Here is a 56,790-nt window from a genome sequence, read left to right as displayed (position 1 = left end):
CACCACCGCGCCCGGTAGGCCACCACGGGGAAGGAGACGGTGAAGAAGCGGACCAGCTCCCGCCAGGCGGGCGTGTGCGCGCCGGTCACCGCCGACCGGGCCCTGGCGACCAGCGCCGACAGCCGACCGGCCAGCACCGCGTCGCGGGAGGAGGAGCGCACGATGGACAGGTGGGTGGACACCCGCTGATAGAGGTCGACCAGTTCGTCCACTTCCGCGCCGGTCAGCGAGGAGCGGTTCTTGACCAGGTGGTCGAGCCGGTCCCAGACGGGGCGGTGTGCTGTGACGAACGCATCGATGTCCACCCGACCATTGTGGCCGCTCGATCAGTGCGGCATTGCCGTTAGGCTCCACATATGTCAGAGGTTGTGACCGGGGACGCCGTCGTCGTCGAGGTGCGGGTGGCCCAGATGCCCTCGCGGGCGCTGGCGCTCGTCATCGACATGACGGTGCAGCTCGTCGTGCTGATCGGCGCGTACATGCTGCTGGGCGCGTTCGCGGTCGTCTCGGACGGCGCCATGTTCGGCGCGGCCATGATCGTACTGCTGGTGCTGGTCATGGTCGGCTATCCGGTGCTCTTCGAGACCCTCAGCAGGGGGCGCAGCCTCGGCAAGCTGGCCCTCGGCCTGCGGGTGGTCGCCGACGACGGCAGCCCCGAACGCTTCCGGCAGGCGCTGTTCCGCGGCCTGGCTGGGCTGGTGGAGTTCTGGATGTTCTCCGGCGCGCCCGCGCTGATCTCCTCGCTGGTCTCCCAGCGGGGCAAGCGGCTCGGCGACGTCTTCGCCGGGACCATCGTGATCTCCGACCGGGGGCCGCGCGAGAGCGGGCAGGCCATCCTCATGCCGCCGCCGCTGGCCGCGTGGGCCGCCTCCCTGGAGCTCTCCCAGCTTCCCGAGCAGGTGGCGCAGGCCGCCCGCCAGTACCTGATGCGCTGGCACGACCTCACGCCGCAGGTCCAGCACGACATGGGGGTGCGCATCGCGGCGCAGACCGCGGCCTTCGTGTCGCCGGCCGCGCCCGCGGGGGTGCCGCCGCACGCGTACCTGAGCGCGGTGCTGGCCGAGCGCCGGCGGCGGGAGGAGGCCCGCTTCGCGCGCCAGGCCGCCCTGGCAGCCGGCGCCGCGCCGCGGCCCACGCCGTACGCGCCGTACCCGTCGTACGCCGCGCAGCAGGGGCCGCATGCGCCGCAGGGGCCGTATGCGCCGCAGGGGCCGTACCCGCAGCAGGGGCCGTACCCGCAGCAGGGGCCGTACCCGCAGGCGTATCCGCAGGCGCCGTCTCCGCAGCCGTATCCGCAGGCGCCCCATCCGCAGGGAGCTCCGCAGCGGCCTCAGCCGGGGCCCGCGCCGGGGCCGCCGAAGGCGACTCCGGGCGGGTTCGCGCCGCCGCTGTGAGCCGGCGGCGCGGGACCTTCAGCGGGGTCAGTTGCCGCCGGGGACGCCGCGCCCGTGCTCGGGGTAGGAGCCCTGCGTCTGCGCGTTCAGCAGGCCCATCTTGACGCTGTTGGCCTGGTTCGTCCGCGGGTCGTTGAGCTTGAGCACGTCCAGGCCCAGGTTGAAGTCCGAGCCGTAGATGTAGCCGTTGTAGTAGTACGCCGACCAGAAGCCGCCGTCGAGCGGCGGAGCGGTCTCGTCCGGCCCGCGCTCGAAGTAGGCGATCTCCTGCGGGTGGGCGGAGTCGGTGAAGTCCACCACCGAGATGCCGCCCTGGTACCACGCCTGGACCATGACGTCGCGGCCCTTGACCGGGATCAGCGAGCCGTTGTGCGCGACGCAGTTCTCGGTGTCGGCCTGGTGACGGGCGATCTTGAAGTAGCCCTTGAACACGAGCTGCCCGCCGACGATGTCGTAGTAGGCGTTGGCGCCCTTGTTCGGGCCGATGGCCGCGTTGCAGGTGGCCCGGCTGCCGCCGCCCAGCTCGTCGGTGAAGACGACCTTCGTGCCCTCGTTGTTGAACGTGGCCGAGTGCCAGAACGCGAAGTTCACGTCATCGCGCACCTTCGCGGTGACCTTGGGCTGCTCGGGGTCGGAGATGTCGAGCAGGATGCCCTCGCCCATGCAGGCGCCCGCGGCGATGCCCTTCTCGGGGTAGGCGGTGATGTCGTGGCAGCCGGTGGTGGCCGACTTGCCGTTCGGGTACGGCAGCGGCAGACCGGGGTTGCCGCCGTCGGGGAACAGGTTCGGCGTCGCGACGACGGCCGCGCCGGCCGGATTGTCCAGCGGGACCTTGATGATCGAGATCAGGTCGTGCGGGGGCTTGCAGTCCGGGTAGTTCGCGTTGGGGCCGTAGGAGGAGACGTAGATGTAGACGTTCTTGCCGTCGCGGCCGGGCACCAGCGTGTTGGTGTGCGAGCCGCAGTTCGTCTCGACCGACTTGACGTACTTGGGGTTGGACTTGTCGCTCACGTCGAAGATGCGCATGCCCTCCCACGACTCCTTGACGGAGGCGCTCTGGGAGGTGCTGCTGCACGAGTCGTTGTTACGCGAGGAGTCGACGGACCCGAACAGCAGGTTGCCGTAGACCGACATGTCCATCTGGCCGCCGGGGCACACGACCGAGCTCACCAGCGACGTCTTCTTCGGCTGCTTGATGTCGTAGATCGAGAAGCCGTAGTAGTTGCCGACGAAGGCGTAGTCGCCCTGGAAGGCCATGTCGGTGTGGATGTCGGACAGCGCCTGTGGCTTGGGCACGTTCGTGACGTGCGTGATGTTCGAGCTCATGACGATCTCGCCGGGAGCCGGGATGTCCGCAGCCTGGGCGGGCAGTGTGGCGCCCGTTGCCGCCACGAGGGCGGCGACCAGGATGAGGGCCCTTCGGGGGGTGAACACTCCGTGGTCCTCCTATAAAGGGGGCATAAATCTCCGTCATCGTCGCTCACGCCCCCCGGACCTGGCCAGTGTCCAATGTGTCAAATCTTGTTCCGTTTCAACCTCTTTCGCTTGAGCGATACATGGCCTAGAGTCCGCATTCTCGTCCCGAGCCAGTCAGGAGGCCGAGTGCGCGGCGCGCTCATCGTCATCGCGGGCACGCTGATTGCCCTGTCCGGCTGCTCCTCCGGCGCGTCCTCCGCGCCGCGGGCCGACTCCACCGCGCCGGTGCTCGCCCCCGGCCGTCCGGGCGAGCAGGCCCGCACGCTGGCCCCGGGCGAGGCGGCCACCGCCGTCCCCGGGCCCACGGCCAACGCCGCCGACATCACCTACGTCCAGGACATGATCGTCCATCACCGGCAGGCCCTCGACATGGCGGTCCTGGCTCCCACCAGGGCGGACTCGGTCAAGCTCAAGGGCCTGGCCGACCGGATCAAGACGGCCCAGGGCCCGGAGATCCAGTTCATGACCACCTGGCTCAAGGAGCAGGACCAGAAGGTGCCCGACCACCACGCGGCGCACGGCGACATGCCCGGCATGGCCACGCCCGAGCAGATGGCGGCGCTGAAGGCGGCCACGGGCAAGGACTTCGACCGGCTGTTCCTGGAGCTGATGATCAAACACCATCTGGGCGCCCTCGAGATGTCCGACCGGGTCCTGACCGCGGGCTCGCACATCAAGATCGAGGAGCTGGCCACGGACGTCAGCGTCACCCAGACGGCCGAGATCCGCCGCATGCAGGAGATGCAGGCGGCCCTCTAGCCTCCCAGGAGCTCTGGCCTCGCGGGAGCTCTCGTCTCCTGGGAGCTCTCGTCTCCTGGGAGCTCTCGTCTTCTGGAAGCTCTGGTCTCCTAGGAGCCGACCCGCCAGGAGTGGAGGTAGTCCTCCTGCTCCGGGGTCAGCGTGTCGATGCCGATGCCGGCGGCGGCCAGCTTGAGCTTGGCCACCTCGTGGTCGATCTCCTCCGGCACGTCGTACACGCCGGGCAGCAGGCCCGCCCGCTGCCCCGCCAGCCAGGCCACGGCCAGCGCCTGCGCGGAGAACGACATGTCCATGACGGCCGCCGGATGGCCCTCGGCGGCGGTCAGGTTGACCAGGCGGCCCTCGGCCAGCAGCAGCAGGCGGCTGCCGTCGGGCATGACGTACTCGTCGGTGTTCGGGCGCACCCCCCGGTGCACCTCGCGGGCCATCTCGTCGAGGGCCCGCACGTCGATCTCGACGTCGAAGTGGCCGGCGTTGGCCAGGATCGCGCCGTCCTTCATCACCGACAGGTGCTCGGCTCTGATGACGTCCCGGTTGCCCGTCACGGTGACGAACAGGTCGCCGATCATCGCCGCCTCGGCCATGGGACGCACCTCGTAGCCCTGCAGGGTGGCGTCGAGGGCCTTGACGGCGTCGATCTCGGTGACGACGACCCGGGCGCCGAGCCCCTTGGCCCGTTCGGCCACGCCGCGCCCGCAGAACCCGAACCCGGCCACCACGACCGTACGGCCGGCGAGCATGGTGTTGGTGGCGCGCATGATCCCGTCGAGGGTGGACTGCCCGGTGCCGTACCGGTTGTCGAACATGCGCTTCGTCCGGGTGTCGTTGACGGCCACGACCGGGAAGCGCAGCGCCTGCTCGGCCGCCATCTGCCGCAGCCGGATGATGCCGGTGGTGGTCTCCTCGCACCCTCCGCTCACGCCTTCGAGCAGGTCGGTGCGCTCGGTGTGCAGGATGTTCACCAGGTCGCAGCCGTCGTCGAGCACGAGGTCGGGCCCGAGGTCGAGGGCCTGGTGGATGTGCAGGTAGTAGGTGGCGCGATCGACCCCGGCCCGGGCGTGCACGGCGATCCCGTACGCGCGCAGGGCCTCGGCCACGTCGTCCTGGGTGGACAGCGGGTTGGAGGCGGCCAGCGCGATCTCGGCGCCGCCCGCCTTCAACGCGCCCATGAGCACGGCCGTCTCTGCGGTGACGTGCAGGCAGGCCGCGATCTTGAGCCCGTCGAGCGGGCGTTCGATCGCGAACCGCTCGCCGATGGCGGTCAGCACCGGCATCGAGCGCGCGGCCCAGGAGATCTGCCGCTCGCCGCTTTCCCAGAGATCCATGCCCAGCCCCTCGCGAAAAAGAACGGCTCCGGGAGGGACCCCCTCCCGGAGCCGCCCAGCCGATCAGTAGCGGTAGTGGTCGGACTTGTACGGGCCCTCGACGTGCACGCCGATGTAGGACGCCTGCTCCTTGGTCAGCTCGGTGAGCTTGACGCCGAGCGCGTCGAGGTGGAGGCGGGCGACCTTCTCGTCGAGGTGCTTGGGCAGCGTGTAGACGCCGATCGGGTACTCGGCCGTCTTGGTGAACAGCTCGATCTGCGCGATCACCTGGTTGGTGAAGGAGTTGGACATGACGAAGCTGGGGTGGCCGGTGGCGCAGCCCAGGTTCATCAGGCGGCCCTCGGCCAGCACGATGATGGAGTGGCCGTCGGCGAAGACCCACTCGTCGACCTGCGGCTTGATGGTGATGCGCTCGATGCCGGGCAGCTTGGCCAGGCCGGCCATGTCGATCTCGTTGTCGAAGTGGCCGATGTTGGAGACGATCGCCTGGTGCTTCATCTTCGCCATGTGCTCGGCGGTGATGATGTTGAAGTTGCCGGTGGCGGTGACGAAGATGTCGGCGATGCCGACGACGTCCTCCAGCGTGGTGACCTGGAAGCCGTCCATGGCCGCCTGGAGGGCGCAGATCGGGTCGATCTCGGTGACGATGACCCGGGCGCCCTGGCCGCGCAGCGCGTCGGCACAGCCCTTGCCGACGTCGCCGTAGCCGCAGACCACGGCCACCTTGCCGCCGATGAGCACGTCGGTGGCGCGGTTGAGGCCGTCGATGACGGAGTGGCGGCAGCCGTACTTGTTGTCGAACTTGGACTTGGTGACCGAGTCGTTGACGTTGATCGCCGGGAAGAGGAGCTGGCCGTTCTTGTGCATCTCGTAGAGACGGTGCACGCCGGTGGTGGTCTCCTCGGTCACGCCCTTGATGCTCTCGGCGATGCGCGTCCAGCGCTTGTCCTCGCCGACCGTGCGGGTGAGCAGGTCGATGATGACGTGCCACTCCTCCGGGTCGTCGGCGCCGGCGGGGGGCACGGCCCCGGCCTTCTCGTACTCGGCGCCCTTGTGCACGAGGAGCGTGGCGTCGCCGCCGTCGTCGAGGATCATGTTGGGGGCGTCACCGCCGGGCCAGGTGAGGGCCTGCTCGGTGCACCACCAGTACTCCTCCAGCGTCTCGCCCTTCCAGGCGAACACGGGGACGCCCTTCGGGTCGTCGACGGTGCCCTCGGGGCCGACGACGACCGCGGCGGCGGCGTGGTCCTGGGTGGAGAAGATGTTGCAGCTGACCCAGCGGACCTCGGCGCCGAGCGCGACCAGCGTCTCGATGAGCACGGCCGTCTGGATCGTCATGTGCAGCGAGCCCATGATCTTCGCGCCGCGGAGGGGCTGGGAGGCCGCGTGTTCCTTGCGGATCGCCATGAGGCCGGGCATCTCGTGCTCGGCGAGCCGGATCTCCTTACGGCCGAAGTCGGCAAGTGAAAGGTCGGCGACCTTGAAGTCCATCGGGATTCCCCTCGCGTCACGATTGCTGTCGCCGACGAGTTTAGGCGGCGCTCGGGCGGCCCCGCATCTCCGAGACAGCGAAACTGACGTAAGAATGTAAGGATGCGCATCACGGAAGCAGCCAAGCGGCTCGGCATGTCCCCACGAATGCTCCGATACCGGGAGGCGCTGGGCCTGCTGCCGCCGGTCCGGGAGCGGGGCGCGCACCGCAGGTTCGGGCCCGAGGAGCTGGCCGCCGTGGCGCAGGGGGTGGAGCTGGAGAAACGGTTCGACGTCTCGCCCGCCGAGCTGGCCTTCGCGTTGCGCGTGCTGAGCGAGCCGCAGGTGGCCGCGGCCGTGCGCGACCTGGGCGTGCGCATCGGCCGCATCCAGGTGCCGCGCCGGGCCCTGGACTTCGAGAAGGAGAAGGCCCTGAGGCTCCTACGGCCCCAGGGCTGAGTGCCGGCCGGCCGTGGCGCGTGCCGGTCTCAGGGTTGGGCGTCAGCCGGCCGTCGTGCGCGGCCGGCCTCCGGGACGAGCGTCAGCTCGCCGTCGTGCGCAGCCGGTCGAGGTCGGGCTCCAGGTAGATCACCCGCGCGATCGGCACGGCGTCGCGGATGCGCCGCTCGGCCTCGTCGATGCCGCGGGCCACCTCGCCGGCCGTGTCGTCGTGCTCGACCGCGATCTTGGCGGCCACCAGCAGCTCCTCGGGGCCGAGGTGCAGCGTGCGCATGTGGATGATCCTGGCCACCTCGGGCGCGCCCTCCAGCGCGGCCCGGATCTGCTCCTCGACCTCGGGCGAGGCGCCCTCGCCGAGCAGCAGCGACTTGGTCTCGACGGCCAGCACGACCGCGATGATCGCCAGCAGCACGCCGATCATGAGGGTGCCGATGCCGTCCCAGACGCCGTCGCCGGTGATGACGGCCATCGTCACGCCGAACAGCGCGAAGATCAGGCCGAGCAGCGCGCCCAGGTCCTCCAGCAGGATGACGGGCAGCTCCGGCGACTTCGACCGGCGGATGAAGGCGACCCACGACTGCTTGCCGCGCAGCGGGTTGGACTCCTTGATCGCCGTACGGAAGGAGAAGCCCTCGGCGATGATGGCGAAGATCAGCACCGCGAACGCCCAGATGGGCGACTCGACCTTGGCCGGTTGGGCGATCTTGTGCCAGCCCTCGTAGAGGGAGAAGACCGCGCCGATCGTGAACAGCACCACGGCGACCACGAACGCGTAGAAGTACCGCTCGCGCCCGTAGCCGAAGGGGTGGGTCTTGTCGCTGGCCCGCTGGGCCCGTTTCCCGCCGATCAGCAGCAGGAGCTGGTTGCCCGAGTCGGCGACCGAGTGGATGCCCTCGGCCAGCATCGAGGACGACCCGGTGAAGAACGCCGCCACGAACTTCGACACCGCGATCGCCAGGTTGGCGCTCAGCGCCGCAATGATTGCCTTCGTGCCACCACTCGCGCTCACCGGACGTCTCCGCTCATAAAGATCACCTAAATAAGACCTGACATGGGATCCTATTGCGAAATCCTGGCCCGAAGCTCAGTGATCGTGGCCACAGGCGTCGGATCGACGGCGTAACCGAGGGCCAGGTAGGTGGCGGCGTAGTCGGCCAGGCCCACGAGCGTGGCCAGCCGTTCGAGCGGATGCACGCCCTCCGCGGTCAGCTCGCTGACCGGCACGTCACGGTCGTGGGCGAGCCGCAGCGACACCTCGCGCTGCCGCGTGACCTGCGGATGTTCCTCGACGTCGCGCAGCATGACGAGCCTGAGCGTCGGCCCGGCCTCGTCGGCGAAGATGTCCCGCTCGGCCAGCGGCCCCTCCAGGGCCGCCACCTGGTTGTGGGCCGCCTCGGGCAGCTGGCCGAAGACCGCGGGGTACTTGCCCGTCTCGTTGAGCTGGCAGGCCAGCCGGTAGGCCGCCGCGCAGGCCACCGGCGAGGAACCCCAGATCATCGGGATGCTCTCGGCCAGGTCCATGGCGAGGGACTTGCCCGGATTGACGAAGGACTCGCTGGAGGGACGGCAGCGGTTGGCGATGTCCTCCAGGATCGCGGCCACCCGCTCGAACACCTCGGGCTCGGCCGTGACCAGCCCGAGCGCGGACGCGGCCACGACCACCGGGACCGTCAGCAGCCACAGCCCGGACCTCGGCTGCCCCTCGACCCGCACCGGGACGTGGATCGCCGACGCCTGCACGGCCACGGCCTCCAGCGGCGAGCCCGGCGGGCACACGGCCAGCAGCCCGCAGCCCCGCCGGACGGCCTGGACGGCGACGGAGACCGTCTCGTCGTCGTCGCCGGTGGCGGAGACGGCGAAGACCAGGTCGGTCGCGCCGACCCAGCCCGGCAGCTGGTAGGACCGCAACGTCACGATCGGCACCGGCACGCCGTTGCCGCACACCGCCGCGAGGATGTCTCCGGTCAGGCCCGCCGTGCCCATGCCCGCGACCACGACGGCCCGCGGGCGGCCCTGGGCGGACAGCCGGTCGACGCCGGCCTCGACCGCGGCACGGTGACCCGTGCGCACCTGGGCGGCCGAGGCCGCGACCGCGAGCAGCATGCCGCCCGGATCGGCCGCGGAGAGGTGTTGCTGGTCATCGAGCCGCCCGGGCTCCCAGGTCACGGCTTCCTTGCCTCATCGACCAGCAGGACGGGGATGTCGTCGCGCACGGGGTAGATCAGACCGCAGTCCGTGCAGACCAGTTCCTCGGTCTCGGCCTCGGCGCGCAGGGGCGCCTTGCAGGCCGGGCAGGCCAGGATCTCCAGCAGCCAGTCGTCGATCTTCACAGTGACACCCTTCCCACGATGGCGAGGACCTCGTCCTTGATCGCCTTCATCTTGCTCTCGTCGGCCGCCTCGGCGTTCAGCCTGAGGAGCGGCTCGGTGTTGGACGCGCGCAGGTTGAACCACCAGTCGGGGCCGGTGATCGTCAGGCCGTCGAGCTCGTCGACCTCGCCGCGGCCCGCGAAGGCCGCGCGGACGAGCGCCAGCGCCGCACCCTGGTCGGCGACCGCGCTGTTGAGCTCGCCGGAGGCGTGGTAGCGCGAGTAGGCCGCCACCACCTGGGACAACGGGCGCTCCTGCTCGCCGAGCGCGGCCAGCACGTGCATCGCGGCGAGCAGGCCCGAGTCGGCGAACCAGAAGTCGCGGAAGTAGTAGTGGGCGGAGTGCTCGCCGCCGAAGATCGCGCCGGTGCGGGCCATCTCCGCCTTGATGAAGGAGTGGCCGACGCGGGTGCGCACGGGCGTGCCGCCGTGCTCGCGGACGATCTCCGGCACGCCGAGCGAGGTGATCACGTTGTGGATGATCGTGCCGCCGGGGTCCTTGGCCAGCTCGCGGGTGGCGACCAGGGCGGTGACGGCCGACGGCGAGACGGACGCGCCGCGCTCGTCGACCACCCAGCAACGGTCGGCGTCGCCGTCGAAGGCGAGGCCCAGGTCGGCGCCGCTCTCGACGACGGCCCGCTGCACGTCGAGGAGGTTCTGCGGCTCCAGCGGGTTGGCCTCGTGGTTGGGGAAGCTGCCGTCGAGCTCGAAGTAGAGCGGGACCAGCTCCAGCGGCAGGCCCTCGAACACGGCCGGGACGGTGTGGCCGGCCATGCCGTTGCCGGCGTCGGCGACGACCTTGAGCGGCCGGATCGCCGACAGGTCGACCAGCGAGCGCAGGTGGGCGGCGTAGCCGGACAGCAGGTCCTTCTCGATCAGCGACCCGGTGGGGGTGGCGGGGGCGCCCAGCAGCTCGGCCGCGCGGTCGCGGATCTCGGTCAGGCCGGTCTCGCCGCCGATCGGCACCGCGCCGGCGCGGCACATCTTCATGCCGTTGTAGCGGGCCGGGTTGTGGCTGGCGGTGAACATCACGCCGGGCAGGCCCAGGCTGCCGCTGGCGTAGTAGAGCAGGTCGGTGGAGCCGAGCCCGGCGAACACGACGTCGGCGCCGCGCGAGCGGGCGCCCCTGACGAACGCCTCGGCCAGCGGCACGGAGGACTCTCGCATGTCATGGGCGACCACGACGGACGCGGCTCCGGTCACCTCGACGAACGCCGCACCCACGGCCTCGGCGATCGGCTCGTCGAGCTCGTCGGGAACCACCCCGCGAACGTCGTACGCTTTGAAGATCTTGGCGAGGTCGCCCACTCTCCAGCTCCGCCCCTAGGTCGTTTGTCGTGTGAAACGAGCCTACCGGTCGCGGTGCTGCTGGGCCGACCGGAGAACGCGCAGGTGGCCCCTGCGCCCGACCTCGACCCCTTGGCCAACCGGCTCGCCGCTGCCGGACGGAGTGGGCCTGGCGGCTTCCCTGACCGCGTTGGCCAGCGCCTCCAGGTCGTCTGAGCTGGGGGAGTTGCCGTCGGTGGGGAGCCGGACGACCTCCCAGCCGCGGGGAGCGGTCAGCCGCTCGGCGTGTTCGGCGCACAGGTCGTAACAGTGTGGCTCGGCGTACGTCGCCAGAGGGCCGAGAACTGCGGTCGAGTCGGCGTATACGTACGTGAGCGTGAAGACGGCAGGCTGGCTGCAAGCGGTGCGGGAACAGCGGCGGACGGGGCTCACGGAGGGACCGTATCTGGTAAGAGTGCGAGGCGCCACTATCTGAGCGCTCTTAACGAGCGTGTCGCCACAATTCGGACACCTGTCGCAGGCTTTCCACCCACATGCGCCGATGCGCGCGCCTGAGGGACAACCTTGCCCCCTCGCCGCTGACGCCACACCGGTCGCGCCGTACTTTCCGGATTCCTTGATCGGCGACCGGGGCCGGTGACCAGCCGGAACGGACAGCCGGGCGCGGGTGCGTCCGCCGGAACCGCGACGGCGGCGACGCGGGCGGGGGTTCCGGGGGTTCGCGGGCGGGTGCCCTTACACTTGGTCGGTGACTCCAAAGCGCGGTCCCAGACGGCGCGATCGCCACGGTCGTGGCCTGCGCGGCCCCCTCGCCCCCTCCCACGTCCCCATGGCCCGTTCCCGCAGCGAGCGCTTCGACGACCTCGTCCTCGACGCCGTCGACCGGCTGCGGCCGCGGTGGGACAAACAGCTGTCCGCCGTGGAGTTCGCGGTCGAGGAGGTGCCGCCGCTCAACGAGCTGGGCGACGGCCCGAGCATGGGCACCGAGCCGATCCCGTTCGGCCGGGCCGACGCGGCCAGCGGCCAGTCACCTGCCGCGGTGGTGATCTACCGCCGCCCGCTGGAGGCGCGCGCCCGCGACCGCGACACCCTGGGCGCGATGGTGCACGACACGGTGGTCGAGCAGGTCGCCACGCTGCTCGGCCTCGCCCCCGAGACCGTCGACCCGGGCTACGACGACCGCCGCTGACCCGGACCACGACGACCCGCGCTCAGCCGGGCAGCACCACGCGGGCGCTGTCGGTCAGCGCGGGCAGCACGGTCCACACGCGCGCGGGCGCGAGCGGCTGGGCGGTGACGAGCAGGCCGTCCCTCTCCCGCTCCTCGATGACCCGGCCGCCGTAGACCTGGCCCGACACGGGCGTGACGACCACGGCGAACTCGCCCTTGCCGCGCAGCCGCACCTCCCTGGTCCGCCCGGCGGGCACCGCCACCTCGTACGGCCTGCCCGCCGCGCCCTTCGCCGGCACCTCCTGCACCCTGACCTCGCCCGGCCCGTCCGGCGCGGTGAACAGCAGCCGCGTGCCCGGACCGTTGCCCGCGACCGCGCTGCCCAGGTCGAGCGGGGGCGTGCCCGCGGTGAACGCCACGTCCAGGCGCTGCCCGGTGCCGGTGGCGACCAGCCCGGCCACGATCGGCGCGGGCGCGGTGAGCACGAGCGCGGCCGGCTCGCCGCCGATCCCGGTGGTCACGTCCAGCGCGACCACGCTGCCCGCGGGCACGTCGACGCTCTCGCGGCCTCTCATCGCGTACGCGGCGTCCTCGCTGACCGCCTTGACCTGCACGGACACGTCGTTCTCGCCGGGGGCGGCGATCAGCAGCTCGCGCCGCCCGCCGCCGCCGGGGATGCCGGGCACCACCACGCGGGTGGCCGGGGGCGCGGCGAGCGGCAGCCAGTCCACGCCGCCGCCCCGCATCGACGCCCTGGCCGCGACCGCGAGCCGGCCGAAGACGGTGGTCACGGCGACGGCCATGACGTCGGCCGAGGGTGCCAGCGTCCGGAGGTCGATCTCCCTGTGCTCGCCGGGCGCGATCTCCAGGCCGCGGCCCGCGTCGCCGGAGATCAGGCCCTCGGCAGCGTACACCTCGACGTCGGCCTGGGCCGGGGCCTTGTCGGCGTTGGTGAGGTGCAGGATCACGCCGGCCGCCGCGGGGCCGGGGCCGACCAGCCAGGCCGACTGCGCCGGCTCGGTGCAGCGCACCCCGGACAGCCCGCGGGCCGCGCCCGAGGTCACCCGGGTGGTGTATCCGGCTTCGAGCGCTCCCGGGCCGTTCGTCACGTACGGCTCGGCGTTCTTCATGACCTCGTGGGACAGGTGTTCGGGCAGGTAGACGTTCATCCGCGCGCCCTTGGCGCCGGGGCAGACGGCGGTCACCGACTCGACGGCGACCTTCCGCGGCCCCTCGGCCCCGGGCGGGACGGGGGCCGGGCGGGTGACCAGCGCGACGCCGTACAGGGCGGACAGGGCCACCACGACCAGCACCAGCAGGCCGAACCTGTTCTCCACGAACGCCTTCATCGCGCCCCCGCCGGCACGGGGACGGCCGCCTCGACGCCCTCGACCGCGCCGCTCCCCCGGCGTCCCGGCATGGCCAGGACCAGCACGATCAGGGCCAGGACGCCCTGGGTCCACAACCAGGGCGTGTGCACGACGTCCCCCGGCTGGGCGGGCACCCGGGTGAACGGCTCGGTCAGCCGCCACAGGCCGCCCGCCTCCGACAGGCTCATGCGTTCCAGCGACGGCTGCGAGTCCAGCGACCTGGCGAGCGGCGGCGGCACCGGCGCGGCCACGGCCAGCATGGCGATCCCGTGCTGGGCCAGCGTCGCGGCGTCGGTTCCGCCACGCCCGCCGACCAGGCCGCGCGCCGCGTCCGCCACCTTCGACCGTCCCTCGGAGGCGACCGGCAGCTCGGCCTCGCCGATCAACGGGGTACGGCCGTGCAGCACGGTGAAGGCGTCCCCCTTGACGACCAGCGTGCGCTCGCCGTGCCGGGTGCTCCACGCGGCCAGCGCGGGCAGCACGTCGGGCGCGTGGCCGGTCAGCGGGCCGCGCACCCCGTACGCCACCCAGTGACCCGCGGCCAGGATCGGCGTGCTCACGGCCGCGGCCACCAGCAGGGACGCGCCGATCCTGGGCAGCCCGCCGCCGGCCCGCAGTTCGGCCAGCCGGTGCGCGGTCAGGCCGACGAGCACCAGCAGCCCGGTCCCCGCGAACGCCAGCGGCACGCCGGGCCAGGCCCGTGCCCCCTCGACGCTGATCCGGCTGACCAGGACGGCCGCCAGCACGCCGTACAACGTGACGCCCCAGCCGATCGCGACGATCAGCCGCTGGCGGCGCATGAGCAGCGCGGCCAGCGCGGTCACCACCAGCCCGGCCGTCACCCAGAACGGCGGCAGCCCCGGCCCTCCCGGGCTGAGCGCGAGCAGCGACTCCGGCGCGAGCCCCGCCGCCACCAGGGCGGGATCGTGCAGGCCCGCCTCCAGGAGGATCCGGCCCGGGTCCGCGACCAGCCCGGCCAGCCACGGCAGCAGCAGCGCGACGGGCACCGCTAGCGCGATCACCATGGAGGTCGCCACGCCGCGCCGCACCCCGCCGTACGCGACGGCGGCCAGCACGCCGAGCACCGCGAAGAGCGGGTACACCAGCGGGACGAACGCCGTCCCCACGGTCAGCAGCAGTCCGAGCGCCCAGGCCGCGCGCCGCGCGCGACGCCGTTCCCCGGACAGCAGCGTGGCGCCGAGCGCGGCGTACACCGGGACCAGCACGAACACCACCGCCGTGCCGAGCCGTCCGGACGCGATCGCGCCGGTCGCGACGGGCAGCAGCGCGTACGTGCCCGCCGCCCAGGCCCGCGCGGGCACCGCCGGGATGACGTGCCGGGTCGCCAGGTACGCCGACGCCCCCGCCAGCGGCACCGAGCCGAGCAGCAGCACGGACACCGCGAGCCAGGTCTTGCCGAGCGCGAGCGTCGAGGCCAGCGCCAGCAGCGCCACGTACGGCGGCGCCCAGTCGGTGGAGCCGAGCCCGATGTCGTGGAAGCCCTCGGTGTAGAACCGCCACAGATCCCCCGCGCCGCCCGTGACCGGGACCAGCGCGCCGCCGCCCAGCCGGTCGCCGCCGAGCAGCGACCGTTCGGCGGCCAGCGAGACCACGGCCAGGACGATCATGAGGACGACGCCGGGCCGCCTGAGGAAGCCCTTGACCGCGCCGATGTCGGCGGGCGCGCTGTCCTCCTCGTCCTCGGGGGTGGAGTGGTGGTGGCGGCCGGCGGAGTCGACGGGGCCCGCGCCGGCGAGAAAGCTCTGCACCATGTCGGTCAGCCGCCGGTAGGCCGCCCCCGGCGGCGTCAGCAACCGCTTTATACGAGTGAATCCCTTTTTACGGCCCTCGCTGCGGGCCTTGCGCGCCTTCAGCAGCCGGACCGGGTGCGCCAGGATCGACCCCAGCGCCGCCATCTCGTCCAGCGCGTTCGCCGGCTGCTTGCCCACCAGGAACAGCAGCGTGCGCAGGGCCGACCCGGCCAGGTTCCGCAGCAGCGCCCACACCATCACGCGGAACGGCAGGTTCGCCATGACGACGAACATCGCGTTGCGACGGTCGAGCCGGCGCGGATGGTCGCCGCTGACCGTGATCCGCCGCCGCCTGCGAGCCGCCGCCTCGCCGTGCCAGGCCACCGCCGAGGCGACGGCCAGCACCCGATGGCCGGCGTTGCGCACCCGCCAGCACAGGTCGAGGTCGTCGCGGAAGAGCGGGAACAGCGGGTCGAGGCCGCCGAGCCGCTCCCAGACGTCGCGGCGGACCAGCATGCCCGCCGTGGAGACCGAGAGCACCTCCCGGGTGCCGTCGTGCTGACCCTGGTCGAACTCGCGCGGCTCAAGCCCGGTGTCCCTGCGCCCGGTGAGGCCGACGGTCACACCCAGTTCGAGCAGGCGCCTTCGGTCGAGCCAGTCGCGCAGCTTCGGGCCGAGCACCGCCGCCTTGGGATCGTGCTCGGCCGCCATGAGCAGGGCCTCAAGCGCCCGCCGGTCGGGGGCGCAGTCGTCGTGCAGCAGCCAGAGCCACTCGTCCTGGCCGCACGGCGGCAACCGGTCCAGCACCTCCGCCACCGCATCGCCGAACGAGGCCGAGCGCGGCAGCGTGAGCACGTTGGACGCGCCGAGCGCCCGTACGAGCAGGTCGGCCGAGCCGTCCCTGCTGCCGTTGTCGACCCCGGCGACGCGCTCCGGCCTGCGGCTCTGACCGGCCAGCGCGCGCAGGGTGTCCCCCAGCCAGCGGCCGCCGTCATGGGCGACGACGATCGCGGTGACGAGGGGGCGTGACATGGGCGGGCGACTCCAGCGTTGATCAGGCGCGCCCACCCTACAGCTGACATCACACGCGAAAAAGGGCCACGCGGGCTACCGCGTGACCCTTTCGCTCATATCCCCTAAACGGCCTGGCGCTTGATCCGTCTGCGCTCCCGCTCCGACAACCCACCCCAGATGCCGAAGCGCTCATCGTGTTCGAGCGCGTACTCCAAGCACTCGGCACGGACCTCGCACGATCGACAAACCTTCTTGGCTTCTCGGGTGGAGCCGCCTTTTTCCGGGAAGAACGCCTCCGGATCGGTCTGCGCGCACAACGCGCGCTCCTGCCATCCGAGTTCTTCAGCGTCAAGCTGATCCTGTGCGATGACCGGATCGGTCACTGCACACCTCCCTGCCGCCCGCCCGCAATGGAGCCCCCCATGGACGCCTTCCTCCTACCCACCCACGGGAAGGCGTAACAACATGGTTGTAATTACACGCGCGTGCCGTACGTGACGTCAAGCGGCATGACGGTATCCGGGGAAAGACCGACTCTCGCCCCGGTGTGCTCGGCATGTGGTGTTCGCACCAGGCCGACTCCCCCTGCACAGCAAGGCTTCGACCCGGTTCGTTCAACGCTGTCAGCGGTCGGAACCGTACCAGGGCGGGGTAGACGCCCGCCCTTTGGGCCACCTTCTCTCTAGCCGTCGTTTGCCGGTCCGTTACCTGCGTGGCTCGTTGGGCGTGTATATGGCCGTTGGGTCGATTGGGTCGTCACCCGGGCGGTTCTGGGCGCCGAGGGCGTCCCCGAGCTGCGAGGGGTCGAGCCGCATCGTCGACTCGCCCTGCGCCTCGCTCCAGCCGGCCGGGGCCTGGTGGGTGGGGCGGTAGGTCTGGGGCTGCTCGTACTGGCCCTGCTGGGGTTCGTACGCGTTCTGCTGCTGCTGGTAGGGCTGCGCCTGCTGCGGGTGGCCGAACGGGTCGTCGTACGGCCTGGCCGGCTGGCCGGCGTAGTCCGGCACCCGCAGGTCGGGCTGGGTGCCGGAGGCGGCCGTCGAGCTCTGGTAGGTCTCGGCCTGCTGGTAGGCGTCCAGGAGCTGCTGGGAGCGCGGGTCCACGGGCGGGTCCGGCTCCTGGAAGGCGGGGGTGGCGTACTCGTGACCGGAGTAGCCGGTGAACGGCTGGCCGCCCTGCTGGTCGAAGGCGCTCTGCCGGTCCTGGTACGGCTGCTGCGCCTCCGCCTGCGGGTACGGGACGCTCGGGCTGGTCTCGCCGCTCGGGTACGCCTGGTCGGCGAAGGCGTTCGGGGAGCTGTTGCTCGGGGCGTACGGGTTCTCGGGGGTGGGGTAGCCGGACTGGCCGTACGCGCTGGGCTGGCTGTCGGCCGGGACGTACGGCGCGGGGGTGTACTCGCCGGCCGGCGGCTGGTAACCGGAGTCGGGGAGCGTCTCGGACGGGGTGTAGGCGGGCGGGGCGTACCCCTGGTCCTGGCCGAAGCCCTGCGGCTGCGCGAACGGCTGACCGGCCGGTCCCTGCGGGTGGCCGAAGGGCTGGTCGGCGGCCGGGCCCGGAAGCGCGGCCCTGGCCGGCTGGTAGGGCTGCTGCTGCTGGTACGGCTCGGACTGCTGGCCGTGAGAGGGCTGGCCGAACGGGCTCTGCTCGGGCTGCTGACCGTGCGAAGACTGACCGAAGGGCGCCTGGTCAGGCTGGCCGTGCGAGGACTGCCCGAAGGGAGCTTGGTCGGGCTGCTGGCCGAAGGGTGACTGGTCGGGTTGCTGGCCCTGGGCGGGCTGGCCGAACGGGGGCTGTTCGGGCTGGCCGTAGGCGGGCTGCTGGCCGTGGCCCTGGACCTGACCCTGGACTTGGCCGTAGGCGGGCTGGGCGTCGGGGGTTTGGGGGGCGTAGGGGGACTGCGCCTCGGCCGCGTGCGGGACGGGGGTCTCCTGCTGGTGGCCGAAGCCGGGGGCGTCGGACTGGCCGAAGCCGGGCGCGGAGGGCGCGGGCTGGCCGTAACCGGCGGGGTCGGGCTGGCCGAAGGCGGGGGCGGGCTGGCCGTAGCCGGGGGTGGACGGCTCGGGCTGGCCGTAACCGCCGGCGGAGGGGTCGGGGTGGCCGCCGTAGCTCGGGGGCTGCTGGCCGTAGCCGGGCTGCGCCCCGGGGTTCGGCGCCTGTCCGCCGCCGTAACCCGGCTGCTGCCCGAAGGCGGCCTGCTGGTCCTGCTGGGCATAACCAGCCTGCGGGTCCTGCTGCCCGAATGAGGCCTGGGAGTCCTGCTGGCCGTACTGAGCCTGCGGGTCCTGCTGGCCGTACGGAGCCTGCGGGTCCTGCTGGCCGTACGGAGCTTGCTGGTCCTGCTGGCCGAAGGTGACGGTGGCGTGCTGGCCGGACGGGGGCTGGGCGGCGTACGCGGCGGAGGCGGGCTGGGGCTCGTAGCCGGAGGACGGAGGCTGGGGCGCGTAACCCGGGGACTGCTGGCCCGACGGGGGCTGGGGCGCGTAGCCCGGGGACTGCTGGCCGGACGGCGGCTGCGGCGTGTAGCCCGAGCCTGCGGGGACCTGGCCCGAGGGCGGCTGCGGGGCGTAGCCGGAGGAGGCGGGCCGGCTGTCGGGAGCCGGGGGCTGGGCGTCCTGGCCCGGGGGGAGCTCGGCGAGCGCGGACTGCTGGCCGTAGGGGGTCGGCGCGGCGTGCGGCTGCGCGTACGCGGCCTGCGGCGTGGGGTCGGGCCGGCCCTGGGAGGGCTGGTCGGACTGGCCGTAGGCGGGCTGGTCCGGCTGGCCGTAGGCGGGCTGGTCCGGCTGGCCGAACTGCTGGGGGCGGCCGTACTGGGGCTGGTCCTGCTGGCCGAACTGCTGGGGCTGGCCGTAGTGGGTGGTCGGGCGGCCGTACCCGTCGAGGGTGGGGATGGGGGCGCGGCCGGGCATGACCTCGGGGAGCAGGTAGACCAGCCCGACGGCGGTCAGCGCGAGCAGGGGCACACCCGTGAGCACGTACTCCACCACGCCGCGGAAGCCGCCACCGGCGAACAGCCCCACGATCAGCGCCAGCGCGCCGAACACGGCGGCGAGCACCAGGCCGGCGGCCGAGCCGTAGGCGATGAGCCGGGCCTTGGACGAGCGCTCGCCCGTCCTGGTGACGAGCAGCACGGCGCCCACGAGCAGCGCGGTCACGACCGGGCTGGTCAGGCCCGTCAGGTTCGCGGCGGCACGGGTGGCGAACCCGCCGCCGAGCGGGCTGCCCGAGCCGATCAGGATGTGGCCGATCGTCAGGACGACGTCCACGAGCCCGGTGACGAGCATGATCCAGGCGGCCGGCTCCCGTAGTCGGGCGGCATTGAGTTTGCTCATGAGTAACCCCCATCGGACCCTTTGGCCCGAAGGGAGTTTGCCACATTGCCGACTTTCGCGGCGGGTGTCCCAAGAACCTCTTCCATCCCATTTACCCCTATACCTGGAACTTCGTTGCTCCGAAGTGGGACAGAACCACTCCCCCCACGGGGATGTCGGACGCCGATGGAAGACTGGGACGCATGCACATCGTGTCACTCGCCGGCGGCATCGGCGGCGCCCGTTTCCTGCGCGGCCTGCGCGCCACCGCACCCGACGCCTCGATCACCGTCATCGGCAACACGGGCGACGACATCACCCTGTTCGGCCTGCGGGTCTGCCCCGATCTCGACACCGTCATGTACACCCTGGGCGGCGGCATCGACGAGGAGCAGGGCTGGGGCCGGGCCAAGGAGTCCCACGTCGTCAAGGAGGAGCTGGCCGCCTACGGGGTCGAGCCGCAGTGGTTCGGGCTCGGCGACCGCGACTTCGCCACCCACATCGTCCGCTCGCAGATGCTGGAGGCGGGCTATCCGCTCTCGCAGATCACCGAGGCCCTGTGCGTGCGCTGGCAGCCGGGCGTGCGGCTGCTGCCGATGACCGACGACCGCTGCGAGACGCACGTGGTGATCTCCGACGAGCGCGGCAAGCGGGCCGTGCACTTCCAGGAGTGGTGGGTGCGCCTGCGCGCCTCGGTCCCGGCCGAGTCGTTCGCGCTGGTCGGGGTCGAGACCGCCAAGCCCGCGCCGGGCGTGCTGGAGGCCATCGAGCAGGCCGACGTGGTCATCCTGCCGCCGTCCAACCCGGTGGTGAGCATCGGCACGATCCTGCAGGTGCCCGGCATCCGGGAGGCGGTCGCGGCCAAGACCGTGGTCGGCGTCTCCCCCATCATCGGCGGCGCGCCCGTGCGCGGCATGGCCGACGCCTGCCTGACGGCCATCGGGGTGGAGACCTCGGCCCAGGCCGTGCTCGACCTCTACGGCTCGGGCCTGGTCGACGGCTGGCTGGTGGCCGAGGAGGACTCCGGGGTGGCGCTCGACGGCGTGCGGGTGGTGTCCCGCCCGATCCTCATGCACGACGCCGAGGCGACCGCCGACATCGCCCGCACGGCGCTCGACCTGGCGCTGGAGCTGGCCCGATGAGCACGCGACGGGTCGAGGTGATCGCCGTCACCGGCATCGGCGAGGTCCGGCCGGGCGACGACGTGGCCGCCCTGCTCAAGGACGCCGACCTGCGCGACGGCGACATCGTGGTGGTCACCTCCAAGATCGTCAGCAAGGCCGAGGGGCGGGTCCGCCAGGCGCCCGACCGCGCGAGCGCGATCGAGGAGGAGACCGAGCGGGTCGTCGCCAGGCGCGGCGACACGGTGATCGTCCAGACCCGCCACGGTTTCGTCATGGCCGCGGCGGGGGTCGACGCCTCCAACACCGAGCCGGGCACCGTCCTGCTGCTGCCCGAGGACCCCGACGCCTCGGCGGCGCGGATCAGGGCCGGGCTGGGCGCGCGGGTGGGGGTGATCGTCTCCGACACGTTCGGGCGGCCGTGGCGCAACGGGCTGACCGACGTGGCGATCGGCGCCGCCGGGGTTCGTCCGCTCGACGACTTCCGCGGCTCCTCCGATCCCTACGGCAACGCGCTCGGCGCCACCGTCACCGCGCTGGCCGACGAGATCGCGAGCGCGGCCGAGCTGGTCAAGGGCAAGCTCGACGGCGTTCCCGCGGCGATCGTGCGCGGCCTGGCCCATCTGGTGACCGACGACGACGGGCCGGGGGTCAGGCCGCTCGTCCGCCCGGCCGACGAGGACATGTTCCGCTTCGGCGCCCGCGACGTCGTGTTCGCCCGCCGTACGATCAGGGAGTTCTCCGACCGGCCGGTCGACGGCGAGGCGGTGCGCAGGGCGGTGGCCGCGGGCATCGCGGCGCCGGCGCCGCACCACACGACCCCGTGGCGGTTCGTGCTGGTCGAGTCGGCGCGGACCCGCACCGAGCTGCTCGACGCCATGCGCGAGGCGTGGATCGACGACCTGCGCGGCGACGGGTTCACCGAGCAGTCGATCGCCAAGCGGGTCAAACGCGGCGACGTCCTGCGCAACGCCCCCTACCTGGTCGTGCCGTGCCTGGTGATGGAGGGCTCGCACACCTACCGCGACGAGCGGCGCAACGCCTCCGAGCGGGAGATGTTCGTCGTGGCGACGGGCGCCGGCGTGGAGAACTTCCTGATCCAGCTCGCGGTCGAGGGGCTGGGCTCGGCGTGGGTGTCCTCCACGATGTTCTGCCGGCCGGTGGTCAGGCAGGTGCTCGACCTGCCGGAGTCATGGGACCCGATGGGCTGCGTGGCGATCGGGCACGCCGCCGCGCCGCCGCGCGACCGCGCCCCCCGTGACCCGCGCGATTTCATCGTGACGCGCTGAGCCTCTGACGGGAGTCTGGAAATCTGGTAAGCCAACCGTTTACCGTTAGGAAACTTTCCTTTACATTTGGACTATCCCCCCATGTAAAGGAGCCACTTCAATGCGAAGGACTCTCACGTTAGTCGCCGTGGCGGTGATCACCATCGCCACGGCGGTGTTCAACACCTCTCCCGCGTTCGCCCACGGTTATGTGAACTCGCCGCCCAGCAGGCAGGCGTTCTGCGCCCAGGGCAAGGTGCCCGACTGCGGCCAGATCGTCTACGAGCCGCAGAGCGTGGAGGGCCCGAAGGGCCTGCGGAGCTGCAACGCCAATCTTGGACAGTTCGCCCAGCTCAGCGACGAGAGCAAGCCGTGGCCGGCCACCTCGGTGGGCAACTCGGTGACCTTCACCTGGACGTTCACCGCCAGGCACGCCACGCTCAACTACGAGTACTACATCGGCGGCACCCGGGTCGCGGTCTTCAACGGCAACGGCCAGCAGCCGCCGTCGACGATCTCCCACACCGTCAACCTCTCCGGCTACTCCGGCCGCCAGAAGGTCCTGGCGATCTGGAACATCTCCGACACCTCCAACGCCTTCTACTCCTGCATCGACCTGCAGATCGGCGGCGGCGGCCAGCCGACCCCCACCGCCACCCCCACCGTGACCCCGACCCAGACCTCGACCCCGACGCCGACCACGACGGCCTCGGGCACCTGGAAGGCCGGCACGGCCTACACCACGGGCAGCACGGTCACCTACAACGGCGTCTCCTACCGGTGCCTGCAGCCCCACACGGCCATCGCGGGCTGGGAGCCGCCGAACGTCCCTGCGCTCTGGCAGCGGATCTGAGGTCTGGACAGACCGATGACCAAGCTTCGTGACGCCGCGCTGTCGCTGTTCCGCATCGTGGTGGGCCTGCTGTTCGCCTGCCACGGGGCCGCCACTCTGTTCGGCGTACTCGGCGGCCCGTACGGCGGAACGACCCCGTCCGTAGGCCAATGGCCCGACTGGTGGGCGGGGGTGATCGAGCTCGGCGCGGGCGGTCTCGTCCTCATCGGGCTCGCCACCCGCGTCGCCGCCCTGCTCTGCTCGGGCACGATGGCCTACGCCTACTTCACCGTCCACCTGCCCAAGGGGCTGTTCCCGTTGCAGAACGGGGGCGAGGCCGCGGCCATGTTCTCGTGGTCGTTCCTGATGCTGGCGCTGCTCGGCAGCGGCGCGTGGTCGCTGGACAAGCTCGTGTCCCGCTTCACCCACCGCGGCGAGAACGCCACCGTGCACCAGATGTAGGCCGGAGGGGGTGCCGGGCGACCGGCATCCCCTCAGGCGGCCGGCTTGCAGGTGGGATGGCAGAGCCTGCGGGCCAGCGCGCCGAGGAAGACGTCGATGATCTCCCCGGGCTCCTGCGCCTCGTGCAGCGAGCCGTTCGTGGCCGCCGCGATCTGCGACAGGCTGCCGCGGTCCACGTCCTTGCCGAACGCGATGATGACGATCTGGACGGGCTTGTCCGGGTCCCACTCCTTCCGCAGCGCATCGAGAAGCCGCGGGAGCTTGACGCCCTTGCCGTCGTCCTTGCCGGCGGTGATCACCAGCAGCGTGTTGTTCATGTCGTCGCGGTAGTCGCCGCTCATCCTGCGGAACCCGGCCAGTATCGCGTCGTAGAGCGAGCTGTCCAGGTCGGGGTGGGGGGCGATCGTGCTGGTCAGCTCGTCGAGGACGCTGCGCCGCAGCACCTGGCCCGACTCCGGCTCGCTGATCGGGCCGAGGCTGACCCGCTGCCGGTAGCTCCTGACGGCTCCCACCTTGTCGGCGAACTCCCACATGCCCATGTGCGTGGAGTTCGGGAAAAGCTGCAGCCCGATCTTGGCCGCGGCCAAGGCGATGCGCACCTTGGTGCTGCCGTTCAGCGGCTCGGCCATGTGCTTGGAGGTGTCGGCCAGCACGAGGATGTTGGTCGGCGGCGCCAGCCTGCTCCAGGCGCGCAGGGCCTCGTCGATGTCCTGCTGCGACACCGACGGCCTGGTCTTCGGCGCCTCGGACGGGAGCTGCGGCCCCGGCGAGAGCGGCCCCAGCCGGCCGTCGCCCGACCTGAACCCGGCCCGCCGGACGATCTCCTGCGCCTGGCCGCCCTTCAGCCAGTCGGCGAAGGCGGTGGACGCCTCCGCGACGCCGGGATCGGCCGCCGTGACGACGTAGGGATAGTCGAGCTCGATCGTGCCCTCGCGCGGGTGCAGCGCCACGACCGGGTCGGGCGAGGGCACCCTGTTGTGGTTCCACACCGACTGCTCGGGGACGATGACCACCGGACGCTGCCAGAACCCGCGGTCGTCCACGGCGTCGAGCATGCTGCGGTAGTCGGGCGCCGACCCGGCCTGCGCCCAGCGGACGAACGCGGTCAGCGCCTTGTCGGCGGCAGGGCCGGTGCCCACGACGTCCCTGGCCGCGGCCACGGTCGCGATCCCCGCGCCCACCAGCGACGGATCGGGCACCCGTACGACGTCGGGCTCGCCCGAGCTGGGCGTCAGCCGCCCGCGCACGGTCGGCGGGAAGACCATCCGCCAGTTCATCTCGGTCCCGCCGACCGAGAAGCGCCGGGCCAGCGACGACCGCGTGGCGAACACCAGCGGCGAGGTGGCCACCACGGTCTCCCCCGCGGGCAGCGAGCTCGCGCCCTGGCTGCGGGCCAGCCTGATCCAGGCCGAGGAGTCGGCGATCCAGCCGTCGGGACGTTCGCGCAGCACGCCGGCCCGGTCGCCGATCAGCGTGCGCAGCACGGTGGCCGACGGCTGCTCGGTCACCTGGACCAGCACGCACCGCCCGCCGACCGACGCCTTGGTCTCGTTGAAGCGCCCGGCGGCCTCCATGACCGCCGGCGCCACGTCCACGGCGGCGGCCACGCTGACCAGAACAGGATCTCGTGACACGCACAGGGCGGGACCGCCGCCGAGCACCACGTACAGGCTGCCGGCGGCGACGGCCACGGCGGCGAGGCCGGCCAGCATGCCCCGTTGGAGCGCCTTCCTGCGTCGCTGCACGGGAGGCAGCGCGGCACGGTGTCGACCCAACCGCACGATGAACCTCTCTCCAGTGGAGTGATGATTCTTCCAGTGCCTCCCATACCGGGCGCAACCCTTGTTAGAACTTGTTACAACTATGCCATCGGCAAGACCCTTCTCACGCTCTGGCACACCCCGTCGCTCGCCTGCGCGGCGGCCAGCCGTTCGGCCGTGGGGCTGCCGTACTCGGTGGTGCGCTGGCGTACCGGCCGGCCGGTGACCTCGACCATCTCGCGCAGCTCGCTGATCGTCTTGTACGAGCCGTTCTCCGAGCCCGCCATCCGGCTGATCGTCTCCTCCATGAGGGTGCCGCCGAGGTCGTTCACGCCGCCGCGGAGCACCTGGCGGCACAGGTCGTCCTGGAGCTTGACCCACGAGCACTGGATGTTGGGGATCGCGCCGTGCAGCAGGATCCTGGCCAGGGCGTGCACCGCGCGGTTCTCCTGGGCGGTGGGGCCGGGCCGAGCGATGCCGGCCAGGTAGATCGGGGCGCTGGTGTGCACGAACGGCAGCAGCACGAACTCCGAGAACCCGCCGGTCTGCTCCTGCAGCCGCCTGATCAGCTTGATGTGCCTGACCCAGTGCAGGTGGTGGTCCACGTGGCCGTACATCATCGTGGACGTCGTCGGGATGCCGACCTCGTGGGCCGTGGTGATGACGTCGATCCACTCCTTGGCCGGCAGCTTGCCCTTGGTCAGCACCCAGCGCACGTCGTCGTCGAGGATCTCGGCCGCCGTGCCGGGCAGCGAGTCCACCCCGGCGTCCTTGGCGGCCTCCAGCCAGTCGCGTATGGACAGGTTCGTCCGGGAGGCTCCGTTGATGACCTCCATCGGGGAGAACGCGTGCACGTGCATGCCGGGCGTCCTGGCCTTGACCGCCCTGGCGATGTCGAAGTAGGCGGTTCCCGGCAGGTCGGGATGGATGCCGCCCTGCATGCACACCTCGGTCGCGCCCGCCGTCCACGCCTCCTCGGCCCGGTCGGCCACCTGGTCCAGGCTCAGCGTGTACGCGTCGGCGTCGGTCCTGCGCTGGGCGAAGGCGCAGAAGCGGCAGCCGGTGTAGCAGACGTTGGTGAAGTTGATGTTCCGGTTGACGACGTAGGTGACCTCGTCGCCGACGGCCTGCGCGCGCAGCGCGTCGGCGATGGCCGCCAGCTCGTCCAGCGCCTCGCCCTCCGCGCCCAGCAGCGCGACGGCCTCGGCGTCGGTCAGCCCGGCGGGGTCGGCCTCGGCCCGCCGCAGCGCCTGCCGCACGTCGCTCGGCGTCGAGGCGGCGATCGGGCCGAGGCGTTCGCGCAGGGCCGTCCAGTCGCCGTAGACGTGGTCGAAGTCGTCGCGCCGATCGTTCGAGCGGCCGGTGGTGTCCACCTCGACGTGCAGGTCCACCCGTCCGGCGGCGGTGAACCCGCCGTCCGGCTCCTGCCAGGGACGGCCCTGCGGCACGGCGTCCTCGCGGGCGAGCCCGGTGGCGGGGTCGGCCAGGGCCTCGACGTGCGCGAACAGCCGCGGGTCCAGCCAGGGCTCGCCGGCCCGCACGTACTCGGGGTAGATCGTCAGACGTTCCCGCAGGTCGAAGCCGGATTCTGCGGTACGCGCGGCCAGGTCGTCGATCTGCGGCCAGGGGCGTTCCGGGTTCACGTGGTCGGGGGTCAGGGGCGAGACGCCGCCCCAGTCGTCGATGCCGGCCCGGATCATGAGCGCGTACTCGGAGTCGACCAGGTTGGGCGGGGCCTGGAGGCGTACCCGGGGGCCGAGGACCAGCCGCGCGACGGCGATCGTGGCCGCGAGCTCGTGCAGGTCGGCGTCCGGCAGGCCGCGCATGGCCGTGTCCGGCTTGGCGCGGAAGTTCTGGACGATGACCTCCTGGATGCCGCCGTACTCGCGGGCCACCTTCCGGACGGCGAAGATCGACTCGGCCCGGTCCTCGACGGTCTCGCCGATGCCGATGAGGATCCCGGTCGTGAACGGCACGTTGCTGCGACCGGCGTCCTCCAGCACGCGCAGCCGTACCGCCGGGTCCTTGTCGGGGGAGCCGTAGTGCGGCTGCCCCTTCTCCTCGAACAGCCGGCGCGAGGTGGTCTCCAGCATCATGCCCATGGACGGCGCAACCGGCTTGAGCCGCTGCAGGTCACGCCAGCTCAGCACACCGGGGTTGAGGTGCGGCAGCAGCCCCGTCTCCTCCAGCACCAGGATGGCCATGGCGCGCACGTAGGACAACGTGTCGTCATAGCCGTGCGCGTCCAGCCACTCGCGGGCCTGGTGCCAGCGCTCCTCCGGCCGGTCCCCCAGCGTGAACAGCGCCTCCTTGCAGCCCATCGCCGCGCCCTGCCGGGCGATCTCCAGCACCTCGTCCGGGCTCAGGAAGGCCGACTCCAGCTTGTGCGGCGCGGTCGCGAACGTGCAGTAGCCGCAACGGTCCCGGCACAACCTGGTCAGCGGGATGAACACCTTCCTGCTGTAGGTGATCACCCCTTCCCTGCCGGCGGCCTTCAGTCCGGCGTCGCGCACGCGGGAGGCGTGCTCGAGCAGCGCGTCGAGCTGTTCGCCGCGCGCGTGCAGCAGCACGACGGCCTCGGTGAGGTCGAGCGCCTTGCCGTCACGGGCACGGGCGAGGGCACGGCGAAGCGCGGAATCACTGACAAGACTCATAGAGGCACAGTACGCACCCCTGAGTTCGTGACGCGCACCCAGGGCGGGATGTCAGAAGGACCGGTAGTCGCGCGCGGCCATCCGCGGCCCCCGCGCCGGCGGGCGCAGACCGCTGAGCCAGACGAGCACCGTCGCCCGGTGCCGATGCCCCCGGTACGGCTCCAGCAGCCGCATCATCCCCTGGTCGTCGGTCTTCTCCCCGGTCAGCGCGTAGCCGACCAGCTTGGCCAGGTGGAAGTCCCCCACGCTCACCGCGTCGGCGTCGCCGAAGACCCGCTGGCGCACCTCTGCCGACGTCCAGACGCCGATGCCGGGCAGGGCCCGCAGCAGCCGGTCGAGCTCCTCCGTGGTGGCCGCGGCCTCCAGCTTGGCGGCGTGCCAGGCGGCGTTGGCGATCGTCCGGGCCCGGACGGCCTCCGCGCCCGCCCGGTGCCAGTGCCAGCTCGGGATCTGCCGCCACACGACCGGCTCGGGCGGCACCCGCATGCCGTCGGGGGCGGGGCCGGGGGCGGGCTCGCCATAGTGGCGCAGCAGGTAGCGCCAGGCCCGCCAGGCCTCCCGGCCGACGACCTTCTGCTCCAGCACCGCGGGCACCAGCGCCTCCATGACCCGCCCGGTACGCCCGATGCGCAGCCCCGCGTGCTTGCGCGCCACGTCCGCCAGCACGTCGTGCCGGACGCGGAAGCCGGAGACGTCGTCGAGCGCGCCGAGCAGGGCGGGCAGGGTCTCCAGCGACCATCCGGCGCCCGGCCCCCACGCCTGGGCCCGCACGGCTGCGGCCGTCACGGTCACCCGCAGCGTGCTCGGGCCGTCGGGGGTGCGGCAGGCGCGCCAGATCGAGCCGTCGGAGGTGCGGCGCCAGGCGGGATCGCCGGTGCCGCGCCGGTGGGGGCCGAGGGCCAGCTCCACGTCGAGCGGCCCGTCGGGCTCCCACCTGCGTTCCATCACCCGTCCAGTCTGCCGCGCGGCGGCGGGTGGTCGCTCACCCGCGCGGCCCCGGCGGGCGGTCAGACGTCGCTGGAGTAGCGGACCGCGCGCTCGGGCAGCTCGACGCCCGGCCAGACGCGCACCCCGCCCTGCAGCTCGTTGCCCGGCCCGACCACCGCGCCGTCGCCGATCACCGCGTCGCGCACGACCGTGCCGGCGCAGATCCGGGCGCCCTTGCCCACGACCGAGTCGCTCACCGTGGCCCCTGCCTCGATGACGCTGTCGTCGCACAACACCGAGCCCACCACGGACGCGCCCGCCTCGACGACGGCCCGCGCGCCGACGGTGGTGCCGCCCTGGACCTTGGCCTCGGCCGAGATCTTCGCCCCGTCGAGGGCGAGGTGCTCGCCCTGCGGGCCGGGCAGCGCCGGCGAGTCGAGCCGCCCGAGCACCAGGTCGCGCGAGCCCTTCACGAACGCGGCCGGCGTGCCCACGTCGAGCCAGTACGTGCGGTCGGCGTAGCCCAGCACCAGCTCACCGGAGTCGATCAGCCCGGGGAACGTCTCGCGCTCCACGGAGACGACCTCGCCGCGCGGGATCGAGTCGATCACCGAGCGGGTGAAGACGTAGCAGCCGGCGTTGATGCGGTTGGTGACCGGGTTGGGGGTCTTCTCCAGGAACGCGGTCACCCGTCCGGACTCGTCGGTCGGCACGCAGCCGAACCGCGTCGGGTCCTCCACCTCCGTCAGGTGGAGCGTCACGGCGGCGCCGCGCTCGCAGTGGGTGCGCACCTGGTCGCCGATGTCGTGGCCGGACAGGATGTCGCCGTTGAGGATGAGCACCGGGTCGGAGGGCCCGCAGGTGAGCGCCTCGGCGGCGTTGCGGATGGCCCCGCCGGTGCCGAGCGGCGTCTCCTCGGTCATGTATTCGAGGGAGAGCCCGAGGGCTGACCCGTCGCCGAAGGCGGGCTCGAACATCGCCGCCTTGTACGAGGTCGCGAACACGATCCGGCGCACGCCGAAGGACCGGGCACGGGCGAGTTGGTGGGCCAGGAACGGCACTCCGGCGGTCGGCAGCAGCGGCTTGGGCGTGCCCAGTGTCAGCGGACGCAGGCGTGTGCCCTGCCCCCCGACCAGGAGGATCGCCTCGAGGTCTGGCAAAGAGCTCTCCATCACTCCGTGAGAGTAGCGAACTATTCGATTGCGCGTTGATAAGAGTTGAGGTGGGCCTCCGCCGAGGCCTCCCAGGTGAATTCGCGAGCCCGCGCCCGCCCGGCCTCCTGCAACTGCCGCCTCCGGTCGGGGGAGGAGAGCAGCTCGCCCAGGGCGTCGGCGATGCTGTCGGCGTCCGGCTCAGTGTAGGCGACGGCGTCGCCGCCCACCTCGGGCAGCGAGGTCCGGTGGGTGGTGAGGACGGCCGCGCCGCAGGCCATGGCCTCCAGCACCGGCATGCCGAAGCCCTCGCCGCGCGAGGGGAACGCCACGACGAGCGCCCCGCCCAGGAACCCCGGCAGATCGGGCGCGCGCAGGTACCCCGGCCTGATCACCCGGACGGTGGCCTCCACCTCGCGGCAGGCGGCGTCGACGTCGTCCTCGTGCACGCCGCCGCCGAGCACCAGCGCGGGCGGCGTCTCCAGCCGCTTGACGGCGGCGGCGAAGCCGCGGATCAGGTTGGGCACGTTCTTGCGGGGGTCGAGGTTGCCGAGGAAGGCCACGTACGGCTGGCCGTGCAGCCCGCACCTGATGGCCGCCCGGCGCACCTCGTCCTCGCTCGGCGGGTGGAACTGGGCGAGGTCGACGCCGTGGTAGGCGACGTCGATGCGGGTGGGGTCGGCCGACAACACGCGGACCAGCTCGTCCCTGGTCGCCTTGGACGGCACGATGACGCGCCGGGCGTGCCGGACGGCGGTGCGCGTGGCCGAGCGGAAGAACGCGGCCCTGGCCGGGCTGTGCTGGTCGGGCTCGGTGAACCAGGTCACGTCGTGCACCGTCACGACGGTCGGCAGGCCGGAGCGCAGCGGCATGGAGTAGTAGGGGGCGTGGATGACCTCGGCCCCCGTCTGGCGGGCGAGCAGCGGCACGCCGGTCTGCTCCCAGGCGAGCCGGGCGGCCCGGTTGGTGATGGCGACGGGGCCGGGGACGACACGGGCCGAAGGCGCCAGCCGCTGGTACCTTTCCGCCTCCGCACGCTGGCAGACCACGACCAGATCGGTCCCTGCCTGGTGGAGCGCGGCCACGAGCCCGTCCACGTACCGGATCAACGCACCACGGTCGGCGGGGACCGCGGCGGCATCGACGAGCACTCGAGGCATTACGTGGATCTTCTCCCCTCAAGATCGACGTGGGACCTGGCAAGTCCCCCCTCTTTGATTCAGCTTATGACCACCCTCCCCCAAATCGTGGGCCAAATCACACCGAGTCGCGACGTGCGGCAATTCCCGCCATACCTGCGCAGATCAGGTCCCCGACGATGATGACGATGCGGGAGCAGAGGGCCACCGCGATGGCCGCGCCGCTGTCGAGCACGGGGGCGAGCACCGCCACCATCGCCACCTCGCGCACCCCGGCCCCGGCCGGCACGACGAAGGTCACGATGCCCAGGCACCACGACAGCGCGAAGGCCCCGACGGCGAACAGCAGGCCGCCCTGCGGCGCGACGAAGTAGAAGTGCACGCCGTAGGCGGTCCAGCCGGCCAGCGCCCAGCCGAGCGCGGTGAGCATGCCGCGGCGGGTGAGCGGGCGTTCCAGGGGCTCGCGCTTCAGCCTGCGCAGGCCGAAGCCGATCACGCCGTTGACGACCTTGGGCTCCAGCAGCACCAGCAGCAGCGGGATGAACAGCAGCACCCAGCCGAACCGGTGCCAGCCCAGCGTGACCAGCGTGACGAGCAGGCCGCTGGCGATCTGGACGGGCATCATCAGGAAGAACGCCGCGGCGCTGCGCGGACGCGGCACGCCGAGGTCGCGGCCCATCTCCATCTGGGCGAGCACCGGCCAGACCGCGCCGGGGATGTACTTGCCGAGCTGGCCGACGAAGAACACCTTGGCGGCCGGCCGCAGCGGCAGCGGCGAGCCCAGGTCGGCCAGCAGCGTACGCCAGGTGAGCATGGCCCCGAGCAGCGCGGCGACCACGGCGACGAGCGACCCGGCCAGCGCCGGCCACGACAGCCGGGCGAACCCGGCCACCACGGCGTCCCACTGCCTGGCCACCGCCCACGCGCCGAAGGCGAGCGCGACGGCGAGGAAGCCGAAGCGCAGCAGCCGGCGCGGCAGCGACCGCTTGGGGATCGCGCTCGCGCCGGTCTCGTCCACGAGGCTCACAGCGGCCGGACCCGCTCGGGCGGCTGCGGCAGCGCCGGCCCCGCGGGCCTGCGCGGGGTCTTGGTGGCCACCCACAGGTACGTCGGCACGACGGGCAGCAGCAGCCGCAGCACCTCGCGCGGCGCGCGGGCCAGCACCGCCTTGACCAGCCGGCCCGGCAGGCCGGGGAACAGCTCCGACCCGGCGAACCTGGTCGGGGTGGCCAGCACCGGGAACGTGTAGTCCCACACGTGGAAGGCGCGCAACATCCGGCGCAGCCCCCGCCGGGTCCTGAACCGCTCGTAGTAGTGGTCGGCCCGGCCGAACGCGCGCACGTAACGGTCGGCCAGCGCGGGCGGCAGGTACGACAGGAACGGCAGCTTGTAGTGGGGCTCGACGACCCCGAGCCGGTTGCCGAGCCCGAGGTAGAGCACCCCGGTGTCGGACAGCACGCGGTGCATCTCGGCCACCACGGCGTCGGGGTCGACCACGTGCTCGTAGATGTGGTTGAACACCAGCACGTCGATCGACCCGTCGGGGAAGGGCAGCGCCGTGCCGTCGCCGCAGACGAACGCCACCCGCTCGCCGAACCGGTCGGCGGCCTTGCGCAGCCCCGGCACGTCGATGTCGATGCCCAGCGTGTGCTTGGCCCCGGCCTGGGCCAGCTCGTCGGCGATGAACCCGGCAGAGCAGCCGACGTCGCCCACGGTCAGCCCGCCGAGCGGCCCCTGGAAGTGCTCCAGCACGGCGATGATCTTCGCGGCCTTGCGGCGGCGTTTGTCCTCGTCGAGCATGGCCGACTGGAATTCGGAGTACTCGAGCTGCGCGACCCGTTGCTTGCCCACGTCGCCCAACAGTACCCGCGCCGCGGGCCTCGGCAGGCTGACCTGCCCCACATGCTGGCTCTCCGCCCGGGCTCCCGCGTAGCCTGGGCTGATGTTGCGCCGCCTGCTGCGCGTCCTGCTCGCGCTGGTCGCCCTCGCCTTCCTCGGCTACGGCCTGGCGCGGAACTGGCACGACACCACGCAGGCCCTCTCCAGGCTGTCGCCGTGGGCGGTGCTCGGGGCGTTCGGCGCGGTGCTGGCCGGGCAGGTCTGCATGCTGGCGGCCTGGCGGCAGATCATGGCGGGGCTCGGCACCCGGCTGCCGCTGCGGGTGGCCGGACGGATCATGTTCGTGGGCCAGCTCGGCAAGTACATCCCGGGCGCGGTGTGGGCGTACGCGGCCATGATGGACCTCGGGCGCGACCACGGGAGCCCGCCGCGGCGCACGTTCGCCACGATCTCGCTCGGGCTGGTGGTCAACCTGGGCGTCGGCATCTCGATCGCCGCCGCCACGCTGAGCTCGCACGAGGCCGTCCGCCGGGCCTGGTACGTGGTGCTGCTGGTGCCGGTGATCATCGTGTGCCTGCATCCCAAGGTGCTCACCTGGGGGCTCAACCTGGCGTTGCGGATCGCCCGCAAGGAGCCGCTGGAGAGCGTGCTGCCCGGCCGCACGGTCGTCGTCACGGTGGCCTGGACCGCGCTCGGCTGGTTCGTCTACGGCCTGCACACCTGGCTGCTGTCCGGCCGCCCCGACCTCTACCTGGTGGCGACCGGCGCGTACGCGTTCGCCTGGTGCACCGGCATCCTGGCCTTCGTGGTGCCGGCCGGGGTGGGCGTGCGGGAGGGCGCGCTCGTGCTGGTGCTCGGGCCGGTCATCGGCACCGCTCCGGCCATCGCGGTGGCGATCGTGTCGCGGCTGGCGTTCACGCTGGCCGACGCGGTCGCCGCGGGGGCGGCGTTCCTGCTGGGCCGTCAGAGCGCGAGCAGCGCGCCCGCGTACGCGGCCCAGAACGGCTCGGGATCGACCGCCTTGACCCCCGACCGCAACCTCTCCGGCTCGCCCGAGGCGTAGAAGCGCTCGATCGCCGCGCGCAGCGCCCCGGCGTCGCCCGGCTCGACCAGCAGGCCGTCGACGCCGTCGGTCACGTGGTCGGCCAGCGCGCCCACCCGGGTGGCGATCACCGGCACGCCGTGCTCGTGGCCGAGCCAGACGTTCTGGCTGGCGGTGGCGCTGCGGTACGGCAGCACCAGCGCGTCGGCCGCGGCGAACAGCTTCGGCACGTCGGCGGCGGGGACGTACCCGGGCCGCAGCTCCACCCGGTCGGCCAGGCCCAGCTCGTCGATCAGCGCCTTCGTCTCGTCGAGGCCGCCCCAGAACTCGCCCGCCACGGTGAGCGAGACGCCCTCGGGCAACGCCCGCAGCAGCAGGTCGAGCCCCTTGTACGGGCGGACCATCCCGAAGAACAACAACCGCCGGCGCACCCCGCCGGACTTCTCGGCCGACGTGGACGGCAGGTGCGGCGGCAGCCCCGCCACCCCGACCGGCTTGCCCGGCGCGAGCCCCCTGGCCAGCTCGGCCTGCTGCTCGGAGTGGGCCAGCACGCCGTCGACCCGCCGCAGCAGCGCCCTCATCAGCGGCTGGTCGTACGGCTTGCGCTCGTGCGGCAGCACGTTGTGGCAGAGCGCGACCGTCCGGGCCTTACGCCGGATCCCGGACAGGATCCCCAGGTACGGAGGAACCTGGACGGAGCTCAGCACCGCCAGCACCACCAGGTCGGCCGTGCGCAACCGGCGTCCCGCCGCGTACCACCCGTCGGGCCGCCGCCAGTCGAGCCGCCGCGCGGTCCGCGGGTACGGCGTGCCCTCGGGCTCGGAGATCGTCTGCTGCCCGGGGTAGAGGAACGACGGGTACTGGGCCCGCCACGACTCGATCACCACGTCGTGGCCCTGGGCCGCCAGCCGGTGCGCCAGCTCGGTGGTGTGCTGCGCCCCGCCCCCCTTGTACGGATGGGTCGGGCCGACGATCGCGATGCGCACGCGCTATTCCCCCCGCGACCGCACGATCAGGTCGGCCAGCAGCGCCACCGAGCCGATCAGCAGGCCCGACAGGAAGATCATGACGGTGTTGGCCGGGAAGTAGAACGGCTGCCGGATCATGTCCCAGACGCCCTTCACGAACCCGATCGCCACCAGCCAGAGCGCGGGCGGCATGAGCACCTTGAGCGGGTTGAAGTACATGATCATCCGCAGCACCTGCAGGATGTAGCGGTAGGCGTCGGAGACGAAGCTGAACTTCGACTTGCCGGCCCGCTTGGCGTACTCGATGGGCAGGTAGTAGACGTCGTGCTGGTTGGACAGGAACGACAGCGTGATCGTCGTGACGCAGGAGAACCCGGGCGGCAGCAGCCGCAGGTAGGGGCGGGCCACCGACTTGCGGAAGGCGCGCAGCCCCGAGTTGAGGTCGGGGATCTTCTGCCCGGCGAGCTTCTCGGCCACCTTGCGGATCACCCACTTGGCCGGCACCCGCAGGATCTTGTGCGACCCCTCCTCCGTGGTGCGCGCGCCGACGACCTGGTCGATCGTCTGGTCCTTCTCCAGGATCTGGACCAGCTCGGGGATGCGCTCGTTGGGGTAGGTCATGTCGGCGTCGGTCCAGACGACGATCTCGCCCCTGGCCTCCTGCGTGCCGATGCGGCGCACGGTGCCCGAGCCGCCGTTGCGGTGGAAGGCGCGGATGCGCAGGTGGGGGTAGTCGGGCGCGGCCTCTTCGAGCCGGGCCAGGGTCTGGTCGGTCGAGCAGTCGTCGACGGCGACCAGCTCGTAGGTGTAGCCGCTGGAGTCCATCGCCCGCGTGATGCGCTCGACCTCGTCGATGACGTGGTCCTGCTCGTTGTAGCAGGGCAGGACGATCGTGACGTACGGCGCTTCTTCCACGGCAGGTCCACTCTTGGGGGTCTCAAGCGTGCTCACGGGGGTCGAGGGTACTCTGCCCCGCTGGAAGCCGAGTCCACATCGACGGGCTTTACGCTCACTTGATCAGCTGTGACCATCCTACGCCGGGCATCCTGAGCATCTCCTGACCCACCGCCCTGGCCCTGGCCGGGTCGTCGAAGCGCACGTACAGCACCTCGGGGATCTCGGCGAGCGTGAGAGGCCGCGCGTCGCCCCGATAGAGCCGGGCCAGCCGCAGCCCGAACGGCTTGTCCTGGAGGAACACCTCGGTCACGCCGTCCAGCTCGCGCAGCCGGGCCACGACGGCGTCGCGCTGCGCCTCGGTCGCCACCGTCCGGCAGGCGGCGTCCTCCTGCCACTGACCGCACATCACGATGGTCAGGTCCGCCTTGCCCCGCCAGAAGTCGGGAACCCGGGGCAGCAGCAGGACGCCCTTCTCCTCGGCCAGCCCCCGCCGGACGGCGTCGTAGTCGGCCGGGCCGCGCACCCCGCCCTCGATCATCGGGATCCAGCTCGCCTCGCGGGGCTTCGCCAGCCCCTCATCGATGATCACTCGCTGGGCCCAGCGCCGCTCGACCTCGTCGGCGGGCACCAGCGTGGGCGCGACCGCCTCGGGGATCCGCCGGACCAGCGCCAGCACCCGCTCGGCGGTGCCCGGCGGGCAGCCCTGGGTGCCCTCGGTGCACAGCGTGACGGTGAAGCCGTCCACGACGGGCAGCGCGCCGACGGGCGGCGGCGAGGGCAGGAGCGAGCGCAGGTGCAGGTACCAGCCGCCCCCGCCGAGCGCCGCCACCAGCAGGACGGCCGCCGCGACCGTCGCCGCCGTCCTTCGGTGGGCTCTGATCCAGGGCCGTAACCAGGGCTCCCGGTCGTCGCCGAACGACAGCTCGTCGGTGTCAGACATGTCCAGAACTATCGCGATGTGTCCCGAGCGGGGTCAACCCACCGCCATCCATACGTTCACCCGCAAGGACCACGTCCCGTCGGGCGGGTCCACGAGCGAGCGCTCGTCCTGGCGCGTGACCAGGCCCATGATCTGCCGCGGCGTCCCGTAGGGGGCCACCTGGGCGGGGTCGGCGGCCAGCACGACCGGCACCCGGCCGGCCGCCCTGACCCGCTCGACGGCGGCCCGGACCTGCGGCTCCTCCGCCAGGTCACGCCCCGGGGGCCGCGCCACCTGCGCCGCCGGACGTCCGCACATCCCCCGGACGAGCTGGGTGAACCGGTCGCCGGTCACCCGCTCGACGAACAACACCGACGCCTCGGCCGGCAGCGCCGCGCACATCGACCGGACCGCCGCCGCCTCCCCCCGCTCGACCGGCGTGAACGCGGTGCCGATCGAGGTGACCACCGGTGGCGCGAGCACCAGCAGCACCCCCGCGACCGTCGCCCACCGCCGGACCTGCTCGCGCGGCCACGACCGCTCGCGCAGCCAGCCCAGGCCCCACACCGCCAGCACGATCAGCCCCGGGATCACGACCGGGACCAGCCGCCGGGAGGCCCACGGCTGGTCGGGGGTGATCTCGGGCCGCAGCAGCGTGGTGACCGTCGTCCAGCCGATCATCGCCAGCGGCAGCAGCCAGACGAACGGCCTGCCGTCGCGCAGCAGCCTGCGCAGCAGCACGGCCGCCGCGACCGTGGCCAGCACGACGGCCGGGATGCCGATGTACCAGGTCACCCAGTGGAGCGATAGCTCGAAGTAGAGCCGGTCCGCCTGCACGGGCAGGCCGTTGGCCTGCTGGATCTGAGCGATGAACTCGGCCGTGCGGGCGTCGTCGAGGTTCGCGGCCTTCCTGGTCACGGTCTGGAACCAGGGGCGGGCGTACAGACCGGCCATCACCAGCACGACCAGCGCGGCCCCCGCCGTCGGCAACCACCGCGGCGGCCGGAACCTGGCCAGCGCGGGCGCGGCGGCCACGCCGACCGGCGTCAGCACCAGCACGACCGCGCAGATGAGCAGCAGCGGCCGCACGGATGCGGACAGATACTCCAGGTACGGCCGGGCCAGCACATACGCCGCCAGCAGCCCCAGCCCCGCCCCCGCCACCAGCCCCGCCAGCAGCGGCGCCCCCACCGCGCCCTGCGGCCTGCCGGAACGCCGCATCGCGACCAGCAGCCCCGCGTACGCCAGCACCGGCAGCACGTCGCGCAGCCCGTCGACCCTGACCAGCACCGCCAGCCCCAGCACCAGCCCGGCCGGCAGCCCCTGCCGCCAGCCCGGCCGCTCGGCCTCGATCGCGTCCTGGGCCAGCGCCAGCCCGCCGAACAGCAGGATCAGCGACGGGATCTCGCTGAACGTCGTGCGCGAGGTGTACAGGATCGGCAGGCTCACCGCGAACGCCGCCGCCGCGAGCACCGCCCACCGGCCGCCGGCCAGCCGCGCCGCCACCCCGGCCACCGTCAGCACGGCCAGCGCCCCCAGCACGGCCGGCACCGCGAACGGCGCCCCCAGCCAGTCGCCGACCGCGAACACCAGCGGCGGCCCCGGCATGAACTGCGGCACCACCCCGCCGTCCACCGGGTACGTGCCGACGCTGTCGAAGAACAGGGAGGGATGGTGGCCGCCGAACGCCGCCGCCTGGTCCGGGATCGGCAGCGAGCCGTGCCCGGCGATCCAGGCGGCGTACTGGGCGTAGGTCGCCGGGTCGCGCCGGACCAGCAGCTGCTCGGAATGCATGACGACGTTGAACACGCCCGACCCGGCGGCCACCGCCACGACCCCGGCCACCTGCCAGGGCGTGGCCTGGACGCCCTGGCCCGCGCCCCGCGTCCCGCGCAGGACGCCGCGCGTGCCCGCCCAGCACAGCAGCGCCGCCGCGGGCGCCCCGAGCAGCAGCGCGGGCAGCGGCGCGAACCGGCCGGCCAGCAGCAGCGGCAGGCCCGCGAGCAGCCAGCCCGCCAGGGCGAGCGCGGGCGACACCGACAACGCGGCCAGTACGCGGCCCGATCGATCACGTTCCATCGGTGAGCGAGCGTATCCAACGCCGGAGTCACGGCGTCCGCGGAAACGCGGGTAGCGTACGCGAGGTGCAGGAGGAGCGGGATGACCAGCGGGTGAGACCGGAGCCGCGCGCGGGAACCCCCGCCCGCGTCCAGGAGCCCATCTGGCGGCGGCTCGCCTCCGGCGCCCGGGAGCCCGGCTGGCGGCGGCACGGCTGGTCGGCGCGCGTCCGGGAGGCCGGATGGTGGCGGCGGCACGGCTGGTTCGCCGGGGTGCTGGCGGTCGGCGCGGCCCTGCGCGCGCTCGCCATGCTCGGCTACCGCCCGGCCCTGTGGTTCCCCGACTCCTACACCTACGTCGTCACCGTCTTCCGGCCGCGCCCCGACCTGGTGCGCCCGGCGGGCTACTCGATGTTCATGAAGCTCCTGGAGCCCTTCCACGGCTTCTGGGCGGTCACCGCCGCGCAACACCTGCTCGGCCTGGCCACCGGCGTTCTCGTCTACGTGGCCGCGCGCCGGGCCCCGCGCTGGGCGCGCACGCTCGCGGCCGTGCCCGTGCTGCTCGACGCGTACCAGATCGAGCTGGAGCACCTGCTGGTCTCCGACACGTTGTTCCTGTTCCTGGTCGTGGCCGCCGTGGCACTGAGCATGACCGAGAGGCGCGCCATCGTCGCCGCCGTCGGCCTGCTGCTGGCCGCCGCCACCCTGACCAGGACCGTCGGCCAGCCGCTCATCGTCGTCCTGGCCGCGTGGTTCGTGCTGCGCAGGCGCGTGGGCCTGGCCGGGGTGCTGCTCGTCGCCGCGCTGGTCCCGGTCGTCGCCTACGGCGGCTGGTTCTACGCCACCTACCACCGCGTCGGCCTGGTGGGCGCGAACGGCGTCTTCCTCTACGCCCGCACGATGTCCTTCGCCGACTGCGCGAAAATGCACCCGCCGGCCGACCTGCGGGTGTTGTGCGACCCCCGTCCGCCGGAGCTGCGGCCGCCGTCGCAGGAGTACATCTGGAGCAAGGACTCCCCGCTGGTGAAGCTGCCGGGGATCACGTTCACCAAGGCGAACGACGACCTGGCCTCCAGGTTCGCGACCCTGGCCGTCACCAGCCAGCCGCTCGACTACGCGGGCTCGGTGCTGGCCGAGCTGGCCCGCACGTTCGCGTGGGGGCGGCCGGTCTACCCCGACGCGGAGGTCTACGCCTACTACGAGTTCCCGGCGACCCCGCCCGGCCCACCTGGCCGCTATCCCGCGCAGGTCGGCGCCGACTATGCCAAGCTCTACGAGCAGGGTGCGATCGGTACGGAGATCGTCGAGCCCTACGCCGGATGGCTGCGGGGCTACCAGAGCGTGGTGCGCCTGCCCGGCCCGGTGCTGCTGGCGCTCCTGCTCGCGCCGCCCGTCGCGGCCGCCGTGCGCAGGGCGCGGGGCCTGCGGCACGCCGGTCCGCCGGCGTGGGCGGTGCCCTGGGCGGCGGCCGTTGTGTTGCTCGTCACACCGCCCGCCGTGGCCGAGTTCGACTACCGGTACGTGCTCCCGGCCGTGCCTCTGGCCTGCCTTGCGGCGGCCCTGAGCGTCCGGCCTGACCTGCGGGGACGGTCAGAAAGCGGGAAAGACTTTGGCAATGATATTCCACGAAATGTCCGGCTCTGAGTATGCTGTGCCGCGGAAACATCACGCCCGGGTCACGGTCGTTTCCGGCGGTCATGGCACCGGGCACGCCGTACGTGACCTAATCTCGTGGCGCGGAGCGACCAAGCCGGCGCGTTGGCGCAAGGAACGAGGCTAGGGGGCGTATGAGTGACTACAGGAGCGCGTCCGTCCAGGACGCCAGGGTCGCCCCCAGCGCTCCGGGCAGCCGGATGGCGCGAAGGGCCGCGGGCTCCCCGCCTCCCCCGCCCGACGACCGGCCCACGCGCGGCCACCGCGGCGACGGCGGCGGCGGCGGTCAGGGCAAGATGCGGGTGCTGGCCTGGGTCAGCATCGCCGCCACCACGGTCATGGTGGCCGGCGCGCTGACCGGTTACACCGTCTACCGGGACGCCTTCGGCAACATCACCCAGAAGAGCGTCAAAGAAGACATCATCAACCCGCGTCCGCGCGACACGGGCGCGCTCAACGTGCTGCTCGTCGGCTCCGACACCCGCGCGGGCAAGGGCAACGCCAAATACGGCCAGCAGCTCGCCAGGACGGCCGACGCCGGCGGCAAGCGCACCGACACGATCATCGTCATGCACATCTCCCCCAACCGGGACAAGGCGCGCCTGATCAGCTTCCCGCGCGACTCGATGGTGCAGATCCCGAAGTGCAAGAACGAGACGACCAAGGCCGAGATGCCGCCCCGCCGGGACATGATCAACTCGGCGTACAACTCCGGCGGCATCGCGTGCACGATCTCCACGATCGAGACGCTCACCCAGATCCGCATCAACCACTTCGTCGAGGTCGACTTCAGCGGCTTCAAGAACATCGTCGACGCCCTCGGCGGCATCGAGATCTGCCTCAAGTCCGGCGTCAACGACAAGGCGTCCCATCTCGTCCTGCCTCCGGGCAAGAGCCTGCTCAACGGTGAGAAGGCGCTCGGTTACGTACGTCTGCGCCACTACGGCGACGGCAGCGACATCCAGCGCATCAAGCGCCAGCAGATCTTCCTGAGCAAGGTCATCGCCAAGGCCACGAGCAGCGAGCTGCTGACCGACATCGGCAAGCTGACCGGCTTCATCAAGGCGGCCGCGGGCTCGGTCACCATGGACCCCGAGCTGGCCAACGACACCCAGCAGCTCATCGACATCGCCACCAGCGCCAAGGAGCTGACCGCGGGCGGCGTGCAGCTCACCACGATCCCGTGGCTGCCCGACCCGCAGGACCCCAACCGGGTGATCTGGAAGGAGCCCGACGCCTCCGCGCTGTGGGCCTCGATCATCAGCGACACCGAGCTCCCCGACCCGGCCCCGAGCGCGAGTGCCAGCGCGAGCACCAAGCCCAAGGTCACGCCCAAGCCCGAGCAGGTGAAGGTGCAGGTGCTCAACGGCACCACCACGCCGGGCAAGGCCCGCCTGGTGGCCGACGAGCTGGCCAAGCAGGGCTTCAACGTCGTCGGCGTGGGCAACTACCAGGCCGCCGACGGCGCGAGCCTGCCCGCCAGCGAGATCCACTACGCCAAGGGCGCCGCCACCGGCGCCGACTACGCGGCCGTGCTGTCCGGCGCGGTGCTGCCCAAGCCGGCTCCCTCGGCGGGCAAGGTCACCGCGACCAACCCGCAGCCCTACACCTCCGGCACCACCGGCACGGCCGCCGGCGCGGGCGGCAAGGGCGCTCCGGTGATCCAGCTCGTGGTCGGCTCCGACTTCAAGTCGGTCAAGGTGACCAAGCTTCCTGACAGCGTGAACAACAGCACCATCACGGCCGCCGACCAGAAGAACGTGTGCACCTGAGGCTCCAAGTTCCCTGTGGAACCGGACTTCTGGTGAGACAGGGACCACTAGATCGGGATAATGTTTGCGGGTCGGCGACGCAGCGCGACACGGCCGCTGTAAGGCGGTTGTAAGTGTGAAATGTCAGAGTTGCGTCGTGCACCCCGGCCCCTAGCGAAGCTGAGCTCCCCAGTGTCTGACACAAAGTTCTCCCCACCGGTCACGACCCCGCGGAGCCCTGACGGCCCCGTCGAGGAAGGCGGGCCGGCGAACACTGGAGCTCGCTGGCCCCTGCCTCAGGAGCCGGTCTGGGGCAACCAGACCGACCCCCACGGCATGCCGACGGCCGAGCGCCCCGAGGAGCGGCAGGAGCCCGTCGAGGAGCCCGAGCCGCCCAAGCGCCGGCGCGACCCCTACCTCGACAACGTCAAGTTCATCCTGATCGCGCTCGTGCCGCTGGGCCACTCGCTGGTGCCAACGCTCTCGACCCATTCCTCCAGAGCGCTCTACATCTACATCTACATGTTCCACATGCCGCTGTTCGTGCTGATCAGTGGCTACCTGTCCAGGAACTTCTGGAACTCCAACGCGAAGACGAACAAGCTCGTCGACACGTTCGTCGTGCCGTACGTGATCGTGGAGATCGGCTACGCCGCCGTCCGCTACGGGCTCGGCCAGAAGTGGAGCCTCACGATCATCGACCCGGCGTGGCTCAACTGGTACCTGCTGGCGCTGCTGTTCTGGCGGTTGTCCACACCCGTGTGGAAGCGGATGAAGCACCCGGTCCCGGTGGCCATCGTGATCTACATGTTCGCCGGCTTCTCGCAGATCACCGGCGACTTCAGCATGGACCGCTTCTTCGGCCTGCTGCCGTTCTTCGTCATCGGCCTGGTGATGCAGCCCGAGCACTTCGAGATGCTCAACAAGCTGTGGATCAAGATCGCGTCGGGGGTCACGCTGCTCTGCGCTGCGGCCGTGGCCATCGTCATCGCGCCCAAGGCGCCGCTCGACCCGTTCTACTTCAAGCACAGCTTCCAGGACATGGACCTGTCCTGGTGGATGGGCCTGCTGCTCAAGGTCGGGCTGCTGGTCTGCGCCCTGGCGATGTCCTTCGCGGTGCTGGCGCTGGTGCCGCGCGGCGAGACCTGGTACTCCGACCTCGGCACCCGCACGCTCTACTGCTACCTGCTCCACGGCATCCCCGTCCTGATCGCCAAGGACCAGGGCTGGCTGGCGCTGCCGTGGCTGCACGGCCCGCTCGGCGTGCTCGCCATCGCGTGCAGCTCGTTCGCCCTGGCGATCGTGTTGTGCCTGCCGGAGACGCGCACGGTCTTCAAGTGGGTGCTCGAACCCCGCCTGACCTGGCTCTATCGCCGTCCCTCTGGAAGTTAAGCGGCCCTTCCACCTGAGTTAACGCCTTTGACCTGGTAGGCGCGGAGCATCGACACATGCGCGCATGTGTCGCCACCACCGTCCATCATCCCGAGGACGCCCGGATCATGCACCGGCAGATCAGGGCGCTGCTCGACGCGGGCCACGAGGTGACCTACGTCGCGCCGTTCACCTATTACAACGTCACCCCGGCCGTCGGGCTCACCGCGGTCGACGTCGCCCGGCAGGCCCCGTACGGGAAGGCCCGGGCGGCGCTCAGGCGCGGCGTGCGGGACGCCGATCTGCTGATCGTGCACGATCACCGGCTGCTGCGTGCGCTGCCCCACCGGCGCCCTCCGGTCGTCTGGGACGTCCGCGAGGACGTCTCGCCCAGGCGGCGGGCCCGCGCGGAGAGACGGCACCACGTGATCACCTCCGCGGTGGTGCCCGAAGCGACCCTGGTGTCGCCCAGCCCGCCACTTCCCGGCGACACCAGGGTCGTGCACATCGGCCGCCTGTCGGCCGAGCGCGGCGTGGCCGAGCTGATCGCCCTGGCCGAGCGCCTGGCGCCGCACGGCATCCGGATGGACCTCATCGGCGCCGCCGACCGCGACGTGCGCCCGCTGCTGCGCGACGCCCAGCGCGTCGGCCTGCTCGACTGGTTCGGGTACGTGCCCAACCGGCACGCCCTGCGCATGTCCGAGGGCGCGCTGGCCGGGCTGTCCCTGGCCGCCGACACCGTGACCGAGCCGCCCACGAAGATCCTCGACTACATGGGCCGCGGCCTGCCGGTGATCGCCACCCCGCAGGCCGCCCCGCTGGTCCGGGCCGTCGGCTGCGGCCTGGTGGTGCCCCGGGACGTGGACGCGCTGCTGGACGCCGTCCTGGACCTCAAGGAGGACCCCGTGCGGCGGGCCGACCTGGGAGCGGTCGGGCACGCCGAGGCCCGGCTGCGCCACCACTGGCCCGACCGGGCGGCGGACTTCGTCAAGCTGGCCGAGTCGTGGGCGGCCCTGCCGGAACACGCGCTGGCGGTGTAGGAATGGCCAGCGGGCTCCCGGGTTGATGTACTGGACCCATGGCATCGCATCTGATCCAGGGCCGGACGGTGGGCATGCCTGTGCGAGTGCAGGACGCCGAGGTCTGCAGCGCCTTCTACGCGGTGCGGGCCGACGCGGCGCGGGCGGTGATCGCCTATTCCGGCCTCGACGTGGCCGAGGTGTTCCCCGGCAAGGCCGTGTGCGTGCTGGTGTTCGTCGACTACCGCGAAGGCGACCTGGACGCCTACCACGAGTTCGGGATGGCCTTCCTGATCCGGCGGCCGGGGGCCGCGGGCTCGGTCGGGCTCGGTGACCTGCGCGGCGCGGGCGTCTTCGTCCACTGGCTGCCCGTCGACCAGCGGTTCACGCTGGAGGCGGGGCGCACGATCTGGGGGTTCCCCAAGGAGCTGGCCGACATCGAGCTGCGGCTCGGGTCGCCGTACAAGCGGTGTGTGCTGCGCAAGGACGGCAGGCTCGTGCTCGACCTGCTGATCAGGCCCGGCGTGCCGGCGCCGGCCGCCATGGCGCCGCTCGACGCCTTCACCCATCTGGAGGGCGTCACGCGGCGCATCCCCTGGTCCGTACGGGCCGGGGGCACGCGCGTGCGGCCGGGCGGCGCGCTGATCCGCCTGGGCAACCACCCCATCGCCAAGGAGCTCAGCGAGCTGGGGCTGCCCAAGCGGGCGCTGTTCGCCTCGACCGTCTCCCATGCCTCGATGATCTTCGGCGAGGCGGAGACGGCCTAGACGATCGGCGGGCGGCCGAGCTTGACCATGCGCCAGGCGGTGCGCCAGGCCATGGGACGACGCTCGCCCGCGGGCGTGCGCAGCCCCTCGAAGAAGCCGGAGAACCACGCCTTGATCGCGACCCCCGAACGGCGCTCGCGGATCAGGGTGAGCACCACCCAGTTGGTCAGGTAGAGGAACGCCAGCGGCCACGGCAGGTTGCGCCGCGCCAGCCAGACCCGGTTACGGGCGTTGAGCTGGTAGAACTGCGCGTGCCTGGTCGGCGGGACCTGCGGGTGGTACATGACGGTCTCGGCGTCGTACTCGATCCGGTAGCCCTCGCCCAGCAGGCGCCAGGCCAGGTCGGTCTCCTCGTGCGCGTAGAAGAACCGCTCCGGCAGGCCGCCGACCTGGAGGAAGGCCGAACGCCGCACGGCCGAGGCGCCGCCCAGGAACGTGGTGACCGGCGAGGAGCGCTGCGGGTCGCCCGCGCGCAGCCGGGGCACGTGCCGCCGCTGGCCGACGCCGCCCTCGGGGTCCATCACCCGGAAGGAGATGACCGCGAGGTCGGGCTCGGTGGCGAACCGGTCGCGCACGTGGGCGACGACCTTCTGGTTGGCGTACCAGCCGTCGTCGTCGAGGAACAGCACGACGTCGCCGGAGCACTCCTCGACGCCGCGGTTACGGCCGGCGGGAATGCCGGTGTTGTGGTCGAGCCGGATCGTCTTCACGACCGCGGCCGAGCCCTCGGGTGGCGTGGCCGACACCTGGGGCACGTCGGCGCCGTTGCCCACGATCACCACTTCGACGTCGCCGTCGACCTGGTTGAGCGCGGACTCGACGGCCCGGTTCAGCTCCGCGACCCGGTTGCCCATGGTGAGGATGACGCACGAGATCTTCAACGGGTCATCGTCCTGACGCGTTGAGGACACGAGCGGAGCATTCTTTCATGATCACCGAGTCTGCTGGTCTGCATCTTGTTGACAATGGTGGAGCTAAGCGTATCGGAACCGATGGTGAACCCCCACCGAACGGCGGACGTCCGATCAATACGACGGACGGGAAGCTCCTCCGGTTCCGACATGAGATCACCCAAGCCGCCTCGACGCCATAATGCTGATCAGATGAAGCACGGTCTGCAGCGCGGCGGCGATCGCGCAGGCCACGATGAGCACGCGGGAGGCCCCGAGCGTGCCGGTCGCCAGGTCGATCACCGCGGCCGCCACCGCGAGCAGCGACAGCTCGATCGGCTGCATGATCCGATGGAACTTCGTCGCCGCCAGGATCCTCCTGCCCAGACCGAGCAGCCCCGAACGGAACTGCACCGCCGACGCCTCGGAGGACGCGCCCAGCCCGCCCTTGGCCCGCGCCACCTCCACCAGGTCGGTCTCGGCCTTGATGAGGATGGCGCCGAGCGCGGCGGCGAAGCCGAGCACGGTGTACCAGTCGGGCAGGACGGCCGAGGCCCGCCAGCCGAGCCCGGCCAGCACGGCCGCCTCGGTGAAGTAGGCCCCGACGCGGTCGAGGTAGACCCCGGCCAGCGACGTCTTGCCCGTCCAGCGGGCCAGCTCGCCGTCGGAGCAGTCGAGCAGCAGGTAGACCTGGACGAGCAGGGCGGCCAGCACGGCCGCCCACAGCCCCGGCAGGGCCAGCACGAAGCCCGCCGCGACCCCGGCGACCGTCATCACCCAGGTGAGCTGGTTGGGCGTGACCGACGTCTTGCTCGTCAGCCACGTGACGTAGATGGACAGCCGGCGCATGTAGAGCACGCCTGCCCAGTGCTCGCCGTTCCTGCGGTCGAGATGGCCCTCGGGCTGGGCGACCCGCCGCAGCTCAGCTACCGAAGGCCCGGACATAGTCCCCCACCCGATCGCGGATCTCGGAGTCCTGCATGCGCAGGTGCTCCAGGATCGTGTAACGGCCGGGACGGGTCGACGGCGCCAGCGCGACCACCTCGGCGAACTGCTCGCCGGTCAGCCCGATGTCGGCGGGCACGACCGGGAGCTCGTGCCGGCGCAGGCAGTCGACCACCTGGGCCACCCTGGCGGCGTCCTCCCGCAGGAAGAAGCAGAAGGCGGCACCTATGCCGGCGAGCTCGCCGTGGTTGGAGGTGCCGGGGAAGAGCTGATCCACGGCATGAAGGATCTCATGATCTCCACCGCTCGCGGGCCGCGACGACCCGGCGACGACCATCGACATGCCGGAGAGGATGAGCGACTCGGCCAGGACGGTCAGGAACGCGTCGGACTCGATGCCGTCGCTCCGGCCGACCAGCGCCTCGGCGGCGGTGCGGGACATCGAGCAGGCCAGGCCGTCGATGGGCTCGCCGCGCTCGACGCTGCCGAGCTGCCAGTCCTCGATCGCCGACAGGTTGCTGACGACGTCGCCGATGCCGGCCCTGACCAGCGACTTCGGCGCGTTGTGCACGAAGTCGAGGTCGACCAGGATGGCCAGCGGCATCGGCACGCCGAAGGTGCCCTTGCCCCCCTCGTAGACGAGGGAGGCGGTGGGCGAGCAGATGCCGTCGTGGGAGAGGTTGGTGGCCACGGCCACCATGGGGATGCCCGCGAGGGACGCGGCGTACTTCGTCGCGTCGATCGTCTTGCCGCCGCCGACCCCGACGACGACCTCGTAGGCGCCCTTGCGCAGGTCGGCGCCGAGTGAGACGGCCGCCTCGACCGACCCGTCGCTCACCCGGAACACCTCGGCCTCGCCGAGGGTGGGGGCGATCAGGCGCTCGATGTGGTCGCCCTGGCCGGGCCCGACGGCCACGGCCACCCGGCCGGAGGTGGCCACGCGACTGTCGGCCAGCAGGGCGCCGAGCTCGGCGACGGCGCCGCGCCTGACCTCCATGGTCAGGGGCGCCGGCAGCATCCTCGCTAGAAGCGGCATGCGCGCTCCCTCTAGTAGCGAACGGCTATGGTGCGAGCCTTGGCCAGGTCGTCGTGGTTGTCCACCTCGACCCAGTCGACCTCGCCGATGGGCGCGACGTGGATCGCCTCGCCGCGTTCGACCATCTCCTGGTAACCGTCCTCGTAGTAGAGCTGGGGGTCGCGCTCGAACGTCGCCTTGAGCGCGTCGGCCAGCCGCTCGGCCGCGCCGGGCCTGATGAGCGTGGCGCCGATGTACTCGCCGTACGCCTCGGCCGGGTCCATCAGCTTGGTGATGCGGCGCAGCGAGCCCTCCGGGGAGAGGGTCACCTTCATCTCTTCGTCGGCCAGCTTCTTGACGTCGTCGACCGCGAGCAGGACGTCGCTGGTCTCTGGGGCGGCCAGCAGCGTCTTCTCGACCGAGACGGGGTGGACGGTGTCGCCGTTGACCAGCAGCACGCCCTGGGCGAAGTAGTCGCGGGCGCACCACAGGGAGTAGGCGTTGTTCCACTCCTCGGCCTTGTCGTTGTGCACGAGGGTGAGCTTGACGCCGTGGCGCCTCTCCAGCTCCTCCTTGCGGTCGTGCACGGCCTGCGCCGCGTAACCGACGACGACCACGACCTCCCGCAGGTCCACCTCGGCGAGGTTGCGCAGCGAGATGTCCATGATCGTGGTTTCGCCGTCAACCGGCACGAGCGCCTTGGGCAGCGTGTCGGTGTACGGCCGCAGGCGTCGTCCGGCCCCGGCGGCCAGAACCATTCCCAGCAACGTGCACTCCTCGGTCGAGCATGACTACGTGTGCCCAAAGGTTAGTTGCCTTTGGGCCCTTCGCGGGTAATCCGCCGTCAGTCTTGCGTTCCCATCTCGCTCGCCTCGACGCCCGATCGGGGCGCGGCCAGCCAGCACGTGACACTCTCCCAGCCGAACAGCGCCCACAGGTAGAGGGTCAGCAGCACGTAGCCCGCGGTCATCCAGCCGGCCAGGGCGGCCAGCGAGACCGCCATCATCCGGCCGTCCCAGCCGAGGCCGAGCGTCGAGAGCCAGGCCGGCGGGTAGACGCGCTGGCGCAGCCGGTAGACCAGGTCGTAGTGGTGGAAGGCGAGCGCGCCGAGCAGCAGGAAGGTCAGCACCGGCGGCAGCCCGTGGGCGAAGCCGCAGGCGGCGACGAAGCTGTACTCGATGAGCCGCAGGATCGGCGGCACCAGCCAGTCGAAGCGGCCGTCGTGCGGGTGGGTGCTGCCCGGCCCGGCCAGCAGCAGCGTCACGGCGGGCGCGAACACCGCGAGCCCGTCGGACCCGGCCACGCCGATCAGCAGCAGCACGCCGGTGACGAACGTGCCGGCGATCACCGGCGGCAGCGGCGGGAGCTGCCCGGCCACGAGCAGGCCCATCGCGCGCGAGAGCGGCCCGTCGTCGCGGTAGGCGACGACCTTGCTCTCTGGCACGGGGCTCATGTGCACGGAGATCACGCTGCCCACCTCCCGATCCGGCGAACCGCCGCCGCCTCGCCCGCCCCGGCGACCCTCACCGCGCCGACCCTGACCGCGCCGACCTTCACCGTGCCGACCTTCACCGTGCCGACCTTCACCGTGCCGACCTTCACCGCGCCGCCCCTCACCGCGCCGACCTCGCGACGCGCCCGGCGAGCTGGTAGAGGGCCGCGACGCCGCCCCAGCCCAGCAGGGACACGAACGTCACCCTGGCGTCCCACACGGCGGCGGTGACGGCGATCAGCACCGTCCGCTCGCCGATGGGCAGCACGACCATCTTCCTGAGCCAGTGGACGAGCGAGTCGCGCTCCAGCCGCTGGGCGAGCCCGAGCATCCCGTGGGCGTGCCGCGCGTCGGCCGGCTCCAGCAGCGAGCGGGCGGGCCTGGCCCACAGCGCGCCGACGCGGCCGGCGTCGGCCACCGCCCCGGCGTAGGAGTAGTCGACGGAGTGGCGGACGACCTGGGTGATCATCGCGGCGGCGGCCAGGTACCAGATCGCGGTCCCGCCGTAGCCGAAGGCGAGCCCGGCGTAGACCAGGTACTCCTTCAGCCGGTCGGCCATGCCGTCGGCCCAGGCGCCGAGCGGGGAGAACGTGCGGGTGTAGCGGGCGAGCTGCCCGTCGAGGCAGTCGAGCGCGAACGACATCAGGAACAGCGCGCCCCCGGCCGCCCGCCCTGCCTGGGTGCCGGCCGAGAACCAGACGGCGGCCAGCGCGGCCAGGCCGATCGAGACGCCGGTGACGGCGTTGGGGGTGAGCTTGAGGCGGACGGCCGGCCTGATCAGGTGGCGCGACCAGGTCGAGACGAAGAACGTGGCGAAGAAGCCGTCGTCCTCCTTGACCGAGGTGTCGAGCCGGACCCTGGCCTCGTCGACCTCGGCGAGCCTGGTCAGGGCGCTGTCGGCGGCGTGCTGGCCGGTCACGCGGTCGGCGTGCAGCGGGCCGATCGAGGCGGCGCGCACCAGTACGCCGGCCCTGACCAGTCCCACCAGCAGCAGGTCGACCGCCTCGACGGGGGTGACCGGGCCGAGCTTGCCCAGGTCGGCCAGCTCGGCCAGCTCCTCGGCGAGGTCGGCCAGGGTCGCCAGGTCGGCCTCGCCGGTCTGGAGCACGCCCCTGAACGTGGCGTTGGCCTCCGGGACGGTGTGGAACGAGCTGCCGGCGGCGACCACCCTGCCGGACTCGACGCGTACGGGCGGCCGCATCGGGGCCGCGGCGGCGTCGTGGGAGACCAGCGCGCCGGTGTCGCGCGCGGGATGTTCGAGCAGCAGCGCGAGCGCCTCGGTGTGGGCGACGAGGTCGGCGGGGAGCACCACGACCGTGCCCGAGGAGACCCGGGCGATCTTGGCAACCCCGCGCAGGTCGGCCCCGAGCCCGCCGCCGGGGGCGACCACCTGGACGTCACGGACGGGAAGCGCGGCGAACTGGTCGCTCAGCCGGTCGAGGAGCGTGCCGTCGGCGCAGGAGAGCCGGCACGCCGGGGTCGTGGCGAGCAGCACCACCGAGGTGGTCGTGCCCTCGCGGGTGAGTGAGTCGGGCAAAGCGCAGGTCTCCTCCCGGTAGGGAGTGCGTGGACACAGCGTAGCGACAGGGGCGCGCGATATCACGGAACAGGACCGTTACGCTGCCGACATGGATGCAGCGCGGCGGTCGGTCGGAGTGCTCCTCGCGGGAGGCGTGGGGCAGCGGGTCGGACATGAGATACCCAAACAACTCATCGAAGTAGCCGGGCGGACGATCCTGGAGCACTCGATCGCGGTGTTCGAGCGGGCGCCGGAGATCGACGAGATCGTGGTGCTGATGACGCCCGGCTTCACCGACCGGGTGAAGGAGATCGTGGCGAACGGCGGCCACCGCAAGGTCACCCAGATCGTGGAGGGCGGCAGGAGCCGTACGGAGAGCACCTGGCGGGCGTTGCGGGCGCTGGGCACGCAGGAGTGCGACGTGCTGCTGCACGACGCCGTACGGCCCCTTCTGGAGCCGCGGATCATCACCGAGTGCGTGGCGGCGCTGCGCACCCACCGGGCCGTCAACGTGGCGATCCCGAGCTCCGACACGGTCCTGGTGGCCGTGCCCGGCCCGGACGGCGAGGTGATCGGCGAGGTCCTCGACCGCTCGCGGCTGCGCCGCAGCCAGACGCCGCAGTGCTTCCGGCTCTCGGTGATCCGCGAGGCGTACGAGCGGGCCATGGCCGACCCGGGCTTCGCCGAGCGCCCGGCCACCGACGACTGCGGCGTGGTGCTGCGCTACCTGCCCGAGGTGCCCATCCACCTGGTCCCCGGCAGCGAGCGCAACATCAAGGTCACCCATCCGGACGACCTGCGGATCGCCGAGCAGCTCTTCGCGATCAGGGGGTCCATCTCCTGACGTGTCCGGGCATGTCGTAGACGTTCGCGTGGAAGGCGCTTGACCTGCGGGTTGTTACCGTGCGGTCGCATGAGAAGACTGCTGGCGATCGGCGCGCTGCTCGGCTGCTACCCCGTCCTGCTGGCGTCGGCGCTGTGGCCGGCGCCGCTGCTGTTCGGGCTGGTCGCCGTGGTCTCCTACGCCGTCGAGTTCGCCGCGGCACGCCTGGCCGGCGGGCTGACCGAGCTGCTCGGCCGGATGCATCTGGGGACCACGCTGCGGTTCGCGGCCCGGGAGACGGCCGCGCTGCTGCTGGTGGCGCGGGTGTCGGGGGCCGGCTCGCCGTGGTTCGTGGCGCTGGCCGCCGGGCTGTTCGCGCTGCACGGCGCGCGGGCCGCGCACTCGGGGCTGGCCATCCGCCTGCGGCAGACGCTCAGCAGCATGCCGGTGACCACCCGCAACCTCGACGTGTCGGCGCTGCGCATCCCCAAGATGCCGCCCCCGTTCCTGGGCGCCCACCGCGGCCTGCGTTTCCTCGGGCTCGACGCCCTGCCGGTGCTCGGCGCGACCTTCGGCGCGGCGGCCGGGGCGGCCGGCGCGGGCGTGGCGCTGCTGGTCGGCGTGGCGGGCGTGCTGGCGCTGCTGCCGTACGTGCGCCGCACCCGGCCGCTCGGTGACCGGGCGAGGGTGCTGGAGGTCGTGGGCGAGCAGGTCAGGGCCTACGACCCGGAGGTCATCCTGTACTTCTCCGGCGCGACGGCCGCCGCCTACCAGGCCCGGATGTGGCTGCCCACCCTCGAACGCATCAACCGGCGCGCCATCGTCGTGCTGCGCGAGCGCGGCATGGCCAGGCACCTGGAGTCGACCACGCTGCCGATGGTCTGCATCCCGTCCTCGGCCGACCTGATGAGCTTCCGCGCCCTGTTCAGCGCCAAGCTCTGCCTGTACGTCTCCAACGTCGGCCGCAACGTCCACATGCTGCGCATCCCGACCCTGCGCAGCGTGTTCCTCAACCACGGCGACAGCGACAAGGAGGCGTCGTTCAACCCGTTCTCGCGGGTGTACGACGAGGTGTGGGTGGCCGGGCCGGCCGGGCGCGACCGCTACCGGCGGGCCCGCGTGGGCGTCCGGGACGAGAGCATCCACGAGGTCGGCCGGCCACAGCTCGAAGGCATCTCGACCGAGGGCCCGGGGCTGCCGTACCGGACCGTGCTCTACGCCCCCACCTGGGAGGGCTGGAACGACGACCTGTTCCACACGTCGCTGATCACCATGGGCCCGCGCATCGTGCGCGCCCTGCTGGACCACGACCCGCAGCTGCGGATCATCTACAAGCCGCACCCGCTGACCGGCCACCGCGACAAGAGCGCCGCGCGGGCGCACCGCAGGATCGTGTCGATGATCGAGGCGGCCGAGCTGGCCAGGTCGAAGGCCAGGCATCCGTCGAGCCCGGGCGGGGCGCCGGAGATCAGGCACCTGATCGTCACCGGCGACAGCCCGCACCTGTACGACTGCTTCAACGAGTGCGACCTGCTGATCAGCGACATCTCCAGCGTCGTGGCCGACTTCCTGGCCAGCGAGAAGCCGTACGCCGTGACGAACGTCGCGGGGCTGCCCGAGCGTGCCTTCCACGAGCGCTACCCGAGCACCGAGGCGGGGGTGCTCATCGGCGAGGACCTCACGGCCCTCGCCGGTTTCCTGGACGGTGAGGACACCCTGGCACGAGCCAGGATCAAGCTCAGGAGCTACCTGCTCGGGCCGGAGTACCCGGACGCGCTGACCCGCTTCGACGCGGCCGTCGAGCGGGTCTTCGCGGGCTCGTGATCAGCGTGGCGGCCTGGACAACCTCCGCGGGCTGGTGAGGAAGCCCCATCCCCACGAGACGTGCATGGTGGCGTAGACGAGGGGCAGCCGCAGCTTGGCCGCGCCCGGCAGCCCGCTGCCGGTGACCGCCGAGCCGGCCACGATGGCCAGCGCGTAGCCCCCGGGCACGACGAGCGCGAGCGGGAAGAACGGCGACAGCACCAGCCCCAGCGCCATGGCCAGCACCGCGGCGGGCGGCGCCAGGTAACGCAGGTTGATCGTGCCCTCGTGGGTGCGCGCGACCACGCGCCGCCAGCGGCCGTAGTGGAAGTACTGCTTGGCCAGTGCCTTGACGTTGGGCCGCGGACGGTAGGTGACCCGCATGCGCGGCTGGAACCAGACCAGCCCGCCGGTCTGGCGGATGCGGTGGTTCATCTCCCAGTCTTGAGCCCGCTGGAAGTGCTCGTCGTAGCCGCCGACCCGGTCGAGCGCCGAGCGGCGGAACACGCCGAGGTAGACGGTGTCGGCCGGGCCCGCGGTGCCGCCCACGTGGAAGGCCGCGGCGCCGACGCCGATCTTGGAGGTCATGGCGCAGGCCACGGCCTGCTCGAACGGTGTGACGCCTTCGGCCGCCATGACGCCGCCCACGTTGTCGGCGCCGGTCTCGGCCAGCGTCTCGACGGCGACGCGCAGGTAGTCGGAGGGCAGCATGGCGTGCCCGTCGACCCTGGCGACGATGCCGTTGCGGGCGGCGGCGATGGCGGCGTTGAGCGCGTTGGGCGTGCGACCGGTCGGGTTGGGCACCACGATCACCCGGCGGTCGGCCGCCGCGATGGCGTCGGCGACCTCCTGGGTGCGGTCTTGGGACGGACCCACGGCGAGGACGACCTCGATCTCACCGGGGTAGCTCTGGGCGAGGACCTGGTCGACGGCCTCGCGAAGGTGCCGCTCCTCGTTGAGGACCGGCATGACGACGGAGATGGGGGGCCAGCCGCGCGTCTCCGCGGGCGCGTGCGGCGAGTCGGGGAACTGCTTCATGGCGGGGCTCACGCTACTGTACGACCAGGGGAGAAGGGCAATCGAAAGCCCCGGTGTCCCCGGCGGATCCGAGGAGGAGGGCATGCGCGAACCGGGCGAGGAGGACGGCGGCGTGCTGGTGGGCGGCGACGCCTACGGCGGCGTCAGGCTCACTCCTGCCACCCGTCCACGCAGGCCCGTGCGGAGCGCCAAGGCCCGCCGCCGCAACGTGATCGTCGCCGGCCTGCTGTCCACGGGCATCCTGGTCAGCACCGGCGTGGTGTGGGCGACCCCGCGCCAGATCGGCACGGTCGACGCGGGCGTGACCGCTCCCAAGTCCCAGGGGGCCGAGAACATCCTGCTGGTCGGCGTCGACAAGCGCGACGACCTGACCCGGCAGCAGCAGAACCAGCTCAAGCTGGGCCGCGAGTCCGGCCAGCGCACCGACACGATGATGGTCATCCACCTGTCGGAGGACCACCAGCGCGTCACCGTGGTGAGCCTGCCGCGCGACACCTGGACGACGATCCCCGGCAAGGGCGACCACAAGATCAACTCGGCCTACCAGTTCGGCGGGCCGAAGCTCACCATGCAGACCGTCAAGGCCGCCACCGGGCTGGAGATCAACCGCTACATCGAGGTGAACATCCTCGGGTTCATCGACGTGGTCGACTCGCTCGGCGGCGTCACCGTCTGCACGCCGATCCCGATCAACGACCCCAAGACGGGCCTCAACCTGATCGCCGGCACCCACCAGCTCCAGGGCGCCCAGGCGCTCGGCTACGCCCGCACCCGCGCCACCGCCCGTTCCGACCTCGACCGCATCGACCGGCAGCAGCAGGTCATCTCCGCGCTGCTCAACCGGGCGCTGAGCGCCGACACGCTGGCCAACCCGGCCAAGCTCGCCGCGTTCGTCAACTCCACGCTGAGCACGGTGAAGGTCGATCCCGACGACGGGCTGATCGGGCTGGCCACCCAGCTGCGCGACGTGTCGCTGGAGGACGTCCGATTCGCCGACGTGCCGCTCGCGAACGTCGACTTCAAGGCCCCGACCGGCGAGTCGGCGGTGTTGTGGGACCGTCCGGCGGCCCGCGACATGTTCCGCCGCATCGACGCCGACCAGGATCTCGCCAAGCCCGTGCCGACCAAGACGGCCACGCCGTCACCGGCCAAGACGGTGGTCCCGCCGGAGAGCGTCACGGTCAAGGTCATGAACGGCACGCTCATCACGGGGCTGGGGGCGCGTACCAAGTCGGCGCTGGTGGCCTCCGGCTTCAAGGTGCCCGGCGAGCCGGGCAACACCGACAAGAAGGACCACAAGCAGACCCTCGTGCGGTACGCCGCGGGCCAGGAGGCGGCCGCGCGCCTGGTGGCGTCCGTCATCCCTGGGGCGGAGCTGAAGCAGGCCGACGTCGAGGGCGTCGAGGTGATCGCCGGCAGCGACCAGCCGAAGATCAAGAAGCTCAAGCAGCCCGACACCCCGGCGAGCAAGCCGAGCTCCACGCCGACGACCAAGACCGCCATGGAGAACATATGCAAGAAATAGGCATAACCAGGTAAAGCCAGGGCACGTGATTGGCATGGTGGTCAAGTCATGGCGGGAGGGCCCCTGCACCGTCCTGCATGTCGTCGGCGATCTCGACGTGGCGGGCGCTCCCCGGCTTCGCGCCGAGCTCGATCAGGCGCTGGAGGCGGCTGATCCGCTCAACCTGGTGATCGACCTGACCGAGGTGCCCTTCTGCGACTCGGTGGGCCTCGGCGTCCTGGTGGCGACGCTCAGCTACGTCCAGGACCTGCGAGGACGCATGATCCTCGTCCTCGGGCCCGGCATGATCCGTCACCTGCTGACGATCACCAACCTCGACCGGCACTTCGAGACCAGCGCCTCGCTCGGCGAGGCCCGTGCCGCCCTCGATCCGGCCGCCTGACCGCGTCCGGCCGGGATCACGGACGCGAGCGCGTCTCCCCGGCGCCGCCGGCTCGTAGGCTCGCGGCGAGATCCCTCTCACGCCCGGAGGCCCGCATGCCGGCCTGCCGCCGGGACCGGCGTGGGCGACACGCCTACCGCTAGCGCCTTCCTGCATGCCGGATACTCGGAGATCGGCCGGTTGTTCCGCTGCTACTGGAGGGCTTCGTGAGACTTGGCGTGATGTTCGACCGGGATCTGCCGCCTGAGGAGCTGATCCCGTTCGCCCGGGCGCTCGACGAGACCGCCGTCGACGACCTGTGGGTGGTTGAGGACCTGGGCTGGACCGGCGGCGTCTCCGCGGCGGCCACCGCGCTGGCCGTCACGTCCCGGCTGCGCGTCGGCATCGGCATCACCCCCGCGCCGCTGCGCAACCCGATGCTGCTGGCGATGGAGATCGGCAACCTGGCCCGGATGCATCCCGGCCGGCTGGCCGCGGGCATCGGGCACGGCGTGCAGGAATGGATGCGCCAGGTCGGCGCCGCCGTGCCGTCGCCGCTCGCCCTGCTGGAGGAGACGATCACGGCCGTAGGCGCCCTGCTGCGCGGCGAGACGGTCACCCTGCACGGCAGGGC

Annotated in this window: 51 protein-coding genes (2 of these 51 running past the window's edge); 20 read left to right on the top strand and 31 right to left on the bottom strand. The window is 72.0% G+C overall.

What is annotated here, in order from left to right; translation table 11 throughout:
• Window positions 1–305 carry the 5' portion of a stage II sporulation protein M gene (locus tag AB0J71_RS09455; protein ID WP_352330660.1) on the bottom strand. Its footprint begins 688 nt before the window's first position, so 305 of the gene's 993 nt are visible here — the first part of the coding sequence; the start codon lies at window positions 303–305; its stop codon lies off the left edge, out of view.
• Window positions 306–356: 51 nt separating this feature from the next.
• On the opposite strand from AB0J71_RS09455, the gene AB0J71_RS09450 reads away from it, so the two are divergent.
• On the top strand, window positions 357–1,394 hold the full coding sequence (locus AB0J71_RS09450; RefSeq protein ID WP_364413560.1) for an RDD family protein: 1,038 nt from the start codon (window positions 357–359) through the stop codon (window positions 1,392–1,394).
• A gap of 27 nt (window positions 1,395–1,421) precedes the next feature.
• Here the strand turns inward: AB0J71_RS09450 and AB0J71_RS09445 are convergent, their stop codons facing one another.
• Window positions 1,422–2,828, bottom strand: coding sequence for a hypothetical protein (locus AB0J71_RS09445; RefSeq protein WP_364413558.1), 1,407 nt, complete (start codon window positions 2,826–2,828; stop codon window positions 1,422–1,424).
• A gap of 168 nt (window positions 2,829–2,996) precedes the next feature.
• Here AB0J71_RS09445 and AB0J71_RS09440 point away from each other — a divergent pair, with 168 nt between their 5' ends.
• Window positions 2,997–3,629 carry a DUF305 domain-containing protein gene (locus AB0J71_RS09440; protein ID WP_352330631.1) on the top strand — a complete coding sequence of 211 codons (633 nt, stop codon included), beginning with the start codon at window positions 2,997–2,999 and terminating at the stop codon, window positions 3,627–3,629.
• An 89-nt stretch (window positions 3,630–3,718) separates the two neighbouring features.
• Here AB0J71_RS09440 and AB0J71_RS09435 read toward each other — a convergent pair whose 3' ends face one another.
• The gene (locus AB0J71_RS09435) at window positions 3,719–4,954 is read right to left on the bottom strand and encodes an adenosylhomocysteinase (RefSeq protein WP_352330630.1); all 1,236 of its coding nucleotides are present in this window, start codon (window positions 4,952–4,954) and stop codon (window positions 3,719–3,721) included.
• A gap of 63 nt (window positions 4,955–5,017) precedes the next feature.
• Window positions 5,018–6,445: an adenosylhomocysteinase gene (ahcY, locus tag AB0J71_RS09430; protein WP_364413556.1), complete on the bottom strand. Its 1,428-nt coding sequence runs from the start codon at window positions 6,443–6,445 to the stop codon at window positions 5,018–5,020.
• A gap of 102 nt (window positions 6,446–6,547) precedes the next feature.
• On the opposite strand from ahcY, the gene AB0J71_RS09425 reads away from it, so the two are divergent.
• A complete protein-coding gene (locus tag AB0J71_RS09425; protein WP_352323391.1) occupies window positions 6,548–6,883 on the top strand; it encodes a MerR family DNA-binding transcriptional regulator in 336 nt (111 codons plus the stop codon).
• 82 nt (window positions 6,884–6,965) lie between these two features.
• Here AB0J71_RS09425 and AB0J71_RS09420 read toward each other — a convergent pair whose 3' ends face one another.
• Genes AB0J71_RS09420 through AB0J71_RS09400 form a run of 5 tightly spaced genes read right to left on the bottom strand, consistent with a single transcriptional unit; the run spans window position 6,966 to window position 10,970 of the window.
• On the bottom strand, window positions 6,966–7,892 hold the full coding sequence (locus AB0J71_RS09420) for a cation diffusion facilitator family transporter (RefSeq protein WP_352323390.1): 927 nt from the start codon (window positions 7,890–7,892) through the stop codon (window positions 6,966–6,968).
• A gap of 50 nt (window positions 7,893–7,942) precedes the next feature.
• Window positions 7,943–9,049 (bottom strand): SIS domain-containing protein, encoded by a 1,107-nt coding sequence (locus tag AB0J71_RS09415; RefSeq protein ID WP_352323389.1) that lies wholly within the window; start codon window positions 9,047–9,049, stop codon window positions 7,943–7,945.
• Complete coding sequence (locus AB0J71_RS09410; RefSeq protein ID WP_352323388.1) at window positions 9,046–9,213, bottom strand: Trm112 family protein; 168 nt, start codon at window positions 9,211–9,213, stop codon at window positions 9,046–9,048. Before AB0J71_RS09410 ends, AB0J71_RS09415 begins: the two co-directional genes overlap by 4 nt.
• Complete coding sequence (locus tag AB0J71_RS09405; RefSeq protein WP_352323387.1) at window positions 9,210–10,559, bottom strand: phosphomannomutase/phosphoglucomutase; 1,350 nt, start codon at window positions 10,557–10,559, stop codon at window positions 9,210–9,212. The genes AB0J71_RS09410 and AB0J71_RS09405 overlap by 4 nt, the downstream gene beginning before the upstream one ends.
• A 42-nt stretch (window positions 10,560–10,601) precedes the next feature.
• Window positions 10,602–10,970: a DUF3499 domain-containing protein gene (locus AB0J71_RS09400; protein WP_352323386.1), complete on the bottom strand. Its 369-nt coding sequence runs from the start codon at window positions 10,968–10,970 to the stop codon at window positions 10,602–10,604.
• Between the two features lie 397 nt (window positions 10,971–11,367).
• On the opposite strand from AB0J71_RS09400, the gene AB0J71_RS09395 reads away from it, so the two are divergent.
• Entirely contained in the window at window positions 11,368–11,727 is a 360-nt protein-coding gene (locus tag AB0J71_RS09395) for a metallopeptidase family protein (RefSeq protein ID WP_221762053.1), read from the top strand.
• Between the two features lie 22 nt (window positions 11,728–11,749).
• Here AB0J71_RS09395 and AB0J71_RS09390 read toward each other — a convergent pair whose 3' ends face one another.
• The 4 genes from AB0J71_RS09390 to AB0J71_RS09375 form a co-directional block, all read right to left on the bottom strand.
• Window positions 11,750–13,057 carry a DUF5719 family protein gene (locus tag AB0J71_RS09390; RefSeq protein ID WP_364413554.1) on the bottom strand — a complete coding sequence of 436 codons (1,308 nt, stop codon included), beginning with the start codon at window positions 13,055–13,057 and terminating at the stop codon, window positions 11,750–11,752.
• Window positions 13,054–15,861 (bottom strand): glycosyltransferase family 2 protein, encoded by a 2,808-nt coding sequence (locus AB0J71_RS09385; protein WP_364413552.1) that lies wholly within the window; start codon window positions 15,859–15,861, stop codon window positions 13,054–13,056. Before AB0J71_RS09385 ends, AB0J71_RS09390 begins: the two co-directional genes overlap by 4 nt.
• A 104-nt stretch (window positions 15,862–15,965) precedes the next feature.
• The gene (locus AB0J71_RS09380) at window positions 15,966–16,226 is read right to left on the bottom strand and encodes a WhiB family transcriptional regulator (protein ID WP_020546325.1); all 261 of its coding nucleotides are present in this window, start codon (window positions 16,224–16,226) and stop codon (window positions 15,966–15,968) included.
• A gap of 321 nt (window positions 16,227–16,547) precedes the next feature.
• Complete coding sequence (locus AB0J71_RS09375; protein WP_364413550.1) at window positions 16,548–19,169, bottom strand: hypothetical protein; 2,622 nt, start codon at window positions 19,167–19,169, stop codon at window positions 16,548–16,550.
• 182 nt (window positions 19,170–19,351) lie between these two features.
• Between AB0J71_RS09375 and cofD the strand changes: the two genes are divergently transcribed.
• From cofD to AB0J71_RS09355, 4 genes are all read left to right on the top strand, one after another.
• On the top strand, window positions 19,352–20,290 hold the full coding sequence (gene cofD, locus AB0J71_RS09370) for a 2-phospho-L-lactate transferase (RefSeq protein WP_352323382.1): 939 nt from the start codon (window positions 19,352–19,354) through the stop codon (window positions 20,288–20,290).
• Window positions 20,287–21,558: a coenzyme F420-0:L-glutamate ligase gene (locus AB0J71_RS09365; RefSeq protein WP_352323381.1), complete on the top strand. Its 1,272-nt coding sequence runs from the start codon at window positions 20,287–20,289 to the stop codon at window positions 21,556–21,558. The genes cofD and AB0J71_RS09365 overlap by 4 nt, the downstream gene beginning before the upstream one ends.
• Before the next feature lie 100 nt (window positions 21,559–21,658).
• The gene (locus AB0J71_RS09360) at window positions 21,659–22,390 is read left to right on the top strand and encodes a lytic polysaccharide monooxygenase (protein ID WP_352323380.1); all 732 of its coding nucleotides are present in this window, start codon (window positions 21,659–21,661) and stop codon (window positions 22,388–22,390) included.
• A 15-nt stretch (window positions 22,391–22,405) separates the two neighbouring features.
• A complete protein-coding gene (locus AB0J71_RS09355) occupies window positions 22,406–22,831 on the top strand; it encodes a DoxX family protein (protein ID WP_352323379.1) in 426 nt (141 codons plus the stop codon).
• A 32-nt stretch (window positions 22,832–22,863) separates the two neighbouring features.
• Here the strand turns inward: AB0J71_RS09355 and AB0J71_RS09350 are convergent, their stop codons facing one another.
• The 7 genes from AB0J71_RS09350 to AB0J71_RS09320 all read right to left on the bottom strand — a co-directional run bounded on the left by AB0J71_RS09350 (window position 22,864) and on the right by AB0J71_RS09320 (window position 32,313).
• On the bottom strand, window positions 22,864–24,576 hold the full coding sequence (locus AB0J71_RS09350) for a substrate-binding and VWA domain-containing protein (protein WP_352323378.1): 1,713 nt from the start codon (window positions 24,574–24,576) through the stop codon (window positions 22,864–22,866).
• Window positions 24,577–24,692: 116 nt separating this feature from the next.
• Complete coding sequence (locus AB0J71_RS09345) at window positions 24,693–27,245, bottom strand: bifunctional FO biosynthesis protein CofGH (protein ID WP_364413548.1); 2,553 nt, start codon at window positions 27,243–27,245, stop codon at window positions 24,693–24,695.
• A 51-nt stretch (window positions 27,246–27,296) separates the two neighbouring features.
• Window positions 27,297–28,190: a DNA-3-methyladenine glycosylase 2 family protein gene (locus AB0J71_RS09340; RefSeq protein WP_364413714.1), complete on the bottom strand. Its 894-nt coding sequence runs from the start codon at window positions 28,188–28,190 to the stop codon at window positions 27,297–27,299.
• A 62-nt stretch (window positions 28,191–28,252) separates the two neighbouring features.
• Entirely contained in the window at window positions 28,253–29,344 is a 1,092-nt protein-coding gene (locus AB0J71_RS09335) for an NDP-sugar synthase (RefSeq protein ID WP_364413546.1), read from the bottom strand.
• A 20-nt stretch (window positions 29,345–29,364) separates the two neighbouring features.
• Window positions 29,365–30,483: a glycosyltransferase family 1 protein gene (locus tag AB0J71_RS09330; protein ID WP_364413544.1), complete on the bottom strand. Its 1,119-nt coding sequence runs from the start codon at window positions 30,481–30,483 to the stop codon at window positions 29,365–29,367.
• Window positions 30,484–30,580: 97 nt separating this feature from the next.
• Window positions 30,581–31,489 (bottom strand): lysylphosphatidylglycerol synthase domain-containing protein, encoded by a 909-nt coding sequence (locus AB0J71_RS09325; RefSeq protein WP_352323374.1) that lies wholly within the window; start codon window positions 31,487–31,489, stop codon window positions 30,581–30,583.
• Window positions 31,486–32,313 carry a class I SAM-dependent methyltransferase gene (locus AB0J71_RS09320; protein WP_352323373.1) on the bottom strand — a complete coding sequence of 276 codons (828 nt, stop codon included), beginning with the start codon at window positions 32,311–32,313 and terminating at the stop codon, window positions 31,486–31,488. The genes AB0J71_RS09325 and AB0J71_RS09320 overlap by 4 nt, the downstream gene beginning before the upstream one ends.
• A gap of 91 nt (window positions 32,314–32,404) precedes the next feature.
• Between AB0J71_RS09320 and AB0J71_RS09315 the strand changes: the two genes are divergently transcribed.
• Window positions 32,405–33,364: a lysylphosphatidylglycerol synthase transmembrane domain-containing protein gene (locus AB0J71_RS09315; protein ID WP_352323372.1), complete on the top strand. Its 960-nt coding sequence runs from the start codon at window positions 32,405–32,407 to the stop codon at window positions 33,362–33,364.
• Here AB0J71_RS09315 and AB0J71_RS09310 read toward each other — a convergent pair.
• Genes AB0J71_RS09310 through AB0J71_RS09295 form a run of 4 tightly spaced genes read right to left on the bottom strand, consistent with a single transcriptional unit; the run spans window position 33,265 to window position 38,206 of the window.
• Complete coding sequence (locus AB0J71_RS09310) at window positions 33,265–34,329, bottom strand: glycosyltransferase family 4 protein (protein WP_352323371.1); 1,065 nt, start codon at window positions 34,327–34,329, stop codon at window positions 33,265–33,267. The genes AB0J71_RS09315 and AB0J71_RS09310 overlap by 100 nt on opposite strands.
• A 3-nt stretch (window positions 34,330–34,332) precedes the next feature.
• Window positions 34,333–35,262, bottom strand: coding sequence for a glycosyltransferase family 2 protein (locus AB0J71_RS09305; protein ID WP_352323370.1), 930 nt, complete (start codon window positions 35,260–35,262; stop codon window positions 34,333–34,335).
• Window positions 35,263–35,320: 58 nt separating this feature from the next.
• Complete coding sequence (locus tag AB0J71_RS09300) at window positions 35,321–36,148, bottom strand: hypothetical protein (RefSeq protein ID WP_352323369.1); 828 nt, start codon at window positions 36,146–36,148, stop codon at window positions 35,321–35,323.
• Between the two features lie 33 nt (window positions 36,149–36,181).
• Window positions 36,182–38,206, bottom strand: coding sequence for a hypothetical protein (locus AB0J71_RS09295; protein ID WP_364413542.1), 2,025 nt, complete (start codon window positions 38,204–38,206; stop codon window positions 36,182–36,184).
• A gap of 65 nt (window positions 38,207–38,271) precedes the next feature.
• On the opposite strand from AB0J71_RS09295, the gene AB0J71_RS09290 reads away from it, so the two are divergent.
• The 5 genes from AB0J71_RS09290 to AB0J71_RS09270 all read left to right on the top strand — a co-directional run bounded on the left by AB0J71_RS09290 (window position 38,272) and on the right by AB0J71_RS09270 (window position 44,745).
• The gene (locus AB0J71_RS09290) at window positions 38,272–39,828 is read left to right on the top strand and encodes a hypothetical protein (protein WP_364413540.1); all 1,557 of its coding nucleotides are present in this window, start codon (window positions 38,272–38,274) and stop codon (window positions 39,826–39,828) included.
• Between the two features lie 143 nt (window positions 39,829–39,971).
• Window positions 39,972–41,609: an LCP family protein gene (locus AB0J71_RS09285; RefSeq protein WP_364413538.1), complete on the top strand. Its 1,638-nt coding sequence runs from the start codon at window positions 39,972–39,974 to the stop codon at window positions 41,607–41,609.
• A gap of 315 nt (window positions 41,610–41,924) precedes the next feature.
• Entirely contained in the window at window positions 41,925–42,980 is a 1,056-nt protein-coding gene (locus AB0J71_RS09280) for an acyltransferase family protein (protein ID WP_364413536.1), read from the top strand.
• A gap of 56 nt (window positions 42,981–43,036) precedes the next feature.
• Entirely contained in the window at window positions 43,037–43,999 is a 963-nt protein-coding gene (locus tag AB0J71_RS09275) for a glycosyltransferase (protein ID WP_352321574.1), read from the top strand.
• A 38-nt stretch (window positions 44,000–44,037) separates the two neighbouring features.
• Entirely contained in the window at window positions 44,038–44,745 is a 708-nt protein-coding gene (locus AB0J71_RS09270; RefSeq protein WP_352321576.1) for an acetoacetate decarboxylase family protein, read from the top strand.
• Here the strand turns inward: AB0J71_RS09270 and AB0J71_RS09265 are convergent.
• The 5 genes from AB0J71_RS09265 to AB0J71_RS09245 form a co-directional block, all read right to left on the bottom strand.
• On the bottom strand, window positions 44,742–45,626 hold the full coding sequence (locus AB0J71_RS09265; RefSeq protein WP_352321577.1) for a glycosyltransferase: 885 nt from the start codon (window positions 45,624–45,626) through the stop codon (window positions 44,742–44,744). The two genes, AB0J71_RS09270 and AB0J71_RS09265, sit on opposite strands and share 4 nt — an antisense overlap.
• Before the next feature lie 186 nt (window positions 45,627–45,812).
• Window positions 45,813–46,580 carry a CDP-alcohol phosphatidyltransferase family protein gene (locus AB0J71_RS09260; RefSeq protein ID WP_352321579.1) on the bottom strand — a complete coding sequence of 256 codons (768 nt, stop codon included), beginning with the start codon at window positions 46,578–46,580 and terminating at the stop codon, window positions 45,813–45,815.
• Window positions 46,558–47,598: an iron-containing alcohol dehydrogenase family protein gene (locus tag AB0J71_RS09255; protein ID WP_352321655.1), complete on the bottom strand. Its 1,041-nt coding sequence runs from the start codon at window positions 47,596–47,598 to the stop codon at window positions 46,558–46,560. The genes AB0J71_RS09260 and AB0J71_RS09255 overlap by 23 nt, the downstream gene beginning before the upstream one ends.
• A gap of 29 nt (window positions 47,599–47,627) precedes the next feature.
• Window positions 47,628–48,362, bottom strand: coding sequence for a phosphocholine cytidylyltransferase family protein (locus tag AB0J71_RS09250; protein WP_352321581.1), 735 nt, complete (start codon window positions 48,360–48,362; stop codon window positions 47,628–47,630).
• Between the two features lie 77 nt (window positions 48,363–48,439).
• On the bottom strand, window positions 48,440–49,063 hold the full coding sequence (locus AB0J71_RS09245) for a DUF5941 domain-containing protein (protein WP_364389248.1): 624 nt from the start codon (window positions 49,061–49,063) through the stop codon (window positions 48,440–48,442).
• On the opposite strand from AB0J71_RS09245, the gene AB0J71_RS09240 reads away from it, so the two are divergent.
• Entirely contained in the window at window positions 49,033–49,248 is a 216-nt protein-coding gene (locus AB0J71_RS09240; protein ID WP_364413712.1) for a pentapeptide repeat-containing protein, read from the top strand. The two genes, AB0J71_RS09245 and AB0J71_RS09240, sit on opposite strands and share 31 nt — an antisense overlap.
• Here AB0J71_RS09240 and AB0J71_RS09235 read toward each other — a convergent pair.
• A complete protein-coding gene (locus AB0J71_RS09235; protein WP_352321585.1) occupies window positions 49,209–50,624 on the bottom strand; it encodes a CDP-alcohol phosphatidyltransferase family protein in 1,416 nt (471 codons plus the stop codon). The two genes, AB0J71_RS09240 and AB0J71_RS09235, sit on opposite strands and share 40 nt — an antisense overlap.
• A gap of 91 nt (window positions 50,625–50,715) precedes the next feature.
• Between AB0J71_RS09235 and AB0J71_RS09230 the strand changes: the two genes are divergently transcribed.
• A complete protein-coding gene (locus AB0J71_RS09230; RefSeq protein ID WP_352321586.1) occupies window positions 50,716–51,450 on the top strand; it encodes an IspD/TarI family cytidylyltransferase in 735 nt (244 codons plus the stop codon).
• 69 nt (window positions 51,451–51,519) lie between these two features.
• Window positions 51,520–53,253: a CDP-glycerol glycerophosphotransferase family protein gene (locus tag AB0J71_RS09225; RefSeq protein WP_364413534.1), complete on the top strand. Its 1,734-nt coding sequence runs from the start codon at window positions 51,520–51,522 to the stop codon at window positions 53,251–53,253.
• Here AB0J71_RS09225 and AB0J71_RS09220 read toward each other — a convergent pair whose 3' ends face one another.
• Window positions 53,254–54,270 carry a glycosyltransferase family 2 protein gene (locus AB0J71_RS09220; protein ID WP_352321590.1) on the bottom strand — a complete coding sequence of 339 codons (1,017 nt, stop codon included), beginning with the start codon at window positions 54,268–54,270 and terminating at the stop codon, window positions 53,254–53,256. It lies immediately after the preceding gene.
• Window positions 54,271–54,352: 82 nt separating this feature from the next.
• Between AB0J71_RS09220 and AB0J71_RS09215 the strand changes: the two genes are divergently transcribed.
• The 3 genes from AB0J71_RS09215 to AB0J71_RS09205 form a co-directional block, all read left to right on the top strand.
• A complete protein-coding gene (locus AB0J71_RS09215; RefSeq protein WP_352321592.1) occupies window positions 54,353–55,795 on the top strand; it encodes an LCP family protein in 1,443 nt (480 codons plus the stop codon).
• Between the two features lie 34 nt (window positions 55,796–55,829).
• On the top strand, window positions 55,830–56,177 hold the full coding sequence (locus tag AB0J71_RS09210; RefSeq protein WP_352321593.1) for an STAS domain-containing protein: 348 nt from the start codon (window positions 55,830–55,832) through the stop codon (window positions 56,175–56,177).
• Window positions 56,178–56,383: 206 nt separating this feature from the next.
• Window positions 56,384–56,790, top strand: the beginning of a protein-coding gene (locus AB0J71_RS09205) for an LLM class flavin-dependent oxidoreductase (RefSeq protein WP_352321595.1). Its footprint extends 433 nt past the window's final position; the window shows 407 of its 840 coding nt (coding positions 1–407); it begins with the start codon at window positions 56,384–56,386; the stop codon falls past the right edge of the window.

The organism is Nonomuraea sp. NPDC049637 (assembly GCF_040675235.1).
Lineage (GTDB): Bacteria > Actinomycetota > Actinomycetes > Streptosporangiales > Streptosporangiaceae > Nonomuraea.
Note: the sequence above shows the minus strand (reverse complement) of the source record. Positions and strands in the feature narration are given on the sequence as shown.

Coding starts and splice junctions, on each gene's coding strand:
- AB0J71_RS09450 (WP_364413560.1), top strand. CDS start 357: ATGTCAGAGGTTGTGACCGGGGACGCCGTCGTCGTCGAGGTGCGGGTG.
- AB0J71_RS09435 (WP_352330630.1), bottom strand. CDS start 4,954: ATGGATCTCTGGGAAAGCGGCGAGCGGCAGATCTCCTGGGCCGCGCGC.
- ahcY (WP_364413556.1), bottom strand. CDS start 6,445: ATGGACTTCAAGGTCGCCGACCTTTCACTTGCCGACTTCGGCCGTAAG.
- AB0J71_RS09425 (WP_352323391.1), top strand. CDS start 6,548: ATGCGCATCACGGAAGCAGCCAAGCGGCTCGGCATGTCCCCACGAATG.
- AB0J71_RS09395 (WP_221762053.1), top strand. CDS start 11,368: ATGGCCCGTTCCCGCAGCGAGCGCTTCGACGACCTCGTCCTCGACGCC.
- AB0J71_RS09390 (WP_364413554.1), bottom strand. CDS start 13,057: ATGAAGGCGTTCGTGGAGAACAGGTTCGGCCTGCTGGTGCTGGTCGTG.
- AB0J71_RS09385 (WP_364413552.1), bottom strand. CDS start 15,861: ATGTCACGCCCCCTCGTCACCGCGATCGTCGTCGCCCATGACGGCGGC.
- AB0J71_RS09375 (WP_364413550.1), bottom strand. CDS start 19,169: ATGAGCAAACTCAATGCCGCCCGACTACGGGAGCCGGCCGCCTGGATC.
- cofD (WP_352323382.1), top strand. CDS start 19,352: ATGCACATCGTGTCACTCGCCGGCGGCATCGGCGGCGCCCGTTTCCTG.
- AB0J71_RS09365 (WP_352323381.1), top strand. CDS start 20,287: ATGAGCACGCGACGGGTCGAGGTGATCGCCGTCACCGGCATCGGCGAG.
- AB0J71_RS09360 (WP_352323380.1), top strand. CDS start 21,659: ATGCGAAGGACTCTCACGTTAGTCGCCGTGGCGGTGATCACCATCGCC.
- AB0J71_RS09355 (WP_352323379.1), top strand. CDS start 22,406: ATGACCAAGCTTCGTGACGCCGCGCTGTCGCTGTTCCGCATCGTGGTG.
- AB0J71_RS09345 (WP_364413548.1), bottom strand. CDS start 27,245: ATGAGTCTTGTCAGTGATTCCGCGCTTCGCCGTGCCCTCGCCCGTGCC.
- AB0J71_RS09340 (WP_364413714.1), bottom strand. CDS start 28,190: ATGGAACGCAGGTGGGAGCCCGACGGGCCGCTCGACGTGGAGCTGGCC.
- AB0J71_RS09335 (WP_364413546.1), bottom strand. CDS start 29,344: ATGGAGAGCTCTTTGCCAGACCTCGAGGCGATCCTCCTGGTCGGGGGG.
- AB0J71_RS09330 (WP_364413544.1), bottom strand. CDS start 30,483: ATGCCTCGAGTGCTCGTCGATGCCGCCGCGGTCCCCGCCGACCGTGGT.
- AB0J71_RS09315 (WP_352323372.1), top strand. CDS start 32,405: ATGTTGCGCCGCCTGCTGCGCGTCCTGCTCGCGCTGGTCGCCCTCGCC.
- AB0J71_RS09300 (WP_352323369.1), bottom strand. CDS start 36,148: ATGTCTGACACCGACGAGCTGTCGTTCGGCGACGACCGGGAGCCCTGG.
- AB0J71_RS09295 (WP_364413542.1), bottom strand. CDS start 38,206: ATGGAACGTGATCGATCGGGCCGCGTACTGGCCGCGTTGTCGGTGTCG.
- AB0J71_RS09285 (WP_364413538.1), top strand. CDS start 39,972: ATGAGTGACTACAGGAGCGCGTCCGTCCAGGACGCCAGGGTCGCCCCC.
- AB0J71_RS09280 (WP_364413536.1), top strand. CDS start 41,925: ATGCCGACGGCCGAGCGCCCCGAGGAGCGGCAGGAGCCCGTCGAGGAG.
- AB0J71_RS09275 (WP_352321574.1), top strand. CDS start 43,037: ATGCGCGCATGTGTCGCCACCACCGTCCATCATCCCGAGGACGCCCGG.
- AB0J71_RS09270 (WP_352321576.1), top strand. CDS start 44,038: ATGGCATCGCATCTGATCCAGGGCCGGACGGTGGGCATGCCTGTGCGA.
- AB0J71_RS09260 (WP_352321579.1), bottom strand. CDS start 46,580: ATGTCCGGGCCTTCGGTAGCTGAGCTGCGGCGGGTCGCCCAGCCCGAG.
- AB0J71_RS09255 (WP_352321655.1), bottom strand. CDS start 47,598: ATGCTGCCGGCGCCCCTGACCATGGAGGTCAGGCGCGGCGCCGTCGCC.
- AB0J71_RS09230 (WP_352321586.1), top strand. CDS start 50,716: ATGGATGCAGCGCGGCGGTCGGTCGGAGTGCTCCTCGCGGGAGGCGTG.
- AB0J71_RS09225 (WP_364413534.1), top strand. CDS start 51,520: ATGAGAAGACTGCTGGCGATCGGCGCGCTGCTCGGCTGCTACCCCGTC.
- AB0J71_RS09220 (WP_352321590.1), bottom strand. CDS start 54,270: ATGAAGCAGTTCCCCGACTCGCCGCACGCGCCCGCGGAGACGCGCGGC.
- AB0J71_RS09215 (WP_352321592.1), top strand. CDS start 54,353: ATGCGCGAACCGGGCGAGGAGGACGGCGGCGTGCTGGTGGGCGGCGAC.
- AB0J71_RS09210 (WP_352321593.1), top strand. CDS start 55,830: ATGGTGGTCAAGTCATGGCGGGAGGGCCCCTGCACCGTCCTGCATGTC.